This window comes from Buchnera aphidicola (Shivaphis celti), from assembly GCF_039349365.1.
Lineage (GTDB): Bacteria > Pseudomonadota > Gammaproteobacteria > Enterobacterales > Enterobacteriaceae > Buchnera_L > Buchnera_L aphidicola_AL.
The window spans coordinates 284885-342555 of the sequence record NZ_CP134977.1; the positions used below are offsets into that span (position 1 = coordinate 284885).

General features: G+C 22.9%; 53 protein-coding genes, 6 tRNA genes and 1 pseudogene (1 of these 60 cut by a window edge). 43 read left to right on the plus strand and 17 right to left on the minus strand.

Annotated elements, in window-relative coordinates:
- Positions 1 to 66 precede the first annotated feature (66 nt).
- A complete protein-coding gene (rpsI, locus tag RJT40_RS01320) occupies positions 67 to 462 on the minus strand; it encodes a 30S ribosomal protein S9 (RefSeq protein ID WP_343182399.1) in 396 nt (131 codons plus the stop codon).
- A 15-nt stretch (positions 463 to 477) separates the two neighbouring features.
- Positions 478 to 906, minus strand: coding sequence for a 50S ribosomal protein L13 (gene rplM / locus RJT40_RS01325; RefSeq protein WP_343182400.1), 429 nt, complete (start codon positions 904 to 906; stop codon positions 478 to 480).
- A 181-nt stretch (positions 907 to 1087) separates the two neighbouring features.
- Between rplM and RJT40_RS01330 the strand changes: the two genes are divergently transcribed.
- The 6 genes from RJT40_RS01330 to rplS all read left to right on the plus strand — a co-directional run bounded on the left by RJT40_RS01330 (position 1088) and on the right by rplS (position 5657).
- The gene (locus RJT40_RS01330; protein WP_343182401.1) at positions 1088 to 2224 is read left to right on the plus strand and encodes a chorismate mutase; all 1137 of its coding nucleotides are present in this window, start codon (positions 1088 to 1090) and stop codon (positions 2222 to 2224) included.
- A 67-nt stretch (positions 2225 to 2291) separates the two neighbouring features.
- On the plus strand, positions 2292 to 3629 hold the full coding sequence (ffh, locus tag RJT40_RS01335; RefSeq protein WP_343182402.1) for a signal recognition particle protein: 1338 nt from the start codon (positions 2292 to 2294) through the stop codon (positions 3627 to 3629).
- Between the two features lie 81 nt (positions 3630 to 3710).
- Entirely contained in the window at positions 3711 to 3959 is a 249-nt protein-coding gene (rpsP, locus tag RJT40_RS01340) for a 30S ribosomal protein S16 (protein ID WP_343182403.1), read from the plus strand.
- A gap of 33 nt (positions 3960 to 3992) precedes the next feature.
- The gene (rimM, locus tag RJT40_RS01345) at positions 3993 to 4487 is read left to right on the plus strand and encodes a ribosome maturation factor RimM (RefSeq protein WP_343182404.1); all 495 of its coding nucleotides are present in this window, start codon (positions 3993 to 3995) and stop codon (positions 4485 to 4487) included.
- A 54-nt stretch (positions 4488 to 4541) separates the two neighbouring features.
- Positions 4542 to 5285 (plus strand): tRNA (guanosine(37)-N1)-methyltransferase TrmD, encoded by a 744-nt coding sequence (gene trmD / locus RJT40_RS01350; RefSeq protein WP_343182712.1) that lies wholly within the window; start codon positions 4542 to 4544, stop codon positions 5283 to 5285.
- 24 nt (positions 5286 to 5309) lie between these two features.
- Positions 5310 to 5657, plus strand: a complete 348-nt coding sequence (gene rplS / locus RJT40_RS01355; protein WP_343182405.1) for a 50S ribosomal protein L19 — start codon at positions 5310 to 5312, stop codon at positions 5655 to 5657.
- Positions 5658 to 5714: 57 nt separating this feature from the next.
- On the opposite strand, the gene tldD is transcribed toward rplS, so the two are convergent.
- Positions 5715 to 7163 carry a metalloprotease TldD gene (gene tldD, locus RJT40_RS01360; RefSeq protein ID WP_343182406.1) on the minus strand — a complete coding sequence of 483 codons (1449 nt, stop codon included), beginning with the start codon at positions 7161 to 7163 and terminating at the stop codon, positions 5715 to 5717.
- Between the two features lie 88 nt (positions 7164 to 7251).
- On the opposite strand from tldD, the gene aroQ reads away from it, so the two are divergent.
- Positions 7252 to 7713: a type II 3-dehydroquinate dehydratase gene (gene aroQ, locus RJT40_RS01365; RefSeq protein ID WP_428994196.1), complete on the plus strand. Its 462-nt coding sequence runs from the start codon at positions 7252 to 7254 to the stop codon at positions 7711 to 7713.
- 50 nt (positions 7714 to 7763) lie between these two features.
- On the opposite strand, the gene RJT40_RS01370 is transcribed toward aroQ, so the two are convergent.
- Positions 7764 to 8462: an RluA family pseudouridine synthase gene (locus RJT40_RS01370; protein WP_343182408.1), complete on the minus strand. Its 699-nt coding sequence runs from the start codon at positions 8460 to 8462 to the stop codon at positions 7764 to 7766.
- 295 nt (positions 8463 to 8757) lie between these two features.
- Here RJT40_RS01370 and alaS point away from each other — a divergent pair, with 295 nt between their 5' ends.
- The 4 genes from alaS (at position 8758) to RJT40_RS01390 (ending at position 11967) form a co-directional block, all read left to right on the plus strand.
- A complete protein-coding gene (gene alaS / locus RJT40_RS01375) occupies positions 8758 to 11376 on the plus strand; it encodes an alanine--tRNA ligase (RefSeq protein ID WP_343182409.1) in 2619 nt (872 codons plus the stop codon).
- 153 nt (positions 11377 to 11529) lie between these two features.
- Positions 11530 to 11709, plus strand: coding sequence for a carbon storage regulator CsrA (gene csrA, locus RJT40_RS01380; protein WP_343182410.1), 180 nt, complete (start codon positions 11530 to 11532; stop codon positions 11707 to 11709).
- Positions 11710 to 11796: 87 nt separating this feature from the next.
- Positions 11797 to 11885 (plus strand) — tRNA-Ser (locus tag RJT40_RS01385).
- Between the two features lie 8 nt (positions 11886 to 11893).
- Positions 11894 to 11967: transfer RNA gene (locus RJT40_RS01390), tRNA-Arg, on the plus strand.
- An 82-nt stretch (positions 11968 to 12049) separates the two neighbouring features.
- On the opposite strand, the gene rpiA is transcribed toward RJT40_RS01390, so the two are convergent.
- The 4 genes from rpiA to RJT40_RS01410 all read right to left on the minus strand — a co-directional run bounded on the left by rpiA (position 12050) and on the right by RJT40_RS01410 (position 13013).
- Entirely contained in the window at positions 12050 to 12706 is a 657-nt protein-coding gene (gene rpiA, locus RJT40_RS01395) for a ribose-5-phosphate isomerase RpiA (RefSeq protein ID WP_343182411.1), read from the minus strand.
- Positions 12707 to 12766: 60 nt separating this feature from the next.
- Positions 12767 to 12837, minus strand: a tRNA-Gln gene (locus RJT40_RS01400).
- 6 nt (positions 12838 to 12843) lie between these two features.
- Positions 12844 to 12927 (minus strand) — tRNA-Leu (locus tag RJT40_RS01405).
- Positions 12928 to 12939: 12 nt separating this feature from the next.
- A tRNA-Met gene (locus tag RJT40_RS01410) sits at positions 12940 to 13013 on the minus strand.
- 137 nt (positions 13014 to 13150) lie between these two features.
- Between RJT40_RS01410 and RJT40_RS01415 the strand changes: the two genes are divergently transcribed.
- The 3 genes from RJT40_RS01415 to RJT40_RS01425 all read left to right on the plus strand — a co-directional run bounded on the left by RJT40_RS01415 (position 13151) and on the right by RJT40_RS01425 (position 17163).
- Positions 13151 to 14797, plus strand: coding sequence for a glutamine--tRNA ligase/YqeY domain fusion protein (locus RJT40_RS01415; protein WP_343182412.1), 1647 nt, complete (start codon positions 13151 to 13153; stop codon positions 14795 to 14797).
- Between the two features lie 81 nt (positions 14798 to 14878).
- Positions 14879 to 16192, plus strand: coding sequence for a phosphopyruvate hydratase (eno, locus tag RJT40_RS01420; protein WP_343182413.1), 1314 nt, complete (start codon positions 14879 to 14881; stop codon positions 16190 to 16192).
- Between the two features lie 74 nt (positions 16193 to 16266).
- The gene (locus RJT40_RS01425) at positions 16267 to 17163 is read left to right on the plus strand and encodes a 5'-3' exonuclease (protein ID WP_343182414.1); all 897 of its coding nucleotides are present in this window, start codon (positions 16267 to 16269) and stop codon (positions 17161 to 17163) included.
- Between the two features lie 7 nt (positions 17164 to 17170).
- Here the strand turns inward: RJT40_RS01425 and yihA are convergent, their stop codons facing one another.
- Positions 17171 to 17767, minus strand: a complete 597-nt coding sequence (gene yihA, locus RJT40_RS01430; protein WP_343182415.1) for a ribosome biogenesis GTP-binding protein YihA/YsxC — start codon at positions 17765 to 17767, stop codon at positions 17171 to 17173.
- A gap of 97 nt (positions 17768 to 17864) precedes the next feature.
- Between yihA and typA the strand changes: the two genes are divergently transcribed.
- Entirely contained in the window at positions 17865 to 19682 is a 1818-nt protein-coding gene (typA, locus tag RJT40_RS01435) for a translational GTPase TypA (RefSeq protein ID WP_343182416.1), read from the plus strand.
- A gap of 40 nt (positions 19683 to 19722) precedes the next feature.
- Here typA and ygfZ read toward each other — a convergent pair whose 3' ends face one another.
- Positions 19723 to 20676: a tRNA-modifying protein YgfZ gene (gene ygfZ / locus RJT40_RS01440; RefSeq protein WP_343182417.1), complete on the minus strand. Its 954-nt coding sequence runs from the start codon at positions 20674 to 20676 to the stop codon at positions 19723 to 19725.
- A gap of 146 nt (positions 20677 to 20822) precedes the next feature.
- On the opposite strand from ygfZ, the gene prfB reads away from it, so the two are divergent.
- From prfB to RJT40_RS01485, 9 genes are all read left to right on the plus strand, one after another.
- Positions 20823 to 21920, plus strand: a complete 1098-nt coding sequence (gene prfB / locus RJT40_RS01445; protein WP_428994197.1) for a peptide chain release factor 2 — start codon at positions 20823 to 20825, stop codon at positions 21918 to 21920.
- A gap of 10 nt (positions 21921 to 21930) precedes the next feature.
- On the plus strand, positions 21931 to 23427 hold the full coding sequence (lysS, locus tag RJT40_RS01450) for a lysine--tRNA ligase (RefSeq protein ID WP_343182419.1): 1497 nt from the start codon (positions 21931 to 21933) through the stop codon (positions 23425 to 23427).
- 16 nt (positions 23428 to 23443) lie between these two features.
- A complete protein-coding gene (lysA, locus tag RJT40_RS01455) occupies positions 23444 to 24706 on the plus strand; it encodes a diaminopimelate decarboxylase (RefSeq protein WP_343182420.1) in 1263 nt (420 codons plus the stop codon).
- A gap of 60 nt (positions 24707 to 24766) precedes the next feature.
- Positions 24767 to 26092, plus strand: a complete 1326-nt coding sequence (gene miaB / locus RJT40_RS01460; RefSeq protein WP_343182421.1) for a tRNA (N6-isopentenyl adenosine(37)-C2)-methylthiotransferase MiaB — start codon at positions 24767 to 24769, stop codon at positions 26090 to 26092.
- A 4-nt stretch (positions 26093 to 26096) separates the two neighbouring features.
- Positions 26097 to 26540, plus strand: a complete 444-nt coding sequence (ybeY, locus tag RJT40_RS01465; RefSeq protein ID WP_343182422.1) for an rRNA maturation RNase YbeY — start codon at positions 26097 to 26099, stop codon at positions 26538 to 26540.
- 54 nt (positions 26541 to 26594) lie between these two features.
- Positions 26595 to 27446, plus strand: coding sequence for a transporter associated domain-containing protein (locus tag RJT40_RS01470; protein WP_343182423.1), 852 nt, complete (start codon positions 26595 to 26597; stop codon positions 27444 to 27446).
- 95 nt (positions 27447 to 27541) lie between these two features.
- Entirely contained in the window at positions 27542 to 30100 is a 2559-nt protein-coding gene (leuS, locus tag RJT40_RS01475; protein ID WP_343182424.1) for a leucine--tRNA ligase, read from the plus strand.
- 4 nt (positions 30101 to 30104) lie between these two features.
- Positions 30105 to 31121, plus strand: a complete 1017-nt coding sequence (gene holA, locus RJT40_RS01480) for a DNA polymerase III subunit delta (RefSeq protein ID WP_343182425.1) — start codon at positions 30105 to 30107, stop codon at positions 31119 to 31121.
- A gap of 37 nt (positions 31122 to 31158) precedes the next feature.
- Positions 31159 to 31389, plus strand: coding sequence for a hypothetical protein (locus tag RJT40_RS01485; protein ID WP_343182426.1), 231 nt, complete (start codon positions 31159 to 31161; stop codon positions 31387 to 31389).
- A gap of 1 nt (position 31390) precedes the next feature.
- Here the strand turns inward: RJT40_RS01485 and asd are convergent, their stop codons facing one another.
- Positions 31391 to 32506: an aspartate-semialdehyde dehydrogenase gene (gene asd, locus RJT40_RS01490; RefSeq protein ID WP_343182427.1), complete on the minus strand. Its 1116-nt coding sequence runs from the start codon at positions 32504 to 32506 to the stop codon at positions 31391 to 31393.
- 201 nt (positions 32507 to 32707) lie between these two features.
- Between asd and RJT40_RS01495 the strand changes: the two genes are divergently transcribed.
- The 4 genes from RJT40_RS01495 (at position 32708) to RJT40_RS01510 (ending at position 36720) form a co-directional block, all read left to right on the plus strand.
- Positions 32708 to 33298, plus strand: a complete 591-nt coding sequence (locus RJT40_RS01495; RefSeq protein ID WP_343182428.1) for a YhgN family NAAT transporter — start codon at positions 32708 to 32710, stop codon at positions 33296 to 33298.
- Between the two features lie 153 nt (positions 33299 to 33451).
- Positions 33452 to 34645, plus strand: a complete 1194-nt coding sequence (locus RJT40_RS01500) for a phosphoglycerate kinase (protein WP_343182429.1) — start codon at positions 33452 to 33454, stop codon at positions 34643 to 34645.
- A gap of 40 nt (positions 34646 to 34685) precedes the next feature.
- Positions 34686 to 35768, plus strand: a complete 1083-nt coding sequence (gene fbaA / locus RJT40_RS01505; RefSeq protein ID WP_343182430.1) for a class II fructose-bisphosphate aldolase — start codon at positions 34686 to 34688, stop codon at positions 35766 to 35768.
- A 46-nt stretch (positions 35769 to 35814) separates the two neighbouring features.
- On the plus strand, positions 35815 to 36720 hold the full coding sequence (locus RJT40_RS01510) for a mechanosensitive ion channel domain-containing protein (protein WP_343182431.1): 906 nt from the start codon (positions 35815 to 35817) through the stop codon (positions 36718 to 36720).
- Positions 36721 to 36797: 77 nt separating this feature from the next.
- On the opposite strand, the gene RJT40_RS01515 is transcribed toward RJT40_RS01510, so the two are convergent.
- A tRNA-Met gene (locus RJT40_RS01515) sits at positions 36798 to 36874 on the minus strand.
- A gap of 107 nt (positions 36875 to 36981) precedes the next feature.
- Here RJT40_RS01515 and ribH point away from each other — a divergent pair.
- The 4 genes from ribH to RJT40_RS01535 are packed head-to-tail and all read left to right on the plus strand — an operon-like array spanning position 36982 to position 39391.
- Positions 36982 to 37446 carry a 6,7-dimethyl-8-ribityllumazine synthase gene (gene ribH, locus RJT40_RS01520; protein ID WP_343182713.1) on the plus strand — a complete coding sequence of 155 codons (465 nt, stop codon included), beginning with the start codon at positions 36982 to 36984 and terminating at the stop codon, positions 37444 to 37446.
- Between the two features lie 4 nt (positions 37447 to 37450).
- Entirely contained in the window at positions 37451 to 38602 is a 1152-nt protein-coding gene (gene ribD / locus RJT40_RS01525) for a bifunctional diaminohydroxyphosphoribosylaminopyrimidine deaminase/5-amino-6-(5-phosphoribosylamino)uracil reductase RibD (protein ID WP_343182432.1), read from the plus strand.
- A gap of 33 nt (positions 38603 to 38635) precedes the next feature.
- Complete coding sequence (nusB, locus tag RJT40_RS01530) at positions 38636 to 39058, plus strand: transcription antitermination factor NusB (RefSeq protein WP_343182433.1); 423 nt, start codon at positions 38636 to 38638, stop codon at positions 39056 to 39058.
- Positions 39059 to 39091: 33 nt separating this feature from the next.
- Entirely contained in the window at positions 39092 to 39391 is a 300-nt protein-coding gene (locus RJT40_RS01535) for a TusE/DsrC/DsvC family sulfur relay protein (protein WP_343182434.1), read from the plus strand.
- A 3-nt stretch (positions 39392 to 39394) separates the two neighbouring features.
- Here RJT40_RS01535 and RJT40_RS01540 read toward each other — a convergent pair whose 3' ends face one another.
- The 5 genes from RJT40_RS01540 to cyoA all read right to left on the minus strand — a co-directional run bounded on the left by RJT40_RS01540 (position 39395) and on the right by cyoA (position 44076).
- Entirely contained in the window at positions 39395 to 40237 is an 843-nt protein-coding gene (locus RJT40_RS01540) for a protoheme IX farnesyltransferase (protein ID WP_343182435.1), read from the minus strand.
- A 7-nt stretch (positions 40238 to 40244) separates the two neighbouring features.
- Positions 40245 to 40586 carry a cytochrome o ubiquinol oxidase subunit IV gene (gene cyoD / locus RJT40_RS01545; protein WP_343182436.1) on the minus strand — a complete coding sequence of 114 codons (342 nt, stop codon included), beginning with the start codon at positions 40584 to 40586 and terminating at the stop codon, positions 40245 to 40247.
- On the minus strand, positions 40583 to 41185 hold the full coding sequence (locus RJT40_RS01550; RefSeq protein ID WP_343182437.1) for a cytochrome c oxidase subunit 3: 603 nt from the start codon (positions 41183 to 41185) through the stop codon (positions 40583 to 40585). Before RJT40_RS01550 ends, cyoD begins: the two co-directional genes overlap by 4 nt.
- 13 nt (positions 41186 to 41198) lie before the next feature.
- Positions 41199 to 43169 carry a cytochrome o ubiquinol oxidase subunit I gene (gene cyoB, locus RJT40_RS01555; protein WP_343182438.1) on the minus strand — a complete coding sequence of 657 codons (1971 nt, stop codon included), beginning with the start codon at positions 43167 to 43169 and terminating at the stop codon, positions 41199 to 41201.
- 73 nt (positions 43170 to 43242) lie between these two features.
- On the minus strand, positions 43243 to 44076 hold the full coding sequence (cyoA, locus tag RJT40_RS01560) for a ubiquinol oxidase subunit II (protein WP_343182439.1): 834 nt from the start codon (positions 44074 to 44076) through the stop codon (positions 43243 to 43245).
- Between the two features lie 195 nt (positions 44077 to 44271).
- On the opposite strand from cyoA, the gene RJT40_RS01565 reads away from it, so the two are divergent.
- From RJT40_RS01565 to RJT40_RS01615, 11 genes and pseudogenes are all read left to right on the plus strand, one after another.
- On the plus strand, positions 44272 to 44562 hold the full coding sequence (locus tag RJT40_RS01565) for a BolA family protein (protein WP_343182440.1): 291 nt from the start codon (positions 44272 to 44274) through the stop codon (positions 44560 to 44562).
- A gap of 45 nt (positions 44563 to 44607) precedes the next feature.
- Positions 44608 to 45894, plus strand: coding sequence for a trigger factor (tig, locus tag RJT40_RS01570; protein WP_343182441.1), 1287 nt, complete (start codon positions 44608 to 44610; stop codon positions 45892 to 45894).
- A 56-nt stretch (positions 45895 to 45950) separates the two neighbouring features.
- Complete coding sequence (gene clpP, locus RJT40_RS01575) at positions 45951 to 46568, plus strand: ATP-dependent Clp endopeptidase proteolytic subunit ClpP (RefSeq protein ID WP_343182442.1); 618 nt, start codon at positions 45951 to 45953, stop codon at positions 46566 to 46568.
- Positions 46569 to 46723: 155 nt separating this feature from the next.
- A pseudogene (clpX, locus tag RJT40_RS01580) lies at positions 46724 to 47833 on the plus strand (ATP-dependent Clp protease ATP-binding subunit ClpX); the annotation flags it as partial.
- 124 nt (positions 47834 to 47957) lie between these two features.
- The gene (gene lon, locus RJT40_RS01585) at positions 47958 to 50303 is read left to right on the plus strand and encodes an endopeptidase La (RefSeq protein ID WP_343182443.1); all 2346 of its coding nucleotides are present in this window, start codon (positions 47958 to 47960) and stop codon (positions 50301 to 50303) included.
- Positions 50304 to 50414: 111 nt separating this feature from the next.
- Positions 50415 to 52136, plus strand: a complete 1722-nt coding sequence (locus RJT40_RS01590; RefSeq protein WP_343182444.1) for an ABC transporter transmembrane domain-containing protein — start codon at positions 50415 to 50417, stop codon at positions 52134 to 52136.
- Between the two features lie 52 nt (positions 52137 to 52188).
- Complete coding sequence (locus RJT40_RS01595) at positions 52189 to 53919, plus strand: ABC transporter transmembrane domain-containing protein (protein WP_343182445.1); 1731 nt, start codon at positions 52189 to 52191, stop codon at positions 53917 to 53919.
- Between the two features lie 242 nt (positions 53920 to 54161).
- Positions 54162 to 55250, plus strand: a complete 1089-nt coding sequence (dnaX, locus tag RJT40_RS01600; protein WP_343182446.1) for a DNA polymerase III subunit gamma/tau — start codon at positions 54162 to 54164, stop codon at positions 55248 to 55250.
- Between the two features lie 114 nt (positions 55251 to 55364).
- Positions 55365 to 55697: a YbaB/EbfC family nucleoid-associated protein gene (locus RJT40_RS01605; protein ID WP_343182447.1), complete on the plus strand. Its 333-nt coding sequence runs from the start codon at positions 55365 to 55367 to the stop codon at positions 55695 to 55697.
- Between the two features lie 38 nt (positions 55698 to 55735).
- On the plus strand, positions 55736 to 57625 hold the full coding sequence (gene htpG / locus RJT40_RS01610) for a molecular chaperone HtpG (protein WP_343182448.1): 1890 nt from the start codon (positions 55736 to 55738) through the stop codon (positions 57623 to 57625).
- A gap of 10 nt (positions 57626 to 57635) precedes the next feature.
- Positions 57636 to 57671, plus strand: the beginning of a protein-coding gene (locus RJT40_RS01615; protein WP_343182449.1) for an adenylate kinase family protein. 615 nt of this gene lie beyond the right edge of the window; the window shows 36 of its 651 coding nt (coding positions 1-36); the start codon lies at positions 57636 to 57638; its stop codon lies off the right edge, out of view.

Here is a 57671-nt window from a genome sequence, read left to right on the forward strand (position 1 = left end):
TATATATATATATATTTGCATAAAATCCGGACAATAATATATTCCGGATTAAATAAATATTATATATTATCTTTTTGAAAACTGTGGTCTTTTTCTTGATTTTCTTAAACCAACTTTTTTTCTTTCTACTTTTCGAGCATCTCTAGTAACAAAACCAGATTTTCTCAAAATTGTTTTAAAAGAAATATCGTACTTTATTAAAGTACGAGTAATTCCTTGTCGAATAGCTCCTAATTGTCCAGAAATACCTCCTCCTTTAACAGTAATATAAAAATCTAACTTATTTAACATATTTGTAATTTTTAATGGTTCTAAAAGTATTATACGAGATTCTTCTAATGGAAAATAATCTAATATACTTCTTTTATTAACTATAATTTCCCCTATACCATGTTTCAAAAAAACACGGGCAGAGGAACTTTTTCTACGTCCTGTTGAATAATTAATATTTTTTTTATACATAAATAAACCTATGAATTAAAGATGTAATGTTATCGGATTTTGCGCTTGATGATTATGCGTATTAGATGCATAAATTTTTAATTTAGATAACATAAAACGACCTAACACATTTTTCGGAAGCATCCCTTTGACAGCAATCCTAAGAACTTGTTCAGGATTTTTTGTAAACATTTCTTGAAAAGAGATTTTTTTTATACCACCAACATAACCAGTATGTTTATAATAAAATTTTTTTACTTTTTTTTTTCCTGTTACAATTATTTTATTTACATTTAAGACAATTACAAAATCTCCAGTATCACAATGGGGAGTATATTCTATTTTATGTTTTCCTGTTAAATATATAGCAATTCTTGTAGATAATCTACCTAAAATTTGATTTTTTGCATCAATACAAAACCAATTTTTTTTTACATTTTTATTTTTTGCAACAAAACTTTTCATATCATTCCTTAATGAGTAAAAAAAAAATAAAAAAAATATTTTTTACTTTATGATATAAACTAAATAATTCAAATCAACGACATTGATAATATCAAATATAATCATTAAAATAAAAGTGAAATTTAATTAACTTGTTATTAATATAATATAATTTATTGAAAAATAAAACAAAAAAAATATTATGACATCTAAAAAAATCCTATTAAAACTAAGAAATCAAATTAATCAAATTGATAAATTAATACTCGATTTATTATATAAAAGAAGAACATTAGCAATAAGCATCGCAAAAAAAAAAATCATACATAAATTTTTAATACAAGATCGTACACGGGAAAAAGAATTATTACAAAATTTAATTTTGATGGGAGAAAAATATCATCTATCTGCAAAATATATAAAAAAAATATTTAATATAATTATTCAAGATTCTGTTACTATACAAACAAAAATTACAAATAAATTTATCCAAAATACTAATTTAAAAAATCCAATATTTTCCTTTTTAGGTCCTACAGGATCATATTCATACATTGCAAGTATGAAATATATTAAAAAATACCATAATAATTATGCAATACAACAACATAAAAATTTTGAAGATATATTACATTCAGTAGAAAATAATCAATCGAATTATGCAATTGTTCCAATTGAAAATAGTTTTTCAGGTTTTATAAGACCTGTATATAATTTACTATTTAAAACAAAATTAAAAATTATTGGAGAATGTTATTTACCAATTAATCATTGTTTACTCACTAAATCGAAAATTTTATTATCCGAAATTAAAGTAATATATAGTCACGCACAATCATTTGAACAATGTAGTAAATTTATTCAAAAATATAAATATGGAAAAATAAAGTATACAAACAGCACTTCTGAAGCTATGCAAATTGTTTCTAATATGGACAAAAATAATATTGCAGCTATTGGAGACAAAAACAGTGCAAAAATATATCAATTACAAACAATATCAGAAAATATATCAAATTCTTTAAATAATAATACAAGATTCTTTATATTAACAAAAAATATAATACATAACTTAAACATTATACCTATAAAAAGTACATTAATTTTAACAACAAAAAAAAATTTATTATTCAGTATTATTATACAATTAAATAAAAAAAAGATAAAAATTTTACAACTAGAATCGCAATTATATAATGAAAAACCTATTAAAGAAATGATTTACATAGAAATTTTAGGTCACACACATGATGAAAAAATTAAACACATATTACAAGATTTTGAAAAACAAGATATATTAATCAATATATTAGGATCATATCCTACACTAGATATATAATAGAACATAAATAATATTAACACCAAAATTCTAATATCTTTATCATAAAATTATTGAGATAAATATCATGTTTGACAATCTTGCAAAAAAATTTATATCAATTGTAAAAAATATTTCTGGATATGGAAGAATTACAGAAAAACAACTCCATCAAACATTGCTTCAAGTAAAAAAAAATTTATTAGAAGCTGATGTATCATATATCGTTATTAAAGAAATTATCACTCAAATCAAAAAAAAAGTTATTGGAAAAGATATTAATCAAAATCTTACTCCAGGACAAGAATTTATTAAAATCTTGAAACAAGAATTAATTTCTATTATGCATCATAAAGAAACAGAAATTAAAATACATGAAAAAAATCCTAATATTTTTCTAATTGTTGGACTACAAGGATCAGGAAAAACTACTAGTGTTGGAAAATTAGGTTATTTTATAAAAAAAAAATATAAAAAAAAAGTACTAGTTGCTTCAACTGATATCTATAGACCAGCAGCAATAGAACAATTATTTATGATCTCCAAACAATCAAATATAAATTTTTTTAATACTAATACATTTCATGATCCAATAGAAATTAGTAAGAGATTTATGAAAGAAATAAAAAAATCTTCATATGATGTTTTTATATTAGATACTGCTGGAAGAATGCATATTAATCAAAATATGATGCAACAAATTAAAAAAATAAAAAAAATTATTCAACCTACAGAAACATTATTTATAATAGATGCAATGATGGGACAAGATGCTATTCATGTTGCAAAAAAATTCCATGATGATTTAAGTTTAACTGGTTTAATACTGACAAAAACAGACAGTGATACTAAAGGAGGATCTGCATTATCTGCAAGCTATATTACTAAAAAACCAATTAAATTCATTGGAACGGGTGAAAAAATCTCTTCTTTATCTATTTTTAATCCAGAACGAATTGTTTCAAGAATACTTGGAATGGGAGATATATTTTCAATTATTGAAGTAATTAACAAAAAAGAAAAAAATAAAAATAAAAAAAATAATGTAGAAAAAAAATTCGACCTAGAAGAATTTAAACAACAAATGAGTAATATAGAAAATTATGGAGGAATTAAAAAAATTATATCAAATTTACCAATAAATATATTTAATAATTCTCAAAAAAAAAATATTACAGAAAAAAGAATTTTATTAAAATTTATTTCAATTATTAATTCTATGACCCCATTAGAAAAAAAAAATCCAAATATTATTAAAATGTCAAGAAAAAAAAGAATTGCAAAAGGTTCTGGAACTACTGTGCAAGATGTTAATCAGTTATTAAAAAATTTTTATGAAACAAAAAAAATCATAAAAAAAATAAAATATCACGGGATAGAAAAAACATTACAGAATATAAAAAAAATAATCCCAAAAATATTTTAAATAAATTATAATCATTATATAAATAAAATACACTCATCTATTATATTAAAAAAACATTTTTATTAAAATATTGAGGAAATTATGGTTAAAATCAGACTATCTTTGTACGGATCAAAAAAAAAACCATTTTACAAGATTATTATTGCGAACAGCAAATCTCCCAGAGATGGAAAATTTATCGAAAAAATTGGATTTTATAATCCATTTAGCAAAGATATTAAAAAAAAAATAAAATTAAATATCAATCGTGTACAACACTGGATAAAAAATGGAGCTATTACTACAAAAAAAGTAAAAACATTAATTAAAGATTATTACAAAAATTTATAAAATAAATTATAAAAGTACAATTTACATAATCATATGAAAAAAATTATTATTGGAAAATTTGGTTCTGCATATGGAATTTTAGGATGGATAAATATTATTTCTTATACTGAAAGAAAAAAAAATATTTTTCAATATAACCCGTGGTTTATTCAAATCAACAACTTGTGGAAAAAATACTTTATTGAATCTTATAAAAAAAATATTTCAAAAATAAAAGTTAAATTAAAAAATATAAATAATAGAACAGAAGCGAAAAAACTAACAAATTGCATTATTTCAATAAAAAATACACAATTAAAAAAAATACCAAAATACGAATATTATTGGAAAGATATCTTATACTGTCAAGTATTTAATATAGATAAAAAATATATTGGCATAGTATATGATATTATACGATCTAAAATAAATGATATTTTGGTAATTAAAAATTTTCAAAAAAAAAATAAATGTATTTTAATTCCATTTATCGAAAAAGTATTTATTAAAAATACTGACATAAAAAGAAAAATTATATATATAAATTAAAATTCTTTTTTAAAATAATAAAATTTTATGAATGCAAGAGATTCAAGAAATTCAATGTGGATTGGAATTATTAGTATTTTCCCTGAAATGTTTGATGCAATTCAAAAATATGGAATTACTAAAAAAGCAATAAAAAAAAAAATTGTTTCTATCACAATCTGGAATCCTAGAGATTTTACAAAAAATATACATCATAAAATAGATGACCGTCCATATGGTGGTGGAGCAGGAATGGTTATGACCGTACAACCATTAAAAAATGCAATACAAAAAGCGCAAGAATCTGCTCCAAAAAACACCATAACAATTTACTTATCACCTCAAGGAAAAAAAATTACACAAGAAAAAATAGATTACTTTGCAAAACACACTAATCTTATTTTAGTATGTGGAAGATATGAAGGTATTGATGAACGAATTATAGAACAGTATATCGATGTAGAATGGTCTATTGGTGATTATATTGTTTCAGGTGGAGAATTGCCCGCTATGATCATTATCGATGCTATATGTAGATTACAACCTGGTCTATTAAATATTTCTTCTATCCAAGAAGAATCCTTTAATCATGGATTACTTGATTATCCGAATTACACTCGACCAAAAAAAATATTGGGTAAATCTGTACCAAAAATTCTATTATCTGGACATCATGAAAATATTAAAAAATGGCAATTCAGACAATCTTTAAAAAATACTATTCTTAAAAGACCAGATTTATTAAAAAAAAAAAAATTATCTGTAGAAGAAGAAAAAATTATAAATCAAATAAAAAAAAAATATTATATATTACTATAAATATTTCATTTTGGAACTTTAAATATGACACCAAAGATAATTCAAAAAATAGAAAATCAACAAATAAAAAAAAAAATAATAAATTTTAAACCAGGAGATACAATTGAAGTACAGGTATGGGTCGTAGAATCTTCAAAAAAAAGAATTCAATCATTTGAAGGAATTGTAATTGCTATTAGAAATCGATCGTTACAATCTTCGTTTACAGTAAGAAAAATATCTCATGGAGAAGGAGTAGAACGAGTATTTCAAGCATATTCTAAAATGATTGCAAAGATTAAAATTAAAAAACTTGGATTAGTAAGAAAATCAAAATTATATTATTTAAGAGGAAAATTTGGAAAATCTGCTCGAATAAAAGAACGAATTTAAAATTTTTACTAATAAAAAATGCAGTCATATATTTTATTGACTGCACAAAAAATATTGTTAGACAGTACCACCAATAGTCAATTGAGATAGTTTTACTGTTGGTTGACCCACGCCAACAGGAACACTTTGTCCATCTTTCATACAAATTCCTGTTCCACTATCCATTAAAAAATCATCAGCTACCATAGAAATAGCATTCATGACTTCTATTCCCGAACCAATTAATGTTGCTCCTTTAATAGGATACATAATTTTTCCATTTTTTAATAAAAATGCTTTCGAAGTTGAAAAAACAAATCTTCCAGATGTAGTGTCTACTTGACCGCCAGAAAAATTTAATGCTAATATACCATATTTAATAGTATCAATAATCTCTAAAAAAGTTGACTTTCCTGGTAACATATAAGTATTTGTCATTCTTGGACGGGGTAAATATGCATATGATTCTCTTCTTCCATTCCCAGTAACTGGAACATGCATCAATCGAGATGTTAATTTATCTTGCATATATTTTTTTAATATCCCATTTTTAACTAAAATATTATATTGACCGACAGTTCCTTCATCGTCAATAGATATTGATCCTCGTTGATTTAACATCGTTCCATCATCTACTATAGTGCATAAAGAAGAAGCAATTTTTTTGTTCATTTGATTATAAAATATTGAACTTTTTTTAAGATTAAAATCAGCTTCTAAACCATGTCCTACCGCTTCATGTATCAAAATTCCAGGCCAACCTGATCCTAAAACTACAGGAAATGTACCAGAAGGAGCAGATTTAGCTGATAAATTTAATAATGCCATTTCTACTGCTGAATGAATCCAAAAATCTAAATTTGTTTTTCCAGAATTATTTTCTTGATACAAAAAATTATATGTTGTTCTACCCCCTCCCCCACTATTTCCATATTCACGTTTTCCATTGTTTTCTACTAAAACAGAAATAGAAAGATTAAACAATGGGCGAATATCTGAACTTAAGATTCCGTCTGTCGATACAATTAAAATATTTTCATCTACACTATTTAATATTGCACGTACTTCTGAAACACGATGATCTATTTTCCTTGCAGTAGAATTAATATAATTTAAAAGATGTACTTTGTCTATTTCAGTAAAACTATTAATAATACTTTGTTGAGAATAAACATGATTATGATATTTTTCAACGTATTTAATTTTCTTTTTTTGATCTATTAAACAAGAAAAACTACATGCTTGTTTTGCATGTTTAACTAATTCATTTAAATTAATGTTGTCAGAATATGAAAAACCAGTAGTTTCATTTAAAATTACTCGAATACTAAATCCTTGATCAATATGATATTTATTTTCTTTAATAATTTTATTTTCTAATATCCAAGATTCTGTAAATATAGATTGAAAATATATATCTGCATAATCTATTTTAAAACGTTGACAATCATTTAAAATAGATAATACATCTTGTTTATTGATTCCATTAGATAATAATAAATTATAATATACAGATTCATGTATCATATTTCCCCTCATAAAAAAATAAAATTAAAACTTTACAAAAAAAATCATATTACTTATTATAAAAAAATAACATTTTTAAAATAAAAATATCATGTATAAATTCAACATTCTATTATTAAATGGACCAAATTTAAATCTATTGGGAAAGAGAGAGTCAAATATATATGGAAACATTCCATTACAAAAGATAGTCGATAAATTACATCAACAGGCTAAAAAAATATATACCAAAATTACCCACATACAATCTAATGCCGAACATATTCTAATTGATACGATTCATACAGCAAAAAAATACGATTATATTATTATTAACCCTGGAGCTCTGACACACACTAGTATATCATTAAGAGATGCATTTTTAGCAATACAAAAACCGTTTATTGAAGTACATATTTCTAATATATTTGTTAGAGAAAAATTTAGGTCAAAATCATTTTTGTCAGATATTTCTAACGGAGTAATTTCTGGATTAGGAGTATATGGCTATTATGTAGCATTAAGAACTGCAGTGCATAGATTAAATTTAATAAAAAAAAAATCGCCATAATAATTCATAATCCATGCTATATTAAGTAAAATATTTTCATATATAAAAAATTAAATATATTGCATCAATTCAATCATATCTTTAGGTAATTTCAAATAACAATCTATCACACATTGTGTTATTGGATGCAAAAATTTAATGTGACTAGCATGTAATGCTTGTCTTTGAAATGATTGAAGAAACGTATAATCAAAATAAAATAACTTTTTTTTTAAATCATTCATATTAAAATTATAAACCGTATCACCAAATACTGGATGTTGAATAGACAACATATGTACTCTAATTTGATGAGTTCTGCCAGAATACAAGGTTAAATAAACGTGTGTATTATGATGAAAATGTTGTATAATTTTATAATTAGTAATTGCCTTTTTCCCTTTATAATGTATCATCATTCTATTTTTCTTATTTTTATCCCGCATAATTGGAACATCAATAATACCTCCTTGTATTAAAATACCAGAAATAAATGCATCGTATTCTCGAACAACTTTCCTTTTTTTAATTAAATCAATCATTTTATAGTATGTGTAAATATCCTTTGCAATAATCATTAAACCAGTTGTATTTTTATCTAAACGATGTACAATTCCTGCCCTGGGAACTACAGAAAGAAAATTATATTTTTTTAACAAAAAATTCAATAAAGTACCTGTTTTATTACCAGCTCCGGGATGAACAACTAGTCCTGCAGGTTTATTAATAATCAATATGTATTGATCTTCGTACATAACATTTATTTTCATAATCGTTTCTACNAAAAAAAAAAAGAATTATAATAGTTTCTTATTTACTAATAATTATTATTAAATTAAATTGAATTAATTCAATTAATTTAAAAAAAATAAAAATAAATATTTATTTATCAAATTAATAAAAAAAAATAAAAAAAATCTTATTTTTATAATAACAACAGTAATTATACATAAAACAATATAAAAATAGCAAATATAAATCTTTTTTCGTAAGAATAAATAATAATATATTAAAGAAATATATTATATTAAAAAAAGAAAATATTTTAATTTCAGCAGGATTAATATGAAATATACAACAAATAATGTTAGAAATATGTTTTTAAATTTTTTTCAAGAAAAAAAACATACAATCGTTCCAGGAAGTCAATTAGTACAAAATGAAAACTCTGATTTATTATTTACAAATGCTGGAATGAATCAATTTAAAACAGTATTTCTAGGAAAAAAAAAATATCCTTTCAGCAAGGTAACCACTGTTCAAAAATGTTTAAGAACAGGAGGAAAACATAATGATTTAAATGAAGTGGGATATAGTAATTATCACAATACATTTTTTGAAATGTTAGGAAATTTTAGTTTTGGAGAATATTCAAAAAAAACAGCAATTACATATGCATGGGAACTATTAACGCATAAAAAATGGTTTAATATTCCACAAAATAAATTATTTGTAACAGTGTATTATACCGACGAAGAATCATATAATATTTGGAAAAAAAAAATAAAATTACCAAATGAAGATATCATTAAAATATATGATAAAAAAAATAAAAAATATGAATCTGATAATTTTTGGCAAATGGGAGATACAGGACCCTGCGGACCATGTACAGAAATTTTTTTTAAAAAAAAAAAAAAAAAATCTTATATAAATGATTTACAAAATAAAGAAATATGCATAGAAATTTGGAACATAGTATTTATACAGTTCAATAAAATTCAAAAAAACAGTATTCTTCCTCTTCCTATATTATCTATAGATACTGGGATGGGATTAGAAAGAATTACTTCTATCTTACAAAATGTACCTTCCAACTATAAAATAGACTTTTTTGATAACATCATTAAAAAAATTAACTATAAAGATCATAACAATCATTTTAATAATCAGTCATTATATATTATTGCTGATCATTTAAGAGCAATAATTTTTATTATTTATGAAGGAATTATTCCAAATAATGAAGGACAAGGATATATTTTACGAAAAATTATTAGAAGAACATTAGTACATATGAAATTAATAAAATATAAAAAATATTTTTTATACCAACTTATTCCTACAATAATTCAGTTTATACAACCCTACGAAAAGAAATTAATTGAAAAAAAAACATACATTCAAAGTATTTTACAACAAGAAGAATTACAATTTAAAAAAATATTAGACCAAGGAGTAAAAAAATTATTGAATGAATTACATCAACTAAATAAAAAAGAGTTAGATGGTAACTTTGTATTTTATTTATATGATACCATGGGTTTTCCTATTGATTTAACTAAAAGTATATGTCATAAAAAAAATATTTATATTAATCAAAACAAATTAGACAAAATTATATTAAAAAATAAAAAAAACATAAAAAATAAAAAAAATAAAAATTGTATGATACATATCACAAATTTAAAATTAAATAATCACTTTGTAGGATATAAAACAAAAAAAATTGATACTGTTATAAACAGTATCTTTGTAAAAAACAAACCAACAAAAGTAATAAAAGAAAATGAAAATGGAATTATCTTTATTGAAAAAACACCATTTTTTGCAGAATCAGGTGGACAAATTGGAGATAGTGGAATTATATATAAAAATGGATCATCGCTCTTTCAAGTACAAGATACACAAAAATTTTCCAATTACATTGGTCATATTGGAAAATTACTTTCTGGAATAATCAAAAATAACGATATTATTACAGCAGAAATCAATAAAAAAAAAAGATTATGTATACAAAATAACCATACTGCAACACATTTATTACATGCAGCATTAATATTAATATTAAACCATAAAATAGAACAAAGAGGATCTTTTATTAACCATGAGTATATAAGATTTGATTTTTCTTATTTTAAAAAAATTCATAAAATAGATATTTTAAATACAGAAGATATTGTCAATCAATATATTCAAAAAAACACTGTTATTATGAATAACAATATGCAATTTATACAAGCAAAAAAAGAAAAATATATTTATTTAAAAAATAAAACATATGATTCTATTGTACGAACTGTAAATATAGGACATTTCTCTAGAGAAATATGTAAAGGAACCCATGCAAATAGAACAGGTGATATCGGTATATTTAAAATTATATCCTATAAAAGAATTGCTTATGGAGTAGTAAGAATAGAAGCTCTTACTGGATTACACGCATTGAAAAACATTCATGATAAATATACACAAATCTATGCAATTAAAAAATTTTTAAATATTAATGATAATATCATTATTCCAAAAATAAATACAGTTATGCAAAATTACTTAAATTTAAAAAAAAATAATGAATATTTAAAACAAAAAATAATGTTTCATAAAATCAAAAAAATTATTGCAAAAAAAATAAAAATCAAAAAAATTAATTTCATATGTAAAAAAATTGACATAACGCAATCGAAATTAGTAAAAAAGTTAATCGACCAAATTAAAAACATGATAAATACAGGAATTATTATCTTATATTATCAAAAAAAAGAGAAATATATTTTTACTAGTAGTGTCACTAAAAATATAATTAATAAAATTAATGCTATTCAAATTATTGAAATAATTAAAAAAAATACAAATGGATCAGGAGGTGGTAAAGTGGAACTTGCTGAATGCGTTGGAAATAATATTAATAATATATTTTGTATTCTAGAAACAATAAAACATACAATTGAAAAAATAATATAAAATTATATTATTTAAATTATATAATAAATGTTTTTATAATACATAATTTATATTATATTTATGTAAAATAATTATTATTTAACATCAAAAAAAAAAAAAAAAAAAAAATATAATAGAAATTTATTAATTTTCTTTTTTTTCAAGGATTCGAAAATGTTAATTTTGACTCGAAGAGTAGGTGAAACATTAATTATCGGCGATGAAATTACTATAACAGTTCTAGGAGTAAAGGGTAATCAAGTAAGAATTGGTATTAATGCTCCAAAAGAAATTTCAATACATCGAGAAGAAATTTACCAAAAAATTAAATCAAAAAATAAAAAATTAATATAAAATTTATTTATAAATTAAGAAAAGTATGAAAAAATAATTGACTTAATTTATAAAAAAACTAAAATTATCTATAGTAAATATAAAATTGGTGAGATGGCCGAGAGGATTAAGGCGTTCCCCTGCTAAGGGAATATATAGAAACTTCTGTATCGAGGGTTCGAATCCCTCTCTCGCCATATGAAAAGCATCCGTAGCTCAGTTGGATAGAGCACTCAGCTACGAACTGAGAGGTGGAAGGTTCGAATCCTTTCGGATGCATAAAATATAAATACACAATTTTAATTTAAAAAAAATATTATTAATTTTTTATATAAATAAAAAATAATTAAAATAATAAAAATTATTGAATAACATTAATTCCAGATTGAGTACCAATCAATAATATATCAGATTTTCTATTCGCGAATAAACCAACAGTGACTACACCAACTAAAGAATTAAGAATATTTTCAATATTTATTGGATCAGATAAATTCAAATTGTGCACATCAAAAATAATATTTCCATTTTCAGTAGTATAATTTTTTCTATATTTTGGATTTCCACCCATTTTCTTTAATTGATGATATACATAAGAATATGCATTGGGTATGATCTCAATTGGAACTGGAAATTCACTTAATACATTAACTAATTTAGTTTCATCAATAATACATATAAATTTTTTACACATTGCAACAAGAATTTTTTCTTTAGTTAACGCCCCTCCTCCCCCTTTAATCATATGCATATTTTGATCAACCACGTCAGCACTATCTATATATATTATAGGTTCAGAAATGGTATTAATATTATATACCTTAAAACCATATTTTTTAAGTATAACAGTAGTATTAAATGAACTAGAAATTGCGCCAATAATTTTTTTATTAGATTCATATAACATTTGCACAAAATGCAGAATAGTTGTTCCTGATCCAATACCTATAATTGAATTAGAAGGAATATAATCTAAAACAGCTAAAGAAACTTTTTTTTTTAATGCATTGCATTTCATATTAATATTAATCGTAAAATTATACAATTTTAAAATATTAGAAATAAAAAAACTTATACACTGGGGTACCTGGATTCGAACCAGGGATGTCGGTATCAAAAACCGATGCCTTGCCACTTGGCTATACCCCAAAAAAATACGGGAGGCGAGATTTGAACTCGCAAACCCAATAAGGCGCCAGATCCTAAATCTGGTGCGTCTACCAATTTCGCCACTCCCGCTAAAAATATATTTAGCTACGATGGGATTCGAACCCATGACAACAGCGTTATGAGTGCTGTGCTCTAACCAACTGAGCTACGTAGCCTTATTTTGAATTATGCTGGTTAACATTATTTTGTCAACTATTATTTTACTAAAAACATATCATGATAAAAAAATTAAAAAAATAATTTTGTTAAAATATAAAATACAATCTAATAAATAAAATATATAAATTAAAATATGATCAATAAAAAAAAAAATAAATATAAAAGTTTCATACATAAAATCATTGAAAATGATCTAGTGCATATGAAAAAAAAAAATATACATACTAGATTTCCGCCAGATCCAAATGGAAATTTACATATTGGACATGCAAAATCAATATACATAAATTTTAAAATTGCAGAACAATACCAGGGAAAATGTAATTTAAGATTCGATGATACCTATCCACATATTAATCATAAAAAATATATAAATTCTATTCAAAAAGATATATTATGGTTAGGATATCAATGGAATCAAAAAATTCGATATGCTTCTCAATATTTTGATAAAATGTATAAATATGCTATACAATTAATAAAAAAGAATTTAGCATATGTAGATAAATTAAAAAAAGAAGAGATTCGAATATATCGCGGAACATTAAAAAAACCAGGTATTGTAAGTCCATACCGTAAACAAACAATTGAAGAAAATATGTTACTGTTCGAAAACATGAAATTTGGTAATATACCAGAAGGTGATGCATGTTTAAGAGCTAAGATTGATATGCAATCCAATTCAATTATTATGAGAGATCCAATATTATATAGAATTAAATTTCTTGAACATCATAATACAAAAAATCAATGGTGTATCTATCCTACATATGACTTTGCACATTGCATCTCCGATGCAATTGAAGGAATAACACATTCCCTTTGCACACTAGAGTTTCAAGAAAACAAAAAAATATATAACTGGATATTAAATAACATTGATATTAATCATTATCCTAAACAATATGAATATTCTAGATTAAATTTAGAATATTCAACTTTATCAAAAAGAAAATTACAAATCTTAATTGATAACAATATTGTTGATTCATGGAATGATCCAAGATTACCAACATTATCTGGATTACGTAATAGAGGCTATACTCCACACGCAATAAGAGAATTTTGTAAAAAAGTAGGAATTACAAAACAAGATAATTTAATTGAAATATCTTCGCTGGAATCATGCATTAGAAAAGAATTAAATATTACTGCTTATAGAACGATGGCAATACTTAACCCTATTGAAATTGTTATATGTAATATACCTGAAAAATATATAGAAAAAATTAAAATTTTAAATCACCCAAAAAACAAAAATATGGGATACAGAAATATTATTTTTTCTAAAATTATATATATTGAAAGAAATGATTTTCAAGAAAAGTCAAGCAAAAATTATAACCGATTAACTTTAGGAGGATCAGTAAAATTAAAATATTCTTATATTATTACAGCAAATTCAATTCACAAAGATTGTAATAATAATATTACTCGTATATTTTGTACTTGTGATTTAACCAATAAAAATAAAAAAAAATATGGAATTATTCATTGGATTTCAAAAGAACAAGCAGAACAGGCTCAACTTATATTGTACAATCATATTTTTACTACTAAAAATCCAAATAAAAAATCAAATATTTTATCATATATTAATAAAAATTCTAAAATTATAAAAAATGGATTAATTAATAGTGAACTAAAAAAACAAAAAAAAATTAATACATATCAATTTGAAAGAATTGGATATTTTTACAAAAATAAAAAATTTTCAGAAAATAAACATCCCATTATACATCAAATAGTACAAATAAAAAAAAAAAATAATATAATTTAAATGTACATAACATATAATGGTTTTAGTATATAACGATCAAATGAAAAATAATAAAATTTTTCAAAAAAAAAAGGGAGAATTATGTCTAAAATTAAAAATATCTTTTCTAGAGAAATTATTGATTCCAGAGGAAAACCAACAATAGAAACAGAGGTACATTTAGAAGACAATTCAATAGGAATATTTTCTTGTCCTTCAGGAGCATCAACAGGATCAGAAGAAGCTTTAGAATTAAGAGATAATGATATATTTCGATTTCTCGGACAAGGTGTATCTAAAGCTGTTTCTAATGTTCAAAAAAAAATATTTCACTTACTAAAAGGAATAAATGCATATGACCAAAAAAAAATCGATTACATGATGTTAGAATTAGATGGAACAAAAAATAAGAAAAAAATAGGAGCAAATGCAATATTATCTGTTTCTATGGCGACAGCAAAAGCTGCTGCTATATCTAAAAAAATTCCATTTTATCAATATATTTCTGAATTAAATGGTACTCCCAATAAATTTTCTATGCCATTACCAATGATTAACATTATTAATGGTGGTAGTCATGCAAATAATAATATTGATGTGCAAGAATTTATGATACAACCAATTTGTGCTTCTTCAATTAAAGAAGCCGTAAGAATTGGATGTGAAATTTTTTATCATTTAGGAAAAATAATTAAAAAAAATAACATGAATACTTCTGTAGGAGATGAAGGTGGATATGCTCCTAACCTTAAAAATAACGAAGAAGCTATTAAATTAATTTATGAAGCTGTACAAACAGCAAATTATCGTTTTGGGAAAGATATTACATTAGCAATAGATTTTGCTGCTTCTGAACTATATAACTTTAATACAAAAAAATATTACTTAAAAAGTGAAAACAAAAAATTTAATTCACAAGAATTAAGTCATCTTATACAAGATTTAACGCTAAAATATCCAATTACATCTATTGAAGATGGACAAAGTGAATTAGACTGGGATGGTTTTTTATATCAAACAAAATTATTAGGAAAGCGTATACAAATCGTAGGAGATGATTTATTTGTTACTAATACTGAAAAACTATCCAAAGGAATTAGAAAAAATATTGCCAATTCTATTTTAATTAAACCAAATCAGATAGGAACATTAACAGAAACATTATCTGCTATTAAAATGGCTAAAAAAAACGGATATACAACTATTATATCACATCGATCAGGAGAAACAGAAGATCATTCAATTTCAGATTTAGCAGTTGGTACACAAGCTGGTCAAATTAAAACTGGATCTATGAGTAGATCAGAGCGACTGTCAAAATATAATCAATTAATTAGAATAGAAGAAAAATTAGGTAATATTATTGCACCATTTCGAGGTATTGAAGAATTGCAAAAATACCAAAATTATTTTTAATGTTATGATAATAAATTAAATGTAATAAACTACAGGGATGTTGAAAATATAACTTTATTTTAATAATAATTATGATGAAAATTTCATATTTTCGAAAATCTGTAATACTCATTGATGGACATTGTTATGCATATAGAATATATTATGGACAGATAAAAAATAATAAAAAAATCAATTTAAAAGAAAAATTTATAAAAAATATATTATATGTAGTAAAAAAAATAATTTTGAAATATCAACCAAAAAAAATTATAATTATATTTGATAATAAAAAAAAAAGTTTTCGAGATAAAATATTTAAAAAATATAAAAAAAATAGAAATCCGATACCGAAAATACTAAAAAAATATATAAAAGATCTACAAAGTATATTAGTGAATATAGGAATTCCAATATTTTGTATTCCATATGTTGAAGCAGATGATGTAATAGGAACACTATCAAAAATAATAGAAAAAAATGGAGACGTAGTATTAATTGTAACATCAGATAAAGATTTAACACAATTAATCAATAAAAATATCTATATATTAAATATTATAGATAAAAAAATAATTAATTTCCATCAGGTAAAAAAAAAATATGGAGTATATCCAAATTTGATTGTTGATTTATTATCTTTGGTAGGAGATCCCTCAGATAATATACCTGGGGTGAAAGGAATAGGAAAAAAAACTGCTGTACAGTTATTAAATAATATTGGTTGTATTAAAAAAATTTATAAAAATTATCATAAAATTTATATGTTAAATTTTCGTAATAAAAAAAATATTGTAAAAAGATTACTTGAAGGGGAAAAAATGGCTAATTTATCATACAAATTAGCAAAAATAAAATTAAATGTCATATGTTCTAAAGAATATAAAAAAAATAATTTATATGAATTATACAAACCATGTAAATATAATAATATTAAATATATTAATATTATATATGAAATAAAAAAAAATATAATAAATTCTATATTGTAAAATTTATTTATTTAAAGATAATATTATCAATATAATTATACAGAATATGTAAACCAACTTTTTTAAATGATGAAAATAAAATAGAAAAAGAAAATGGATTAATGGAATTTATTTCTTTATTTAACAAATGAATTTTTTTTTTTTGATATAAAGTATTTAATTTATCACATTTATTTAATAGAACAATACATTGAATGTTATATAATTTTAACAAAAATAACATTTTCACATCAAAAGGTCGTAATAAACGACGTATATCTATAACTAAAATAACAATTTTTAAACATTTTCGATATTTAATATATCTCACAACTAAATTAAAATTTTTAATTTCACATTTACAAAATTTAGAATATCCATAACCAGGTAAATCCACTAAACGAAAATTTTTATCTATCATAAAAAAATTAATCAGTTTGGTTCTTCCAGGATATTTACTAAAACGAGATAATTTATTATTTCGTGCTAAACAATTAATTAATGTTGATTTTCCAACATTAGAGTATCCGATACAAGCAACTTCTATTCCTATATCTGTTATATTAATATATTTAACATCTGCAAAACTTGTTAAAAATTGAATTGACTGATATTTTAAATTCATATAATCCTATAATATGACATATTTATTTTATAAAAATAATATTTATAATTTAAATAAAAATATTATACAATATATTATATTGTAAAGAGAGGAAAAAATGAATAAAAAAATTAGAAATATTGCTATTATTGCACATATTGACCATGGTAAAACAACATTAGTAGATAAATTATTAGAAACATCTGATACTTTAATTAAAACTAAAGAACCACATAATAGAGTGATGGATTGTAACGATCTTGAAAAAGAAAGAGGTATTACTATTTTTTCAAAAAATACTTCTATTGAATGGGAAGATTATAAAATTAATATCATTGATACTCCAGGACATGCAGATTTTGGAGGAGAAGTAGAAAGAATATTATCTATGGTAGACTCTGTATTACTAATAGTAGACGCTGTAGACGGTCCTATGCCTCAAACAAGATTTGTTACAAAAAAAGCATTTGAGCATAACATGAATCCAATTATTGTAATTAATAAAATTGATCGAAAAAATTCAAGAACAGACTGGGTTATAGAAAAAATATTTGACTTATTTGTTAATCTTGAAGCAACAGATAAACAATTAGATTTTCCAATTATATATACTTCTGCCATACTTGGACAATCAGGAACGAAATTAAATAATATAAAAAATAATATGTTACCACTATTGAAAACTATTATCCAATATACTCCGGCTCCCAAAGTAAGTACAATGGGAGAATTACAAATGCAAATTTCTCAACTAGAATACGATAATTACTTAGGAATAATAGGAATTGGGAAAGTTCAAAGGGGTATAATATCTGTTAACCAAAAAGTATCTATTATACATAACCAAAATAAAATTCGATATGGAAAAATAGGAAAAATTTTACAATATGTAGGGTTAAAAAAAGTAGAAATTAAAGATGCACATGCAGGAGAAATTATCGCAATTACCGGTATTGATAATATCAAAATTTCTGATACTATTTGCAGTATAAATGATCAAATAGCGTTACCACAGCTGAAAGTCGATTTACCAACAGTAAATATGTTATTTTCAGTAAATACTTCTCCATTTTGTGGACAAGAGGGGAAATATATTACATCCAATCAAATTTATCGTCGATTAAAAACAGAGATAATATATAATATTTCTTTAAAAGTAAATACTACGCCGCATTCAAATACTTTTTTAGTTTCTGGAAGAGGAGAATTACACTTATCTATATTAATTGAAAATATGCGTAGAGAAGGATTTGAATTAGAAGTATCTAGACCAAAAATAATTTTTCAAAAAAAAAATGGATATATTACTGAACCATTTGAAACTGTTATTATTAATATTGAATCCCGACATCAAGGAACAGTGATGGATTTCTTAGGAGAAAGAAAAGGGAAAATGATTAATATGGAATCATCTCTAGATGATCGAATACAACTAGAATATATCATTTCTAGTCGCGCATTAATAGGATTTCGAAATAAATTTCTTAATATCACATCAGGAACAGGAATATTTTACTCATCATTTCTTCATTATGATAAAATACAAAATAATACAATTGGTCAAAGAGTCAATGGTGTACTAATCGCAAATAATACTGGAATAAGCAGTGGATTTGCATTATTCCACTTACAAGAAAGAGGGAAATTATTTATAAATCATGCAGAAAAAGTATATAAAGGACAAATTATTGGATTACATAATCGATCAAATGATTTAACAGTAAATTGTTTAACAGGAAAAAAACTCACAAATATGAGAGCTTCAGGAACTGATGAAGCAATTAATTTAATTCCTCCTATCAAAATGACATTAGAACAATCTATGAGCTTTATTAATGATGATGAATTAATCGAAATTACTCCAAAATCTGTTAGAATAAGAAAAAAATATTTAAACGAATATGAACGTAAAGTTGCAACTAGAAAAAATAAATAATGGTTTCTTAAGTTATTAAAACACTAATAAAACTATATAATCATAAATTATTAGTGATAAAAAAATTAGAATTATAATCCGTAGATAACCGAAAATTATTTACAATATTTTTATTTTTTAAAATACATTGTATAAAAAAAATATTATCTTGTATATGTAAAAAACACAAAATTTTTCCAACTTTTTTCCATTGTTTTTTACTATACATTTCTATCATAGGTAATTTATTTATTGCTTCAAACGATGTAGTACCAATCAAATGATACATATTTTTATTATTGATATTTTTATGATATAATTTTGAAATTACTTCTTGTCCACAATAACAACCTTTTTGAAAATCAATTCCATGAAAAATATTTAAATTCATTTCATTTGGGAAAAAATTGTTAATCATGTTATTTTCTAAAATTGGAAAACCTGCCTGTAAATCTAAAAACAACCAATAACTACTCACTTGTAGAAAATTATTTTTTAGAAATATTTCAATCATTTTATTTAATTGTTTTTTTTTTATAATCAATAAAAATCGTTCTACAGGATCGATGAAAAATAAAATAAAAAAATTTTTAATATATTTCATGGATTGTGTACTATCTGGTAATTCACTAAATATAAACGATAATTTTTTTTTTATATTACAACCCATTAATCCTATGAATACATAATCATTGAGATTTTGAAAACATACGTCAGAAAAAATAGCATACTTTTTAAAATTTTGAATTTGCGATTCTACAATACAACTACGTTGAATATAAAAATATTTATCCTGATGTAAAAATAATCGTAGTATTCCTTGTACTCTCCCATTTGGATTACAATTAGCGCATAAAATATGAAAATTATTTTTTAAATCACATACGTTAACGGTCGTTTGATTATGTAAATATTGCTTACTATCTGTTCCAGATACTGATATTATAGACCAATCATGTAATATTTCAAATAAACATATATTATTTAACAAAGAATTCATATGAAATAATTTCATTAAATTGATTTTCACTCCGTGTAATAAAAATAAAAAAAATCGTTTTATTGTAATGTACTAAAAAATAATATGATTAAATAAATATTACAAAGTATAGAAATACTATATTATTAAATATTAATTTTATAAATAAAAGGATATAGTTAATTATGATAATAAGCATATATTACACAAAAATAAAAAAAATAAAAAATAAAATTAATAACTTAAAAAAAATAACACAATATAATATAAAAAAAAAAAGAATTTCCCGAATTAATCAAATACTACAAAAATCAAAGAAAAAAAAAAACAGATTTTTTTTTAAACACATTGCACAAGAATCTAAAAAAAATTATTATATTGTAAAAAAAATAAACGATATCGAAAAAATTATACAGGATAACCAAAAACTATTGCAATTATCATTAGATTATAAAGATAACAGCATTTTACATGATATTAAATTAACATTTAATAAAATAGAAAAAAAAATAAAAAAAATAAATTATCATAATCTTTTCAAAGAAAAACATGACAACTGCAATTGTTACCTTGATATACAATCCGGATCTGGAGGAATTGATGCACAAGATTGGTCCAACATGCTTTTAAGAATGTATTTAAAATGGTTAGAAAAAAAAAAATTTAAAACACGTATATTACATAAACTAAATGGAGAAATTGCGGGAATAAAATCAGCAACTATACATGTTATAGGACCATACGCATTTGGTTGGCTCAAAACTGAAACTGGTATACATAGATTAATTCGCAAAAGTCCATTTAATTCCGGAGGTAGAAGACATACATCGTTTAGCTCTGCTTTTATATATCCAGAAATTAACAAAGAAATTAATATTAAAATTGATTATTCCGAATTAAGAATTGATGTATTTCGATCATCAGGATCAGGAGGACAACATGTTAACAGAACAGAATCTGCAGTCAGAATTACACATCTTCCTACATCAATTGTTACCCAATGTCAAAATGAACGTTCACAACATAAAAATAAAGAACAGGCATTAAAACAAATGAAATTAAAATTATATAACTTAGAATTAAAGAAAAAAAATATAGAAAAAGAAAATATAGAAAACAGTAAATCATCCATTAGATGGGGAAATCAAATTCGATCATATATCTTAGATCAATCAAGAATAAAAGATAATAGAACTGGAATTGAAACACGAGAAGTACAATCAGTACTAGATGGAAATCTAGATTTATTTATTGAAACAAGTTTAAAAAAAGGACTATAAAAATAATACTATGCTATTAAAAAAAAAAAATTTGCATGATGAGTATGAAATTCGAAAAAAAAAACTTGTCAATCTTGTTAATAAAGGTTTTGACTTTCCTAATCATTTTAAAGTAAATACAAACATTCAAAATATTAATAAAAAATATGATCATTATTCTCGACAGGAATTATTAAAAGAAAATAAATTAATATATCTTTCAGGAAGAATTATAAAACAACGAATTATGGGGAAAGCAACATTTATCATAATACAAGACATGATAGAAGAAATACAAATTTATGTTACTGAAAAAAAAATAACACCAAAAATATACCAAGAAGAGTTTAAAAAATGGGATATAGGAGATATTATAGGTGTTATAGGTACAATTTTTAAAACTCATACAGGAGAATTATCAATATATTGTACAAAAATTTATCTACTATCCAAATCATTGCGCCCTCTTCCAAGTAAATTTCACGGATTATTAAATCAAGAAATTCGTTATCGAAAACGATATTTAGATTTATTAGTTAATAAAAATGTTACTAGAACGTTTATCACACGTTCTAAAATATTAATACAAATTAGAAACTACATGGATGAAAAAAATTTTGTGGAAGTAGAAACTCCTATTATGCAAAATATTCCTGGAGGAGCATCGGCTAAACCATTTGTTACATATCATAATAGTTTAAATATTAAAATGTACTTAAGAGTATCTCCAGAACTATATCTAAAAAGACTAATCATTGGGGGTTTAACTAAAATATACGAAATTAGTAAAAACTTTAGAAATGAAGGCATTTCATATAAGCATAATCCTGAATTTACAATGATGGAATTGTATATTGCATATGCTAATTACGAAGATTTAATGAATTTAATTACTGATTTAATCAAATATATAACAAAAAAAATATATTACACATATCAAATAAAATATAAAAAAAGAATAATTGATTTCAATCAACCATTTGATGTTTTTACCATGAAAAATGCAATTTTGCATTATAATAAAAATATTAAAACTAATGATTTATTAAATATCCAGAAAATTAAAAATATTGCTATCTTATATAATATAAAAGTTCAAAAAAAATGGACTATTGAGAAAATCATGACAAAAATTTTCGAAATGACAACAGAAGAAAAATTAATCAACCCAACTTTTATTACAGAATATCCAATAGAAATTTCTCCTCTAGCAAAAAAAAACAAAATTAATAAAAATTATGCAGATCGATTTGAATTATTTATTGGAGGAATAGAAATAGCAAATGGTTTCTCAGAATTAAATAATCCAGAAGAACAAAAAATGAGATTTATTAAACAAAATCAAGAAATATCATCTACATTGAACAAAGAAAAAAAATATGATCAAGAATACATTACGGCCATGGAATATGGTATGCCTCCAACAGCTGGATTAGGTATTGGTATTGATAGGTTAATTATGATTTTAACTAATCAGTCTAACATACGTGATGTTATACTATTTCCAACATTACGACCAAAAAAATAAATTCAATGGAATAAATATGACAAATCACAACTTCTATAATAAAATATTAAAAAATCAAGATATATATTCCGTATTAAAAAAATTAGGTAGTCCTATATGGTTATATCAAGCTGATATCATAAAAAAAAAAATTCAACAATTAAAAAAATTTGATATTATTCGATTTGCACAAAAAGCATGTTCTAATATTCATATATTAAAATTAATGAAAAAAAATAATGTAAAAGTTGATGCTGTCTCTTTAGGGGAAATACATCGAGCACTGTACGCAGGATATACAAATAAAAATGATGATATTATTTTTACCGCAGATCTATTCGATAAAAAAACGTTAAAAAAAATTGTTGAAATGAATATTACAGTTAATGCAGGTTCATTAGATATGTTAGAACAATTAGGAAAAATATCTCCAGGACATAAAGTATGGCTCCGCATTAATCCAAAATTTGGTCATGGACATAACAAAAAAACAAATACTGGTGGGGAAAATAGTAAACATGGCATTTGGGAAACAGAATTAGCAATACCTATAATTAAAAAATACAAACTAAAATTAATTGGTTTGCATATGCATATTGGTTCTGGAGTAGATTATCAACACTTAAAAAAAGTTTGTAATACAATGGTAAATTATGCACTCTCTTTAAACCAAAAAATTCAGGCAATTTCTGCAGGAGGTGGATTATCTATTCCATATAAATCTACTGATCAAGAGATTGATATTGAACACTATTTTAAATTATGGAATCAGACAAAAAAAGTTATTTCAAAAAATTTAAAAACTCCTATTACATTAGAAATTGAACCAGGACGTTTTTTGGTAGGAGAATCTGGAATATTAGTCGCAACAGTATATGCCATAAAGCGTGTTGGAAAAAAAATATTTACATTAGTTGATGCAGGATTTAATGATTTAATAAGACCAACATTATATGGAAGTTACCATCATATTTCAGTTATAAAAAAAAATAATATTAATGATAAAAAAAAAAAGACTATGAAAACAATTATAGGAGGACCTTTATGTGAATCAGGTGATATTTTTACTCAAAATGAAAAAAATGAACTGATAGAACGAGAATTACCGGAAATAAAAATTGGAGATTATTTAGTTTTTCACAATACAGGAGCTTATGGAGCAACTATGTCGTCGAATTACAACAGCAAACCATTAATACCAGAAGTATTATTTGAAAACAATATTCCAAAAATTATTCGAAGAAGACAAACAATCCAAGATATTTTAAATCTAGAATTAAATATCAAAAAAGAAATATAAAATATATCAAAATATTTATTATATAAACTAAACTATCTTATTAAATTAATGTAATGAAATATGAAAAAAAAATTTTATATTAAAACTTGGGGATGTCAAATGAATGAATACGATTCATTGACAATAAAAAAAATATTACAAAAAGATAAAAAATATATTTACACAAATAATTTTCATGAAGCTGATATATTGATTTTAAATACTTGTTCTGTAAGAGAAAAAGCGCAAGAAAAACTATTTCATCAATTAGGAAGATGGAAATATTTAAAAAATAAAAATAAAAATATCATTATTGCTGTTGGAGGCTGTGTCGCAAACCAAGAGGGAAAGAAAATTACCAAAAGAGCAAAATTTGTTGATATAATTTTTGGTACACAAACATTACACAGATTGTCAAAGATGATTACTGATGTATTAAGAGAAAAAAAAATATTTATTGATATTAGTTTCCCAAAAGGAGAAAAATTTAAAAATATAACACAACCAAACTATCATAATTATTCAGCTTCAATTTCTATTATAGAGGGGTGCAACAAATACTGCTCATTTTGTATTGTTCCCTATACCAGAGGTAGAGAAATAAGTCGACCATTTCATGATATTATATACTATATTAAATCAATATCTCAAAACGGGATAAAAGAAATTCAGTTATTAGGACAGAATGTTAATTCATACAAATATATCGATGAAAAAGGAAAAAAATATACATTTGCAAAACTATTAAAAGAAATCGCTACTATTCCAACAATTAGTAGAATTAAATTTATCACTAGCAACCCTATGGAGTTTACTGATGATATTATTAATATTTACCATGAAACAAAAAAAATAGTAAATTTTTTACATTTACCTATTCAAAGTGGTTCAAATAGAATTTTAAAACTCATGAAAAGACCATACTCTGTAGAAAAATATCAAGAAATTATTGATAAATTAAAACTTGCAAGACCTGAAATACAAATCAGTTCTGATTTTATTATTGGGTTTCCAAGTGAAACTGAATCGGATTTTCAAAATACAATGAAAATTGTAAAAAAAATAAATTTTGATATGAGTTTCAGTTTTATATATTCTCCTAGACCGGGTACACCTGCATCTAAATTAAAAGATAATATTAGCATAGAAGAAAAAAAAAATAGATTATATAAACTACAAAAACAGTTAAAAAAACAAACATTAAACTGGACTAAAAATATGATCAATAGTCAGCAAAAAATATTAGTAGAAAAATATTATGATCAAAATTTAAATATTATCGCTGGAAGAACAGAAAATAATAGAACTGTAATTTGTCAAGTTAAAGAAAATGTTATTGGAAATATTATCACAGTCAATATTACTAAACAGAAAAACAATATGTTATATGGAGAATACATAAAATAGTAATATGAAAAAAAATAGAATATATTTTCAAATTAATACTATTATTCCACAAAAAATATCTAAAAAAAAATTTTTAAATTGGATTAATCAAACAATAAAAAAAAAATATCAAATAACCATACGCATAGTAGATCAATCTGAAATACAAAAAATAAATTATACATATAGAAAAAAAAATTATCCTACAAATATATTATCTTTTTCATATAATCACCAAAGTTATAATAATAATATTATCGGAGATCTAGTCATTTGTGCAAAAGTTGTGTATGAAGAAGCTCTGAATCAAAAAAAAAAATTAGAAAATTATTGGGCTCATATTGTTATACATGGATTATTACACTTATTAGGATATACACATTATACAAACTATCAAACACAAATTATGCAAAAAAAAGAAATTGAAATTATGAAAAAATTAGGATATCAAAATCCATACTCTAAATAAAATACAATAAATCAAATAAATAAAATATTGTTATATAGGATTAAATTAATATTTATGGACAACAAAACGCCTAAAAAAAATATTAAAAAAAAAGGATTCTTTTCTATTTTTACCGATCAAATTTTAAAAAAAAAAAATAACCATCAAATCGAATTAATCAAATCAATCAATTATGCAAAAAAAAACGCATTAATTAATAACAAAATAAGTAAAATGTTAAAAGGAGTAATTAAAATTTCAAAAAAAAAAATTAAAGAAATTATGATCCCAAAATCACAAATGATCACTTTACAAGCAAACTATTCACTCACCCAATGTTTAAATATTATTCTTTCTTCACAATATTTAAAATTTCCTGTTATGAGTAGTGATAACAATTATGTAGAAGGATTTTTATATGCAAAAGATTTATTAATCTTTTTAAAATACAAAAAATTATTTGATATAAAAAAATTTTTAAAACCATTAATCATCGTACCAGAAAGTAAGTATATAGATAAAATGTTATACGAATTTCAGATACATGAAAAAAAAATGGCAATAGTAATTGATGAATTTGGAGCAATATCAGGATTAATTACTATCCGCGATATTTTAAATATCATTATTCAAGATATATCTGAACAACATATAAAAAAAGCAAAAAAAAATATTAAAAAAATTAAACATAATGTTTTTTCAATCAAATCATCTACACCTATAAAAGAAATTAATAAAATATTTCATACGCGATTTCAAAATAAAACAGTTGATACAATAGGAGGATTTGTAATGCAAAAATTTAAACATCTTCCACAACCTGGAGAAAAAATTAATATACAAGGATATGAATTTAAGATTTCTATTGCCAACTATAGAAGAATTATAAAATTACAAATTAAAATTCCTAAAAATAAACAAGATTAAAAAAAATAAAATACAATATATTAAAAATTTCTATTATTAAAAAATTAATGTAAATCTTTCAAATAAAATATTAATTACTATAAGTATTTACGTATATGAAAAAAATATATAATCATAAAAAATTTGAGTCCATTGTACAAAAATATTGGAAAAAAAATAAAACATTTAAAGCTTCCGAAGATCTTAATAAAAAAAAGTACTATTGTTTAGCAATGTTACCATATCCATCTGGCAAATTACATATGGGACACGTTAGAAATTATACTATTAGTGACGTCATAGCAAGATATCAAAGAATGATTGGAAAAAATGTTTTACATCCAATTGGATGGGATGCATTTGGATTACCTGCAGAATTAGCCGCAATAGAGAACAATATTATACCATCAGAATGGACATACAAAAATATTAAATACATGAAAAAACAATTACAATCGTTGGGATACAGTTATGACTGGGATAGGGAAATTACTACATGTCACCCTGAATATTATCGTTGGGAACAATGGTTTTTTAAAAAATTATATGAAAAAAAATTAATATATAAAAAAACATCCTTAATTAATTGGTGTCCTAAAGATCAAACTGTATTATCAAACGAACAAGTTATTCATGGAACATGCTGGAGATGTCAAACGAGTATAGAAATAAAACTTATGCCACAATGGTTTATTAAAATTACCAAATATGCTGACAGATTGCTACAAGACTTAAAAATATTAAAAAAATGGCCTACACAAGTTATAAATATGCAAAAAAAATGGATTGGAAAATTAAAGGGATTTGAAATTTCCTTCAAAATTATGCCATATGCAAAAAAAATAAAAATTTATACATCTAGATTAGATCTACTAATGTATACAACATATATTTCAATTTCTCCATTACATGAATTAGCTCAAAATATATTAAACGAAGAAGAAATACAATTATTTATTAATAACCTTTACACAATAAATTCTAACATCAATAAAAAAAAAATTAATTATATAGGAAAAAAAATTAACCAGTATGCTATTCATCCAATTACTCAAAAAAGAATACCAATTTGGATTACTAACTATACAGAAATTGAATATAATACAAAGATAAAGCTATGTCATCCTATAAATAACAAAATTGATTGGAATTTTGCAAAAAAATATCACATAAAAATTACACTCAATCATCCAATCAATCATGTTAGTACTCAACAAGATATACTAGTCGAAAAAACAATTCAAAGAAAAAATAATGTATATAATTTCAGTAAGAAAATTAACCAAATAGAATCAAATAATATCTTTAATATATTACAAGAAAAAAAAATAGTAAAAGCAAAAAACAAATATCGATTACAAGATTGGAGTATTTCCAGACAACGATATTGGGGAACTCCTATTCCCATTGCATATCAAAATGGAAAAACCATCTGTATTTCAGAAAAAGAAATGCCTGTACTATTACCGAAAATCAATACGATATATGATTTTCAAAATATCAAAGAAATATATAAAACATGGTCTAAAATAAATATAAATCATCTTCCAGCAAAAAGAGAAACAGATACCTTTGATACATTTATAGAGTCATCATGGTATTATATTAGATATACTGCTCCACATTACAATGAGGGTATGATAAACAAAAAACTTGCAAACTATTGGCTACCCATCGATCAATACATTGGGGGTATCGAACATGCAACAATGCATTTAATATATTTTCGTTTCTTTCATAAATTGCTATATGATTTGAAATTAGTATCTTCCATAGAACCTGCAAAACAATTATTGTGTCAAGGTATGGTATTATCTGACGCATTTTATTATATTGACAATTCAGGAAAAAAAAATTGGGTTAACCTAAAAGAAATACAAATTAAAAAAAAAAAAATTGGAAATACAAAAAATATTTTTACAAATCAAAAAGAAGAAATTATTCATGCTGGTATGATTAAAATGTCAAAATCAAAAAAAAATGGTGTTGATCCGGAAATTATGATCAAGAAATATGGAGCAGATACTGTAAGACTATTTATTATGTTTGCAGCTCCTGTCACATCCAATATTGAATGGAAAGAAACTGGAGTTCATGGAATGTATCGATTTTTACAAAAAGTTTGGAACCTAATTTATTGCTATAAAAAATATAAAAAATTATCTGAGTGTGGAAAAGAAAAACATACACATGATGAAATTAACTTTTTCCTACATCAAACTATCTTTCAGGTAACACAGGACATTCATAAAAGAAAATCTTTTAATACTGCAATTGCAAAAATTATTACATTTATCAATTTTTTATATGCAACAAATATAGATATAAAAAAAAATAAAAAATTCATAAAACACATACTAAATACAATAATTATTATGTTATATCCATTTACTCCTCATTTTAGCTTTATTGCATGGGAAAAATTAAATAAAAACAATTTAATAGATTATGAAAAATGGCCAAAATATAACATTAATATTATTAAAAAAAAAAATATTAATCTAATAATACAAATTAATGGAAAAAAAAAAGATATAATTAATATTCCAAAAAAAAATAAACAGAACGAAATATTAGAAATATTAAAAAAAAAATCAAAAATTTCTCATATATTCAAAAAAAAAATAAAAAAAATTATTTACATAACAGATAAACTAATTAACTTTGTAATATAAATTTATGATCTATATTCTACAATACAATGAGTTAGAAAAAAAAATATTTCAAAAGATATACCACTTTCTTATTATAGAACAAGACTTTTTTATTTCACAAAAAACTATAAAAAAAATATTATTCTATTATTGCAGTAAAGAACACAAAGTAATTCAAATAATAATAAAAAAAAAAAATCATTGGGAAAATGTCTATTTTGAATATAGACAAGATAAAATTTTTGACAAAAAAAAAATACTAATATTAATACTAGAAAATAAAAAAATCGATTATGTTACAATTACTGCTTTAAGTAAAATCTTTAAGTATAAAAATAATAATATCATTTTAATTATATATTTTAAAAAAATTAGTAATAAACATAATATTGAAATAATAAGCAAAAAACTTCAAAAATACCCAATAGGTATAATTCCTAATCCTGTTTTTACAAAAAACGAATTAAATCAATGGATAAAAAAAAAAATAAAAAAAATAAATTTAAAACTTAATTCTTCCATTATTAATATTTTGTCTCATTTATATAAAAAAAATTTACTATTTCTGTATAAAATATTAGAAGGATTAAAAATAATTAACAAAAAAAAAAAAATTACAGTACAATTAGTTAATCAAATCACTCAAAATACACTGAATTTTTATATCAGTGACTTAATTCATGCAATATTTCAAAAAAAAATAATTAAATCATGCTATATAATAGATTTCTTAAAAAGAAATAAATATGATATATCTCATATAATACGATCTATACAAATTCATATCATATATTTTATACATATAAAAGAAAAAAAAATATATGATCATTACTTACATATTTTCAAAAAATATATTGTACTAAAAAAAGAAGACAAAGATTTCACTAAATTAATAAATGATATCAATAATACCCAATTATATAAAATAATAAACTTAATATATAAAATAGAAATTAATATAAAAAAAAAAAATAATCAACTTTCCTGGTATTATCTAAAAACTTTAACTGCAATATTTTGTAATATATCACAAAAAAAATAAAATTATCAAAAAAAAAAAAAAAAAAAAAAAGATAATTATGTCACTGACTATATTAAATTTAACTCGTTTTCAATGTCCAGATACAATGATTTTTTTTAGAAAATATTTACGTCGTATTAACAAAAAAAATATAATACTTATTTTATCTAATGATATTTCAATTCAATGGGACATGCCATTATTTTGTAATTGTATGAATTATATATTAATAAAAAAAATCACTACCAAAAAACCATATTATTTTTTTATTAAAAAAAATATCAATTAAATTATCGATTAATTAATATCTTTAAAACTCTTCGTAAAGGTTCCGCAGCACCCCATAACAATTGATCACCGACCGTAAAAACAGATAAAAATTCTGATCCCAAATGAGTTAATTGTCTAATTCTTCCAACAGCGATATCTAAAGTACCGGAAATTGCAATAGGAGTAAGGAAATTAATTGTAGATTGATAATCATTTGGAATAATTCGTACCCATGGATTATTATTTTTAATAATATGAATAATACTATCATATGAGATATCTTTTTTTAATTTGATTACAAAAGATTGACTATGACAACGTATGGTACCTACGCGAACACAAGTTCCATCTATAGGAATAATATTATTGGTATTTAATATTTTATTTGCTTCCGCTTGCACTTTCCATTCTTCTTTTGTTTGAAAATTATCCGATTCTAAATCAATCCATGGTAAAACATTACCTGCTAGAGGTGCAAGAAAATTTTTTTTTGGAAAACTATTATCTTTGATCGAAAAAGATATTTTTCTCTCAATATCCAAAATAGAAGAAGATATAGGATTTTTTAAATCTATTGATATAGAGTTATATAAATAACCCATTTGTTGCAATAATTCTATAATATGTTTAGAACCAGCTCCAGAAGCAGCTTGATAAGTAGAAAACAATATCCATTTAATTAAATTATGAGAAAATAATCCACCTATTGCCATTAACATTAAACTAACCGTACAATTACCTCCAACAAAAGTTTTAACATTATTTTCCAATGCAGAGTTTATAACATGTAAATTAATGGGATCTAAAACAATCACAGATTCATTTATCATTCTTAAAGTAGATGCAGCATCTATCCAATATCCATTCCATGCAGTATCACGTAACTTATAATACACTTTACTGGTATACTCTCCTCCTTGACATGATACAATAACATCCATAGAACGCAAAATATCAATATCATAAGCATCTTGTAATGTATTGACACTAGAAAAGTTTGGACTCTTTAATCCAATCTGAGAAGTAGAAAAAAATATTGAATCAATATTATTAAAATCTTTTTCTCGTTTCATTCTATCCATTAATACTGATCCCACCATACCTCTCCAACCAATAAAACCAACTTTTTTTTTCATAAAATATCCTCTATATATAAAATAAATTTTATTATATAAAATATATTAAAATATTTAAATATAAGTTTAAAAATAAGATATAAATATTTTAACTATAAAAATATTTTATTTAAAAAATATTTATTTATAGTTAAAATAAATATTTCAAAATACAATACATAATGTATCAAAATATAAATAAATAAAATATAAGGAAATCATATGAGCCAAATGATATCGACTACAATATTATTAGTATTAATTATGGATCCATTAGGTAATCTACCAATTGTGATGTCAATTTTAAAAAATTTAAGCACAAAAAGAAGAAATTTTGTTTTACTTAGAGAGATGATGATCGCATTAATTATAATGATATTGTTTTTATTGGCCGGAGAAAAAACACTATCGATATTAGCTTTGAAAGCAGAAACAGTATCCATTGCTGGTGGAATAATATTATTTTTAATAGCAATAAAAATGATTTTTCCAGAAGAAGATGATAAAAAAAAAAAAAATGATACAATAGAACCATTTTTAGTACCATTAGCAATTCCATTAATTGCTGGACCATCATTATTAGCAACATTAATGTTATTGTCTCATCAATATGTAAATCAACAATTTTCATTATTTATATCATTATTCATCTCTTGGGGAATTACACTAACCATTCTAATGTTATCAAATTTATTTTTAAAAATACTCGGTCCAAGAGGAGTCATTGCATTAGAAAGACTAATGGGATTAATACTAATAATGCTATCAACACAGATGTTTCTTGATGGAATTACTAAATGGTGTAAATCATAAAATACTAATATATATTTAATATAATAAATAAAATTAATATAATTTACATTATAAATAATTATTCATCAAAATTTTTAATTAAAATAAAATATTCAAAATATGATGTTTAATATCATATTATTGATATAATCATTATAATATTCCAGGAAAACAATGAATATAAAAAATATTATTCACATGAATGAATTAAATCTTTATCATAAAACAGTATTAATACGTGTAGACTTTAATGTTACCATTCAAGATGGGAAAATACTCTCTGATAAACGTATTCAAGCAAGTATACCTACCATTCAAATGGCATTAAAACAAAATGCAAAAATTATAATTATGTCACATTTAGGAAGACCAACAGAAGGAAAATTTGAAGAAAAATTTTCTTTATTACCAATTGTAAAATATTTAAAAAAAATATTCAAAAATCATAAAGTATTTTTATCCAAAGAACTAAAAAAAATTAAACTATATCCTAAAGAAATCTGCATTTTAGAAAATGTTCGATTTAATTATGGAGAAAAAGAAAACAATGATGAGTTATCTAAAAAATACGCAAGTTTATGCGATATATTTATTATGGATGCATTCGGTAGTGCACATAGAAAAGAAGCTTCTACTTTTGGAGTAGGATTTTTTTCTAAAATTGCGTGTGCTGGACCTTTATTAATTAATGAACTAAATATTTTAAAAAAACATTTACATCATCCACAACGTCCTATGACTGCTATTATTGGAGGAGCAAAAATATCAACAAAATTTAAACTTTTAAAAAAAATATCTTCTATTGCAGACCATGTCATTGTTGGTGGAGGTATTGCTAATACTTTTTTAGCAATTGACTACAATATTGGAAAATCATTACATGAACCAAAATTTATTCAATTAGCAAAAAAAATTCGAGAAACTAGAAATAATATCTTAGTTCCAATAGATTCAAGAGTAGGAAAAAATTTTTCCAAATCAGAAAAATCAGTTATGAAAACTCCAGATAAAATATTCAGTAACGAAGAAATTATGGATATTGGAGATAAAAGTATTAAAAATATAAAAAAAATAATCCAAAAATCAAAAACAATCATCTGGAACGGACCATTAGGAGTTTTCGAATTCCCAAATTTTTGTATTGGAACAAAAGAATTAGCTTACAGTATTGCAAAAAGCAATGCTTTTTCTATTGCTGGTGGAGGAGAAACATTATCTGTTATTGAGATATTAAATATCAAAAAAGAAATATCCTATATTTCTACAGGGGGTGGGGCATTTTTACAATTTATAGAAAATGAGAACTTACCTATAATAGATATGCTGAAAAAAGTGAAAAATAAACTATACAAAGATGATTTAAAATAAATAAAAAAATAATAATATAAAAAAAAAAAAAGGAAAAAACATGTCCACTATTTTAGATATCATAAAACCTGGTATAATATTTGGAGAAGATATTAAAAAACTTTTTAACATTGCTAAAGAAAAAAAATTTGCAATTCCTGCAATTAATTGTACAAGTATTGATACAATTAATGCTGTTTTAGAAACAGCTGATCGCGTACGATCACCTGTAATTATACAATTTTCTTATACTGGATGCATTTATATGGCCGGTAAAAATATTAAAAATACTCCAAACCATATAAAAGCAACGTTAGGAGCGATTTCTGCAGCTCATCACGTTCATTTAGTCGCAAAAAAATATAATATACCAGTGATATTACATACAGATCACTGTCATAGAAACATATTACCATGGATTGACAATTTATTACATATTGGGAAAAAACATTTCAAAAAAACAGGATATCCTATATTTTCTTCACATATGCTTGATTTATCAAGCGATCCTATAAAAGAAAATATATTAATATGTAGTACATATTTATCAAAGATGAAAAAAATAAATATGATACTTGAAATAGAATTAGGTTGTACTGGAGGAGAAGAAGATGGTATAAATAATGAAAACATTAATAATGAATTATTATATACAAACCCTATAGATATTAATTATGCATATGAAAAATTATCTGAAATTAGTAAAAATTTTACTATAGCGGCAGCTTTTGGAAATGTACACGGCGTATATAATACTCAAAACATTCACTTAAAACCAGAAATATTAAAAAATGCACAAAAATATATTGTTCAACAACATCATTTAAACAAATTATGTCCAATTAATTTCGTATTTCATGGAGGATCAGGATCATCTATACAAGATATAAAAAAATCTATTAATTATGGTGTTGTAAAAATTAATTTTGATACTGATATACAATGGTATTCCTGGAGAGGCATTTTAGAATATTATAAAAGTCATAAATTATATTTACAAACACAATTAGGAAACCCTTCTGGACAAAATGAACCCAATAAAAAACATTATGATCCCCGAAAATGGATGCATGCTTCAAAAAAATCTATTTCTAAAAGAATGAAAAAAATATTTAAAAAACTTAATGCATATCATTTATGGTAAATGATAATAAAAATAAAAAATAAAATCTTAAAATAAGGAGAATGAAATGCAAATATTCCACGACGTAATTAATAATATTAATTATGTAGAATATTGGATAATACAGCATCAGCAGATATTAATCCGATGTACGATAAATATTATATCTGCTAGTCTGATTATGATAATAGGCATTTTTTCTTCTAATTTCATTTCTCAATTATTTAATCAAATGCTTTCTATGCAAAGCATAGATACTACCGTCACTAGCTTTCTTACTGTCATTACACGATACGTTATTATAACCATGGCTGCTATTGTAGCTTTAAATCGACTAGGAGTACAAACAACTTCTGTTATTGCTATTTTAGGGGCAGCAGGAATGGCTGTAGGGTTAGCATTACAAGGTTCCTTATCCAATTTTGCAGCAGGAGTATTATTAATCGTATTTAGTCCATTACGAATTGGTGAATATGTCGTACTAAAAAATGTCTCTGGAACTGTATTAAATATACACGTTTTTTATACTACATTGAAGACATTAGATGGGAAAATTATTGTCATTCCAAATGGGAAAATAACAGCAAATAACATTATTAACCATTCCCGCTCTCCATGCAGAAAAAATGAATTTATAATTAATGTAGCTTATGATACTAATATAAAATTAATTATCAAGATTTTAAAAGATGTTATGTATAATGAACCTAGAGTATTAAAAAATAAAGATATTGTCGTTAGTTTAAGTAAAATAGAACCATATTCTATCAATTTTATTGCAAAATGTTGGAGTAATACAAATATTTTAAACACAGTATACTCCGATTTAATGATACAATTTAAGCAAGCACTAGACGAAAATAATATTTCTTTGGCATATCCAAAATTTGATATATATATTAATAAAAAAAAAAAAAAAAAAAATAAAATAATCAAAGAAATAAAAAATAATAAAAAAAATAAAAGTAAATAATTTCATTAAATTAAATTAAGTTATATAATTATTACATATATAAAGAGAATATAAAAAATATTATAAATATAAAATATTGGTTGCGGGAGCTGGATTTGAACCAGCGACCTTCGGGTTATGAGCCCGACGAGCTACCATACTGCTCCACCCCGCTATTGTTTCAATTATATACAAAAACAAAAAATAAATCAATCAATAAAAAAATACTATACAATATCGAAGGAAATTAATATGAATCATTTTTCTACAACAAAAAACAAAATTAATATAATTACAGGAAATATAACATCTCAAAATTATAAAATTGCAATTATTATATCCCGTTTTAACGAATTTATTAACGAAAAACTATTATCCGGAGCAATAGATATCCTTATTAGAATAGGAAATATGGAAAAAAAAAATATTACTATTATTAAAGTTCCTGGAGCATATGAAATACCTATTGTTGCAGAAACGATTGCAAAAAAAAATAAACACCATGGTATTATAACAATAGGAACAATTATTAAAGGAGAAACTATTCATTTTGAACACTTAACATCATCTATTACTCACAATATACTAAATATTAGTGTTAAAAATAATATACCAATTGCATTAGGAATACTAATGACAAACAATATTGAACAAGCAATTAACCGATCAGGAAATAAACTGGGAAATAAAGGAAGTGAAGCTGCAACAACAATATTAGAAATGATTAATATAATAAAAAAAATATAAAATAATGAATACAGAAAACAAAAAAAAAAATAATGAAAAATATCTACAAGATATTTTTTATATGAAAAAAACAATTAAAATTGCAAAAAATGGCATATATACTACTCATCCTAATCCAAATGTTGGATGTATCATTGTGTTAAATGGGAAAATTGTAGGAACAGGATGGCACAAAAAAAAAGGTGGTCCACATGCCGAAGTATATGCCATTAAAATGGCAGGAAAATTGGCAAAAAATAGTACAGCATATATTTCATTAGAACCATGTATACATCATGGAGAAACGCCTCCTTGTTGCCATCTCATTGTAAAATCAGGAATAAAAAGAGTAGTAATTGCAGCAATTGATCCAAATCCAAAAGTTTTTGGAAAAGGAATAAAATATTTAAAAAAATCAGGTATTGATGTTTCAATTGGGATTCTTGCACAAGAATCTGAGAAAATAAATTACGGATTCTTTAAAAGAATGGTTTCAGGTATACCATGGATACAAGTAAAAATAGCAATTTCATTAGACGGTAAAATTGCTATGAATAATGGAGAAAGTAAATGGATTACTGGAGAACAAGCTAGACACGATGTTCATAAATTTAGAGCAAAAAATTCAGCTATTTTAAGTACAAGTAATACTATATTACAAGATAATCCAAAACTTACAGTACGGTATACAGATAAAATAAAAAATAGAAACTTATATCATATCAAATTTTCTCCTATCAAAATTATTTTAGATAGCAAAAATCGTATTCAACCTATACACAATATAATTCATAAAACAACAGATCCTGTTTGGTTAATTAGATTAAATAAAGATCACAATATCTGGCCAAAACATGTTAAACAAATTATTATACAAAAATATAATAATAGTATTGATTTAAAAAAATTGTTAATATTTTTAGGAAAAAAAAAAATTAATACCTTATGGGTAGAATGCGGAGCAAATTTATTTAGTAATATGTTAAATCTTGGATTAATAGATGAATTAATTATATATATCGCTCCAAAAATGCTAGGTCATACAGCAAAATCATTATTTTTAGATTATAAAAATATAAAATTAAAAAAAACACCAACATTAAAAATAAAAAAAACTATCAAGATAGGATCAGACATTAGAATTACATTAGAGCCATCATACAAATGGAAAAAATAAATTATTTATCATGAACAATATTAAGAGAAATTTATGAATCCAAAAAAAAGAAGAATGGCAAGAAAATATGCAATACAAGCTTTATATACATGGGAAATATCTAAAAATAATATTTCCAAAATTGAAAAATATTATCTTAAAAATATTAATATCCAAGATGTAGATATTGCATATTTTCATGAATTAATTACTGCAGTAACTTTAAATTATGAAGAAATAGATAAAAAAATTATACTATGTTTACATCGAAAATCACAAGAAATTGGGAAAATCGAAAAAGCAATTTTAAGAATTTCTTTCTATGAATTATATAACAGAATAGATATACCATACAAAGTATCTATTAATGAAGGGATAGAGTTAGCAAAAATTTTTGGCTCAACAAACAGTCATAAATTTATTAATGGTGTTTTAGATCAAGCAACATATAAAATAAAAAGATCAGGTTTAAAATAAATAATAAAAATATAATATTAAAAATAAAAAAAAATGAAAAAGAATAATAAAAAAAAAAAAAAAAAAAAATGGAACATAGAAATAGCAAAAAATATTGCAAAACATGAAAATATTACTTTAACTACTGAACATTGGGAAATTATTTACATGATTCGTAATTATTACAAAAAATATAATTTTATTCTATCAAATAGAACTTTAATTAAAGCAATGAAAAATTCTTTCCCAGAAGAAAAATGCAATAGTTTTTATTTAATTAAACTATTTCCTCAGGGAATAGCAAAACAAGCGAATAAAATAGCTGGTATTCCTAAATCAAATATTTGTTTATAAAATTTATGAAAAAATTAAACATACATCAAAAATCAAAATAATAAAAACAGAACAATAAAATAAATATTTAAAATAATTAATTTTTATTTTTGAAAATAAAGTAAACAAAGATACTACAATCCATATAATTGTAAAAAAAAATAATAAAATAAAAAGAAATGATTTAGTAAAATAAAATTTATAAAAAGTGACTATTAATATAAAAAAAAATAAAATATAAAACAAAATAGAAAAAACAGTATAAGATATTCCTTTTTCTGAAACGATATTTGGTATTTGAGCAATATTATAATCTTTTTGATATATTAATAAAATAGAATACGAGTGTGGAATCTGCCACACAAAAAATATTAAAAATAATAAAATAGATTTTATATCAAAGCTATTTTTTGTCGAACAATAACCAATCACTGGAGGCAAAGCTCCCGCAATACCACCAAAAAAAACAGAATATATAGACTGTCTTTTCAAGAATAAACTATATAAAATGACATAAAAAAAAAATCCAATACAAGATAAAAAAACACATAATATATTTACTTTTAAAAAAAAAATTAATATACTAATACAAAAAAATAATACACCAGTTAGAAAAAAAAATAATTTAAAAAAAAAACCTACCTTTGTTGTCAAACGATGCTTTGTACGAGACATTTTTCTATCAATATCTACATCAATTATATTATTTAAAATACAACCAGAAGATATTAATAAAATTGAACCTAACAATACAAAAAACAATAAGTTAAAATTTATTGATAATTGAGAATAACAAAATCCACTAAAAACTGAAATCATATTTGCAATAACAATACCGGGCTTAATGATTTTAATATACTCAATCATATTTTTATTAATCACACAAAGTATTAAAAGTAGTATTACATTGTATGTTATACATGATCCATAAAGAACCAGAAAGAATAATACATACAATAATTATTGTAAAAAATAAGAAAACAATATTCCAAGAAGAACTTATTGATAATTTTAAATGTAAAAAATATTTTAAATGTACTAAAATTTGTAAAAATCCAAAAAATAAAACTAAAAAATAATTCGTATTTTTATTAAATAAATTTTCGACAACAATAAAAAAAGGAAATACTGTTAATAAAACAGAAAATAAAAACCCAGTATAATAAAAATTTATCTCTTTCCGTAAATATAATTTTTGAAATATTAAATTATTCATTTTATTTTCCCGAATAAATATACTGTCGTAAAAATACAAATCCAAATAATATCTAAAAAATGCCAAAATAAACCAAGACACATGATTCTAGTATAAATAAAATTATTTACATTATACTTACATAACTGAAATATGATACTTACCATCCATAATAATCCCACTACAACATGTGCACCATGTAATCCAATTAATGTAAAAAATGAAGATAAAAAACCATTACTTTGAGGTAAATATCCTAATTTTCTTAAATGATAAAACTCGTAATATTCTAAAAATACAAATACTGTTCCAAGCAATAAAGTACATAAAATAAAAAATAAAACAGAAGTATTACTTTTATATTTAGCATAAATAGATGCTAAACCATATGTAATTGAACTTAATAACAAAACAATCGTTTCCAAAAAAACAATTTTCAGATTTAAAAAATCATGACAAAAAATAAAATTTCTTGACATAACAAAATATACAGTAAACATTGTTGCAAATAAAATACAATCACTCATTAAATATATCCACATACCGAACATATTAATTTTATTTGCATGGTTTTGTATATCATGAAAATCATTTTTTTTATTTTTAAAAACATTTAACATACTTGCATTTCCTTTACTTTTTTTTATAATTTATAAAATATTTATCCTCTATTTCTTTAATTTTCATACTTTTTATATAAATAAATTTTTCTTTTTTACACATATATATATAAAATATAACAATAACAAAAAAAACAGAAAAAATACACATCCACCAAATATACCATATCATGGAAAATCCAAATAATAAAGAAAAAATTCCTAATATTACTCCTAAAGCAGTATTTTCAGGAATATGTATATTATGATATATATTATTTCTATTTAACAAATTATTTTTCTTTTTATACCAAAAATCATCTACATCTATAACATGAGGAATATGAGAAAAATTATATACTGGAGGAGGAGAAGAAGTACTCCACTCTAAAGTTCTACCATTCCAAGGATCTCCGCTATTATCAATATAAAATTTTTTATATTTAATGGAAATATATAACTGTATAATCTGACAAATAATTCCTATCAAAATTAAAAACGATCCAATAGCAGCAATAAATAACATAAAATGAAAATTATGATTAATATTTTGACCAAGACGACGAGTCATTCCCATAAATCCTAAATAATACAATGGCATAAAAGCAACAAAAAATCCAATAAACCAAAAATAAAAAGATATTTTACCCCAGTATTCATTTAATTTAAATCCAAAAAATTTAGGAAACCAATAATTAATCCCAGCAAAACAACCAAAAACAACTCCTCCAATAATAACAGTATGAAAATGTGCTACTAAAAATACACTATTATGTAATAAAAAATCAATTGCTGGAATTGAAAGAACCACACCTGCCATACCACCAATAGTAAATGTTACTAAAAAACCAATAGTCCATAACATAGCTGAATGTAGCTTAATACGACCTTGATACAATGTAAATAACCAATTAAATATTTTTACTCCTGTAGGTATGGCGATTATCATAGTAGTAATTCCAAAAAATGCATTTACATTAGATCCCGCCCCCATTGTAAAAAAATGATGTAACCATACTATAAAAGATAGTATTGTAATTGCTATAGTTGCCCAAACAAGAGAATAATAACCAAATAATTTTTTCTGAGAAAATGTTGCTACTACTTCAGAAAATACTCCAAATGCAGGCAAAATTAAAATATAAACTTCTGGATGTCCCCATATCCAAATTAAATTAACATACATCATAGAATTACCATTTAAATCATTAGTAAAAAAATGGAATCCTAAATAACGGTCTAGACTAAGTAGTATTAAAGTCATAGTTAATACAGGGAAAGAGGCTATAATTAAAACATTAGAACATAGGGTTGTCCAAATAAACACTGGCATTTTAAACATATTCATACCAGGTGCTCTCATTTTTAAAATTGTAACAATGAAATTAATTCCACTAAGAGTTGTTCCAATTCCAGCAATTTGTAAGCTCCAAATCCAATAATCTACTCCTACTCCAGGACTATATTGAATTTCAGAAAGTGGGGGATATGCCAACCAACCTGTTCTAGCAAATTCACCAATAATTAACGAAAAATTTAATAAAATTGCACTACTAGCAGTAAACCAAAAACTTAAGTTATTTAAAACAGGAAATGCAACATCTCTTGCTCCAATTTGCAAAGGTATAATAAAATTCATCAATGAAAAAATTAAAGGCATAGCGACAAAAAAAATCATAATTACCCCATGCACAGTAAAAATTTGATCATAATGATGAGGAGGTAAAAAACCATTTCCATTCGAAGAAGCAAAAAATTGTTGTAAACGCATCATTAAAGCATCAGTAAAACCTCTAAACAACATAATTAAAGCTAAAACAAGATACATAATAGAAATTTTTTTATGATCCACAGAAGTTAACCAATGCAACCATAAATATTTCCATTTTCTTAATTTAGTAATCTGTAAAAAAACAAAAAAACTAATGAAAAAAATGATCATACAAGTGATTATAATAATAGGTTCATGATAAGGAATATCTTTTAAAGTTAATTTTCCAAACATATTATCTCCTATTTATTTTACAAAAAGTAATTATAACAATAACATTTCATATTAACATTATAAATATAAAAAATTATTTACAACTAATTACATAATTCAGTAATTTCGTATCATAATAGTAAAAATATTCAATTTTTCTCGATGTATTCAATTTTAAAATGCTACGAATGTTTTGAAAATTATTTAATGCATGTGAAAATTTTTTTAGATGATTTTTCCATTTATAAAATGTATAAAACTTTGGAACGACAATAACACGAAATTTCATATTAGAAAATCCTGCTCCGTTATAATTTGAAGAAAAACCATTATATTTTCCTGGAAATTTAGCAATTAAATTTAAATGCTTAAACATTTTTGGCATAGCATAAACTTGACTACCTAAACGAGGAATAAAGAAAGCGCTCATAACAGAATGAGAAGTAATATTAAAAATAACTGGAGTATTGTCTGGAATAACAATTTCATTAATTGTAGCAATTTTTTCATGAGGATATATAAATAACCACCTCCAATTTAATGCAACAACATTAATTACAATAGGTTGATTTCTTGTAACAATTCTTCTTCTAGGATCTAATTGATGTGAAGTATTCCATGCAATAAAACCAAGAAATAAAATTATAATAATAGGAACTGTCCAAATAATTAATTCTATTCTAACAGAATGCGACCAATCTGGACGATAAGTATTCATTTTATTATCTTGGTAATTATATACAAAAAATAAAGTCATTAAAATAACTGGTATAACTAAAATTGACATTGCAAAAAAAACAATCCAAATGAGTTTATATTGTTGAATAGATATTACCTCAACTGGATGTATAATAGAACCATGGAAACAACTTAAAATAAATATCCCAAAAATTAAAACAATAATTTCAAAAATATTTTTTATATTCATAAAATTATCTTACACCTCCAAAAAAAAAAAAAAAAATAAACATATATATATATATATATAAACATATAAGTTAGGAATATTTATTATATTACATATCATATCAATCAATATATTGAGATTGAACTTTTAAAATTATAATGATATTATCAAATATCATTAATGTTAAATTAAAAAAATATCAATAAATTTTAAATTATGATTATAAAAAAAATAAAAAAATTTTTTTTTACTCAAATTATAAAAATATACGATAACAGTATATATCATCGCATGCATGATGATAAAAAACATTTATCAATACTAATTGTAAGTGATGATTTTCACAATATGAAAATGATTGAAAGACATCAAAAAATATATAAATTATTAAGAAAAGAAATGAAAAATGAAATATACGCATTATCAATACATACATATACTATGCAAGAATGGAAAAAAAAAAATAAAAAAATGAATCATATAAGATGTATAAATAAAAATATTTAAAAAACTATATTTACTTACCATAAATCATATCAATTAGGAAAATTAATGCAATTTATATTAGAAAAAATGGAAAATTTCCACCAAAAATTAAAAATTACTATACCATTTAACAAAATTGCTGAATTAAAAAAACAAGAAATAATTAAATTAAGAAAAAATACCACAATGAATGGATTTAGAAAAAATAAAATTCCTATCGAAATTATAAAAAAAAAATATAAAAATCAAATTGAAAATAACGTAATTAATGAAATTATTTACAATAATTTTAAAAAAATAATAAAAAAAAAAAATATCCAAGTGATTAACACTCCTAAAATCCAAATTAATCAATATCACAAACAGTCTGATTTTATTTTTTCAATTTATTTTGAATCTTTGCCTGAAATTAATTTGAAAAGTTTAAAAAAAATAGAAATAGATGTACCAATAATTGAAATATCTACAACAGACATAGAACATTATATAAATACTTTTAGAAAAAAAAAAATTATATGGATAAACAAAAAAGATCAAATTGTTGAAAATGATCAAATAAAAATAGATTACACAGTATTTATAAAAAATAAAGAAATTCATAAAAATAGAATAAAATTTATTTATAAAAAAAACCAATTCATTCCAGAATTTACAGCAGTCATATCTCATAAAAAATGTGGAGACCAATTTACAATAGAAAAAAAAATCCCAAAAGAACATCCAGACATCAATTTATGCGGGAAAACAGTATATATAAAAATATTTATTCAAACTATAAAATATAAACAATACATATATTCAGCAAAAGAATATATGACAAAAATAAAAAAAAAATACAATTTTCGTAACAATCAAGAACTATTTTCTTATATTAAGAAAAAACTAGAAAAAAAAAAAATATATTTTCAAGAAAACTATTTAAAATATCAATTAATAAACAAGCTAAAAAAAACAAATTTTTTTAATATTCCTGAAAATATTTTACAGAAAGAATATGTAAATGAAAATAAGAAAAGAAGAAAAAAATATGTTACAGAAAATGGAAATATATTAGAAATAAAATATTACCAAAACCTTAATAAAAAAATTGATGAACAATTAAAAATAGAAATATTAATAAAAGTAATAGCACATCAAAAAAACATCACTGTTACAAAAAAAGAAATAGAAGAATATATAAAAAACATCACCAAAAAGAAAAAATATTTTATCGAAATAACTAAAAATATACAACAAAAAGAAATGATAAATAATTATATTAAAAAAATTATTTTTGAAAAAAAAATTATAAATTTTTCGTTAAAAATATTTAAAATCAATTATATGCACTGTAACTTAAAAAAAATTATTTAAAATTTAACCATATCTAATCATTTATTTAAAATAAAATAATTTCATAGGATAAAGAGATGTTAAAAAATCAAGAAAAAACAAAAATAAACGACCATTTGATTCCAACAGTCATAGAAAAAACTAACTTGACGGAAAGATCATATGATATATATTCAAGACTACTGAAAGAACGAATTATTTTTATTACAGGTACAATTGAAGATAGTATGTCTAATACTATTATTGCACAAATGTTATTTCTTGAATCAGAAAATCCAAAAAAAGATATTTTTTTGTATATTAATTCTCCAGGTGGAGTAGTAACTGCAGGAATGTCTATTTATGACACCATGCAATTCATTCAACCAGAAATTAATACCATATGTATTGGACAAGCATGTTCCATGGCTGCAGTTTTATTATGCTCTGGGACAAAAAAAAAAAGATTTAGCTTAAATCATTCAAGAATTATGATTCATCAACCATTAGGAGGATATCAAGGACAAGTATCTGACATTATGATACATACCAAAGAAATGATTAAAACAAAAAATACAATCAATAAAATTCTTGCATTACATACAGGAAAAAAAGTTGAACAAATTGAAGAAGATACAGAAAGAGATTGTTTTTTCAATGCAAAAGAATCAATACAATATGGTTTAATCGATGAAATATTAAAAAAAAAGAAATAAATATTTCACAAAACAATTAAATATAAAAAAATATTAAAAAATTAAAAAAGATTGATCAAACATCATTTATATAAAAATATAAAATATCAACATATTCTACAAATTAATATTAAATGATATAATAATTTATCATTTAACAGGTAAATAATCAATTTAAAAAAAATATAATGGACATTAAAAAAAAAATATTAACCCCTCAAGAAATAAAGAAAAAATTAGATGACTATATTATAGGACAAAATACTACAAAAAAAATATTATCTGTTGCAATATATAATCACTATAAAAAAATAACATTTCAAACAGAAATAAAAGAACAATATAATACAGAACTAAATAAAAGTAATATACTATTGATTGGACCAACAGGAAGTGGAAAAACATTACTAGCAGAAACATTAGCTAAAATATTAAATATTCCATTTGTTATTGTCGATGCCACTTCATTAACTGAAGCAGGATATGTCGGAGATGATGTTGAAAATATACTACAAAGATTACTGCAAAAATGTCATTACAACGTTCAAGAAGCAGAAAAAGGAATAATATATATTGATGAAATTGATAAAATAGCAAAAAAATCTAATAATGTATCTATTACGAGAGATGTTTCGGGAGAAGGAGTACAACAAGCATTATTAAAAATTATTGAAGGAACTATCGCATCTGTTCCTCCACAAGGAGGAAGAAAACACCCAGATCAACAATGTTTACAAATTAACACTGCAAAAATATTATTTATTTGTGGAGGAACATTTGATGGATTAGATAAAATAGTTCATCAAAAAATAAAAAATAAAACTAAAATAGGTTTTTATCAATTCAATAAAGAAGTTCAAATTCCAAAAAAGAAAAACAATTTCTTAAAAAACATAGAACCAAAAGACTTAATAAACTTTGGTTTAATACCAGAATTTATAGGAAGATTACCTATTATTGCAACATTAAATCCAATTGACAAAAATATGTTAACTAAAATATTATGCGAACCAAAAAACGCATTAATTAAACAATATCAAAGCATATTTGCATTAGATAATATTAAATTAAAATTTACAAAACAATCAATACAAGAAATTGTTAAACAAGCTATTTTAAAAAATATTGGAGCAAGAGGATTGCGATCTATTATGGAAAATATTTTATTAAATACAATGTATGAATTACCATCAATGAAAAACGTTAAAACAGTACAAATTACACAATCTGTAATTCAAAAAAATAATAAACCAATTATTATATTTCATAAAAATAAAGAATCATAAAGAATAGTTTATATTATAACATATAAAATATACAATATATATAATTTATTAAAATAAATTATAATTAATGAAATAAAATTAATATGATAAAAATATTAAAAATAAATTAAACTAAGAGAATTATATGAATTCTGAATGTTCTAAATATATTAAAATACCTATCTTGCCATTAAGAGATATCGTTATATATCCAAATATCATAATACCATTATTTGTTGGTCGAAAAAAATCTATTCAATGTATAGAATATTCCATAAAAAAAGACAAACAAATCATGTTAGTTACACAAAAAAAATCTACAATAGAAAATCCAGAAATACATCAATTATTTAATATTGGTACAATTTCAAAAATATTACAAATGTTTACACTACCAGATGGAACAATAAAGATTTTAGTAAAAGGATTAAAAAGAGCAAAAATTTATTCAATAAATGATCAGGGAAAGTTTTTAACTGGAGAAATTCAATACATTAATTCTTACACAGTAAACGAAAAAGAAAATAAGGTATTGATGAAATTAGCTATAGAAATATTTGAAAAATACTTAAGTTTTAACCAACAAATTCCTATGGAAATTGTAAATTCATTACAAGAAGTCAAAAACGCATCAAAATTATCTAATATAATATCGTCACATCTTTCTTTAAAATTATATGATAAACAAAAAATTTTAGAAATGTCTGATGTAAACAAAAAACTAGAATATTTAATTCTAACTTTAAAATCAGAAATTGATTTATTTGAAATTGAAAAGAAAATAAGACATCGAATACAAAATAACATGGAAAAAAACCAAAAAGAATACTATTTAAATGAACAAATAAAAGCCATAAAAAAAGAATTAGGAGAAATAGATAACACAAAAAAAGAATACGAAGTACTAAAAAATAAAATTCATACATTAAAACTACCAAAAACAGTACGAAAAAAAGCATTAGGAGAGTTAAAAAGACTGAAAATGATGTCTACAATATCTGCAGAAGCATCTGTAATAAGAGGATATATTGAATGGATACTACAAATCCCATGGTCTATCAAAAGCAGAATAAAAAAAAATATCCAACAGGCAAAAAAAATATTAGATAAAGATCATTTTGGTTTAAAAAAAGTAAAAAATAGGATATTAGAATACTTAGCTGTACAAACAAGAACTAAAAATAAAGCGAAAGGACCAATACTATGTTTAGTAGGACCTCCAGGTGTAGGAAAAACTTCTTTAGGAAAATCTATTGCTAAAGCAACAGGAAGAAAATATACTAAAATGGCTCTTGGAGGTATAAGAGACGAAGCAGAAATTAGAGGACATCGTAAAACATATATTGGTTCCCTTCCAGGAAAAATTATGCAGAATATGGCTCAGGTCGGTGTAAAAAATCCATTATTTTTATTAGATGAAATCGACAAAATATCTAATGATACTAGAGTAGATCCTACTTCTGCTTTACTTGAAGTGTTAGACCCTGAACAAAATAAAAATTTTAACGATCATTACTTAGAATTAGATTATGACTTATCAGAAGTCATGTTTATTGCTACTGCTAATTCAACAAACATTCCCAATCCATTACTAGATAGAATGGAAATAATTTATGTTTCAAGTTATACTGAAGAAGAAAAATTTAATATAGCTAAAAATTACCTAAAACCTAAACAAATTAAAAGACATTCTCTAAAAAACGAAGAAATAAATATTACAGATAACGTTCTAAAAAATATTATAAATTATTATACACGAGAGGCAGGAGTACGAAATTTAGAAAAAGAAATAGCAAAAATATGTAGAAAAGTAATAAAAAATATTGTTATGGATACTTCAATTAAAAATATTAATATTCATAGTAAAAATTTAAAAAAATACCTTGGTGTAAAAAAATTTTACTATGGTAAAATTCAAAATAAAAATCAAATTGGACAAGTCAATGGATTAGCATGGACAGAAATTGGAGGAGAATTATTAACAATCGAAACAGCATGTGTACCCGGTAAAGGAAAATTAATTTATACAGGATCGTTGGGAGAAGTAATGCAAGAATCTATACAAACAGCACTTACTGTAGTACGATCACAGTCTGTTAGATTAAATATTCAATCTAACTTTTATGAAAAATATGATATACATGTACATATTCCAGAGGGAGCAACGCCAAAAGATGGACCAAGTGCAGGAATCGCAATATGTACAGCATTGGTATCTATATTAACAAAAAATCCAGTAAAATTAGACATCGCGATGACAGGAGAAATTACATTAAATGGAAATGTCCTAACTATTGGAGGATTAAAAGAAAAATTGCTTGCAGCACACCGAGGGGGTGTAAAAACTATTATTATACCGTATAAAAATAAATACCATTTAACAGAAATATCTCAAAAAATACTACTGAAATTAAATATACATCCTGTAAAAAATATAAAAGAAGTGTTATTAATTGCTTTAAAAAATCCACCTTATAAAAATAACATATAAAATTAAGCTAATAATATTCAAATATTTTAAATATTTAATAAAATATTTACCTAGAAAATTGAATATAAAATTATATTAATAAAATTTTACATAAAAATATAAGGTAATTTTGTGCAATTATTTAAAAAAATTAGCTGGTATTTTCGAGCAGAATGGAAAAGATATACAGGATCTATATTTTTATTAATTATAATATCAATTTTACAATTACTCCCTCCCAAGATAATTGGTATATTGATTGATCATGCTATGATAGAAAAAAAATATACATTGAAATCATTCTTATTAATTAGCAGTATGTTACTAATTGCTATCATAATATATATTTTACGATATTTGTGGAGAATATTACTATTTGGTGCAGCATATAAATTATCAGTTATATTAAGAAAAAAAATATATAAATATCTAGTTAAAAAAAACATCATATTTTATTCAACAAACCGTATTGGTGATTTAATGGCTAAATCAACTAATGACGTTGATAAAATAGTATTTTTTGCAGGAGAGGGAGTATTAACATTAATAGATTCTCTTGTTACTGGATCTTCTGTAATTATCATGATGTTTACACAAATTAATTTCATATTAACAATAATATGTTTAATTCCTATGCCAATAATGACTATTTTAATTATTTATTATGGTCAAAAATTATACTTATCTTTTCAGAAATCACAAAAAACATTTTCTAATTTAAATAATTATGTTCAAGAAAATACAAAAAATATATATATGATTAAAAATTTTGGATTAGAAAAATATATAATTAATCAATTTAAAAAAAATACTATACAGGCTAAATTAAAAAATATCCAACTATCAAAAATTGAAGCAAAATTCGAACCAATTATTTATTCAGCTATTATGTTTTCAAATTTTTTAGCAATTATAATTGGCAGTTATTTCGTTTGTAATAATTATATTACTATTGGCAATCTGACAAGTTTTATAATGTATTTAGGATTAATGGTTTGGCCAATGTTAGCATTAGCTTGGATGTACAATATACTTGAAAGAGGAAATGCTTCTTGGAATAGATTACAAAACATCATGAACAAAAATAATTTCTTTATAGATAAAAAAGAAAATATAATAAAAAAAAAAAAAGATATTTATTTTCAAATTAAAAAATTTAATTATGAAAATAGTAAAAAATCAATTATAAAAAATATATTTATTAAAATTGATTTTAACAAAACTATTGGTTTATGTGGACCTACAGGAAGTGGGAAAAGCACAATAATTAATTTATTACAAAGAAACTTAGAATGTACAGAAGGAACCATTTTATACAATAACACACCAATTAATCATTATAAAATTTCAGATTGGAGAAAAAACATCTCTGTTGTCAATCAATCTACATTTTTATTTTCAGATACTATTAAAAATAATATCACATTGGGAAAAAAACATGCAACAAAAAAAGAAATCGAATACGTTACTAAAATAACTAATATACATCACGAAATTATGCATTTTCCTCAACAATATAACACAAAAATAGGGAAAGAAGGTGAGAATCTATCAGGAGGGCAAAAACAAAGGATCTCAATAGCACGATCTTTATTATATAATAAAGAAATTCTAGTTTTAGACAATGCATTATCTGCAATAGATAAAATAAATCAAATAAAAATATTTAAAAATATTAATTTGTGGAAAAAAAAAAAACATACCATCATTATAGTAACACATGCATTATATATATTAAATCAATTAAAAGAAATAATTATTATTAATGATGGAAAAGTTGAAAATATTGGAACGCACGATCAATTACTAAAATACAATCATTGGTATAAAAACATGTGCAAACAACAAAAATAAATTATATCATACAATTTTAATACGATTGCAAAAAAAAAAAAAAGGAAACAATATGGCTAATTTAATATTAGGTTGGCCAACACTAAAACGTTTATTATATTACGGAAAATTTTGGAAAAAAGAAATTTATACAGCATTTTTAATACTATTTTTTGCATCCATATTAGAAACAATTGGGCCATGTTTAATTAGTTATTTTATCAATCATATAGAAAAAATAAAACAGGTAAATAAAATATATCTATTATCCGTTTTATCTTTTTATTTTATATCACAAACAACATCCATTATATTAAACTATTTACAAACAATATTATTTAACAAAATTGCTATTAAAATAATTCAAAAAATTAGAATAGAAGTTTTTACTTCATTAATATCAAAACCACTATACTTTTTTAATAAAACTCCGATAGGAGATATTATTTCAATTATTACAAATGATACAGAAATACTGAAAGAATTATATGACACAGTTCTAATAAATATTTTTAAAAATATCTCTTTAATTATTATTATGTTAATTACAATGTTTTTCTTACAATGGAAAATGGCAATTATTGCTACAACGTTATTTCCGATAGTCATAATAATAATATTATTTTATCAATATTTTTGTATACCAAAATTAAGAAAAATACGCTCATTGCTAACAAAAATAAATCATGAATTCCATGAAATTATTAACGGAATTCATATTATTCAACAATTTTCACAAGAAAAAAAATTTCTTCAAATAATTAAAAAATCTAATACATCGCATTATCAATTAAAAATAAATATTTTAAAAATAGATAGTTTATTACTTCGACCATTAATAAATTTAATTTCCTCTGTGATACTATGTGGATTAATGAGTATTTTTATTACTACACCTATTAATATTATTCATATTGGAACAATATATGCCTTTATTAGTTACTTAAATCGAATAAATGAACCATTAATTATTATTACTACACAACAAACTATGTTGCAACAAGCAATAGTTTCAGGAGAAAGAATATTTCATTTGTTAGATTATCCAAAACAAAAATATGGAAATGACAACAGTAATCTTATAACAGGGAAGATTCAGTTTAAAAATCTTAATTTTCAATATAATCAATATAGTAAAAAAATATTAAGCAACATTAATTTGACTATTCCATATCAAGAATTTACAGCGATTATTGGAGAAACAGGGAGTGGAAAAAGTACTCTAGTAAATTTAATTATGGGACACTATATCATTCAACAAGGAAATTTATTCATTGATAACCGAAAAATTTCTACACTGAGTTATCAGATATTAAAAAAAAATATTTATATAGTACAACAAAATCCATGTATATTAAGCGGAACAATTTTATTCAATATTAGTTTAGGAAAAAATGTATCAGAAATAGAAGTATGGAAGGTTTTAAAAAAAATAAAATTATATAATTTTGTTCAATCTTTAGAAAATAAAATACATACTTTTTTGCAATCAGGTTATGAGAATTTATCTATTGGACAAAAACAATTAATATCCATTGCACGAGTTTTAATAATTAAACCAAAAATTTTAATATTAGATGAATTCACTTCTAATATAGATCCTGAAATAGAAGATATTATTCAAAAAATATTAATAAAAATAAAAAAAAACAGCACTATTATTATAATTGCCCATAAATTATCTACAATAAAATATGCTAAAAATATTATTATTTTAAAAGATGGGAAAATTATTGAACAAGGAGGAAAAAAAAAATTATTAAATAATAGAAATAGTTACTACAAAAAATACTTACTTGAATAAATAGTAATCGTCTTTGTTAAGACAATAAATACCTGTTATATATTTAACCTAGCTGCTTCCTTCCAGACCTGACTAATTATTTAAATATATTAAAACAGTATTCAATAATCATTAACAAAGACATTCAAATAATACATAATTATTATACAAAAAAACAAAAAAAAAAGATAGATAATAAAATATTTTATCTATTTTTAATTAATTAATATATTAAAATGATATAAATTGAGAAAATAAAATACATGAATTATATAATTTTAGCAAGAAAATTTCGACCTACTAGTTTTACTGATATGATTGGACAAAATCATATTATTGAAATGATTAAAAATAGCTTTACATTAAATAAATTACATCAGTCATGGATATTCTCTGGTCCTCATGGAACAGGAAAAACTACCGCTGCAAGATTACTAGCAAAAAGCTTAAATTGCAAAAACAGAAAAAATATGTATGCATGCAATAAATGCAATCATTGTTATGATATGCAAAATGGATGTTTTCCCGATCTCATAGAAATAGATGCAGCTTCTAAAACTAAAGTAGAAGATATTAAAGAATTATTACAAACTGCAAAATATATTCCAATGAAAGGAAAATACAAAATATATCTTATTGATGAAATACATATGTTATCTAGACATAGTTTCCACTCTCTATTAAAAATACTTGAAGAACCTCCAGAATACATTAAATTTATTTTTATCACGACAGAAATAAAAAAAATACCACCAACAATCTTATCCCGATGTATATACTTTCAATTTATAAAAATTAATGAAAAAAAAATACAAAACTATTTAAAAAGAATATTAAACATAGAAAAAGTGTATTTTGAAGATGATGCATTAAAAATAATTTCACAAAATTCTGGAGGAAGTTTACGAGATGCATTAAATTTAACCGAACAAGCACTGATATTAAGTAATCAAAAAATTACAAAAAAATGTATAATCAATATGTTTGGTATATTAGATAAAGAAAAAACTATTAAAATTATTATGTTAATTTTAAAAAAAAATTCTAATAAATTAATGCATTATATCGAAAAAATATATTATTCAAATATAAATCTTGAAAATATATTAATAGAAATATTAAAAATATTTCATGAAATTGCAATAATACAACATACTACATTGCATTTAACAATGATAAAAAATTCAAATACAGAAACAATTATGAATCTTGCAAAATTAATCAGTTATAAAAATCTAACAAAATATTATCAAATTGTTTTAATGGGAAAAAAAACATTACATACTGCACCTACAATAAAAATAGGGGTAGAAATTATTTTATTAAATTTAATACATGCAATAGAAAAATAAATTTATATTTCAACATAAATTATATTATAATGAAAATAAATTTCAATATAAAATAAATCACAATATTAAATATCATGACAAAAAAATAAAATAAAATTTTTTAAAAGGAAAAATATGTTTAATAAAAACAATATTAGCGATTTAATGAAACAAGCACAAAAGATGCAAGAAGAAATGAAAAAAGCACAAAAAGAAATTTCCAATTTAACAGTTACAGGAGAATCAGGAGCAGGATTAATTAAAATTAATTTAAATGGAAAATACCATTGCACTAATTTAAAAATCGATGCCAATTTATTAAAAAAAGAAAAAAAAGAAATGTTAGAAGATTTAATTATTGCAGCATTTAATTCTGCTAATAAAAAAATACATGACGAAAAACAAAAAAAGATTTCTATTCTCAATCCTGATTTGCCATTTACAAAAAATACAAATTTAAAAAAATAATGTTAATTATATAACAAGTCAACTAAAACGAGAACATAATGAACAAAAAAATAGAAAAACATCAATTTCAATCTGAAATTAAACAACTATTACATTTAATGATACATTCTTTATATTCCAACAAAGAAATATTTTTACGAGAACTGATATCCAATGCATCTGATGCAATTGACAAACTTCGTTTTAATTTATTATTGTCAAAAAATGAAATTAAAAAAAAAGAAAAAGAATACATTCGTATTATATTAAATAAATCAAAAAATACGATTACCATTTCAGATAATGGAATTGGGATGAATAAAATAGAAATAATTGAAAATTTGGGAACAATAGCAAGATCTGGAACAAAAAAATTTTTAAAAAATTTATCACCAGATCAAATAAAAAATAATCAACTTATTGGAAAATTCGGTGTCGGTTTTTACTCTGCATTTATGGTAGCAAAAGAAATAACAGTAAAAACAAGACATATGCAGGAAAATAATCCAGATAATAGTATTTTTTGGAGATCAAATGGTTCTGAAGAATATTTGATTAATACAATTTATAAAGAAGAACATGGAACAGAAGTAGAAATTTTATTAAAAGATAACGAAAAAGAATTTTTAGAAGAATGGAAAATACGTAATATTATCAATAAATATTCTGATCATATTACTATTCCTATCGAAATACAAGAATATAACACAAAAAATAAAACATTTTCTTGGAAACAAATTAATAAAGCTAAAGCATTATGGACTTTCCAAAAATCGCAAATTACTAAAAAAGAGTATAAAGATTTTTATTATGATATTACGAAAGATACAAATGGTCCATTAGCATGGACACATAATCATATTGAAGGAACACAACCATATATCAATTTATTATACATTCCAAAAAAATCATCTTGGAATATATGGGAACAAGATAATAAAAATAATGGAATAAAATTATATATTAAAAAAACTTATATTATGGACGATGCTAGTTGTTTTTTACCGAATTATTTAAGATTTATAAAAGGAATATTAGATGCTGAAAATTTACCATTAAATATTTCAAGAGAAATATTACAAGAAAACAGTATTACAAAAAAAATAAAATTATCTTTAACAAAAAGAGTATTAAATTTATTACATATATTATCAAATAAAAAAGAAAAAAAATATCAAATATTTTGGAAAGAATTTGGAACAATATTTAAAGAAGGAATTGCAGAAGATACAACTAACAGAGAAAAAATTGCTAATTTATTAAGATTTACATCGATGAAAAATAATTCTCATGAATCGATTCTATCATTAAATGAATATATAAAAAATATGCATGAAAATCAAGAAAAAATATATTTTTTAATTGCAGAAAACTATGAATCAGCAAAAACCAGTCCACATTTAGAAATTTTTCAAAAAAACAACATTGATGTATTATTATTATCAAATCGTATTGATGAATGGATGATGAATTATTTAACTGAATTTAAAAATAAAAAATTCCAATCAATTAATAAAATTGATAATGAATTTGAAAAAAAATTTAAAAAAAATAATAAAAATTATAATGAAAATCCTGAAATAAAAAATTTTTTAGAAAACATACAGAATACGTTAAAAGAAAAAGTTGAAAAAGTAACAATAAGTGATCGACTAATTCACAGTCCTGCTGCATTAATTGCAAATAAAAATACACTAAGTCCACATATGGCAAAATTATTCACAGCTGCCGGTCAAAAAGTTCCACCAGTAAAATATATATTAGAAATTAATATAGATCATGATTTAATAAAAAAAATTATGAATATACAAGATAAACATAATTTTAAAAATTGGATTAATTTATTATTTGATCAATCCTTATTATCTGAACAAGGATCTTTAGATAACCCAAACCATTTTATAAAAAACATGAATAAATTACTAATCAATAACGAAAATATAAAATAAAAATAATTTTATGAAAATTATATTTTTTGGTCCTCCTGGTTCAGGA

What these genes read in the sequence shown, in the direction of transcription:
- rpsI (WP_343182399.1), bottom strand. Translation starts at nt 462, where the DNA reads ATGTATAAAAAAAATATTAATTATTCAACAGGACGTAGAAAAAGTTCC.
- rplM (WP_343182400.1), bottom strand. Translation starts at nt 906, where the DNA reads ATGAAAAGTTTTGTTGCAAAAAATAAAAATGTAAAAAAAAATTGGTTT.
- RJT40_RS01330 (WP_343182401.1), top strand. Translation starts at nt 1,088, where the DNA reads ATGACATCTAAAAAAATCCTATTAAAACTAAGAAATCAAATTAATCAA.
- ffh (WP_343182402.1), top strand. Translation starts at nt 2,292, where the DNA reads ATGTTTGACAATCTTGCAAAAAAATTTATATCAATTGTAAAAAATATT.
- rpsP (WP_343182403.1), top strand. Translation starts at nt 3,711, where the DNA reads ATGGTTAAAATCAGACTATCTTTGTACGGATCAAAAAAAAAACCATTT.
- rimM (WP_343182404.1), top strand. Translation starts at nt 3,993, where the DNA reads ATGAAAAAAATTATTATTGGAAAATTTGGTTCTGCATATGGAATTTTA.
- trmD (WP_343182712.1), top strand. Translation starts at nt 4,542, where the DNA reads ATGTGGATTGGAATTATTAGTATTTTCCCTGAAATGTTTGATGCAATT.
- rplS (WP_343182405.1), top strand. Translation starts at nt 5,310, where the DNA reads ATGACACCAAAGATAATTCAAAAAATAGAAAATCAACAAATAAAAAAA.
- tldD (WP_343182406.1), bottom strand. Translation starts at nt 7,163, where the DNA reads ATGATACATGAATCTGTATATTATAATTTATTATTATCTAATGGAATC.
- RJT40_RS01370 (WP_343182408.1), bottom strand. Translation starts at nt 8,462, where the DNA reads ATGAAAATAAATGTTATGTACGAAGATCAATACATATTGATTATTAAT.
- alaS (WP_343182409.1), top strand. Translation starts at nt 8,758, where the DNA reads ATGAAATATACAACAAATAATGTTAGAAATATGTTTTTAAATTTTTTT.
- csrA (WP_343182410.1), top strand. Translation starts at nt 11,530, where the DNA reads ATGTTAATTTTGACTCGAAGAGTAGGTGAAACATTAATTATCGGCGAT.
- rpiA (WP_343182411.1), bottom strand. Translation starts at nt 12,706, where the DNA reads ATGAAATGCAATGCATTAAAAAAAAAAGTTTCTTTAGCTGTTTTAGAT.
- RJT40_RS01415 (WP_343182412.1), top strand. Translation starts at nt 13,151, where the DNA reads ATGATCAATAAAAAAAAAAATAAATATAAAAGTTTCATACATAAAATC.
- eno (WP_343182413.1), top strand. Translation starts at nt 14,879, where the DNA reads ATGTCTAAAATTAAAAATATCTTTTCTAGAGAAATTATTGATTCCAGA.
- RJT40_RS01425 (WP_343182414.1), top strand. Translation starts at nt 16,267, where the DNA reads ATGAAAATTTCATATTTTCGAAAATCTGTAATACTCATTGATGGACAT.
- yihA (WP_343182415.1), bottom strand. Translation starts at nt 17,767, where the DNA reads ATGAATTTAAAATATCAGTCAATTCAATTTTTAACAAGTTTTGCAGAT.
- typA (WP_343182416.1), top strand. Translation starts at nt 17,865, where the DNA reads ATGAATAAAAAAATTAGAAATATTGCTATTATTGCACATATTGACCAT.
- ygfZ (WP_343182417.1), bottom strand. Translation starts at nt 20,676, where the DNA reads ATGAAATTATTTCATATGAATTCTTTGTTAAATAATATATGTTTATTT.
- lysS (WP_343182419.1), top strand. Translation starts at nt 21,931, where the DNA reads ATGCTATTAAAAAAAAAAAATTTGCATGATGAGTATGAAATTCGAAAA.
- lysA (WP_343182420.1), top strand. Translation starts at nt 23,444, where the DNA reads ATGACAAATCACAACTTCTATAATAAAATATTAAAAAATCAAGATATA.
- miaB (WP_343182421.1), top strand. Translation starts at nt 24,767, where the DNA reads ATGAAAAAAAAATTTTATATTAAAACTTGGGGATGTCAAATGAATGAA.
- ybeY (WP_343182422.1), top strand. Translation starts at nt 26,097, where the DNA reads ATGAAAAAAAATAGAATATATTTTCAAATTAATACTATTATTCCACAA.
- RJT40_RS01470 (WP_343182423.1), top strand. Translation starts at nt 26,595, where the DNA reads ATGGACAACAAAACGCCTAAAAAAAATATTAAAAAAAAAGGATTCTTT.
- leuS (WP_343182424.1), top strand. Translation starts at nt 27,542, where the DNA reads ATGAAAAAAATATATAATCATAAAAAATTTGAGTCCATTGTACAAAAA.
- holA (WP_343182425.1), top strand. Translation starts at nt 30,105, where the DNA reads ATGATCTATATTCTACAATACAATGAGTTAGAAAAAAAAATATTTCAA.
- RJT40_RS01485 (WP_343182426.1), top strand. Translation starts at nt 31,159, where the DNA reads ATGTCACTGACTATATTAAATTTAACTCGTTTTCAATGTCCAGATACA.
- asd (WP_343182427.1), bottom strand. Translation starts at nt 32,506, where the DNA reads ATGAAAAAAAAAGTTGGTTTTATTGGTTGGAGAGGTATGGTGGGATCA.
- RJT40_RS01495 (WP_343182428.1), top strand. Translation starts at nt 32,708, where the DNA reads ATGAGCCAAATGATATCGACTACAATATTATTAGTATTAATTATGGAT.
- RJT40_RS01500 (WP_343182429.1), top strand. Translation starts at nt 33,452, where the DNA reads ATGAATATAAAAAATATTATTCACATGAATGAATTAAATCTTTATCAT.
- fbaA (WP_343182430.1), top strand. Translation starts at nt 34,686, where the DNA reads ATGTCCACTATTTTAGATATCATAAAACCTGGTATAATATTTGGAGAA.
- RJT40_RS01510 (WP_343182431.1), top strand. Translation starts at nt 35,815, where the DNA reads ATGCAAATATTCCACGACGTAATTAATAATATTAATTATGTAGAATAT.
- ribD (WP_343182432.1), top strand. Translation starts at nt 37,451, where the DNA reads ATGAATACAGAAAACAAAAAAAAAAATAATGAAAAATATCTACAAGAT.
- nusB (WP_343182433.1), top strand. Translation starts at nt 38,636, where the DNA reads ATGAATCCAAAAAAAAGAAGAATGGCAAGAAAATATGCAATACAAGCT.
- RJT40_RS01535 (WP_343182434.1), top strand. Translation starts at nt 39,092, where the DNA reads ATGAAAAAGAATAATAAAAAAAAAAAAAAAAAAAAATGGAACATAGAA.
- RJT40_RS01540 (WP_343182435.1), bottom strand. Translation starts at nt 40,237, where the DNA reads ATGATTGAGTATATTAAAATCATTAAGCCCGGTATTGTTATTGCAAAT.
- cyoD (WP_343182436.1), bottom strand. Translation starts at nt 40,586, where the DNA reads ATGAATAATTTAATATTTCAAAAATTATATTTACGGAAAGAGATAAAT.
- RJT40_RS01550 (WP_343182437.1), bottom strand. Translation starts at nt 41,185, where the DNA reads ATGTTAAATGTTTTTAAAAATAAAAAAAATGATTTTCATGATATACAA.
- cyoB (WP_343182438.1), bottom strand. Translation starts at nt 43,169, where the DNA reads ATGTTTGGAAAATTAACTTTAAAAGATATTCCTTATCATGAACCTATT.
- cyoA (WP_343182439.1), bottom strand. Translation starts at nt 44,076, where the DNA reads ATGAATATAAAAAATATTTTTGAAATTATTGTTTTAATTTTTGGGATA.
- RJT40_RS01565 (WP_343182440.1), top strand. Translation starts at nt 44,272, where the DNA reads ATGATTATAAAAAAAATAAAAAAATTTTTTTTTACTCAAATTATAAAA.
- tig (WP_343182441.1), top strand. Translation starts at nt 44,608, where the DNA reads ATGCAATTTATATTAGAAAAAATGGAAAATTTCCACCAAAAATTAAAA.
- clpP (WP_343182442.1), top strand. Translation starts at nt 45,951, where the DNA reads ATGTTAAAAAATCAAGAAAAAACAAAAATAAACGACCATTTGATTCCA.
- lon (WP_343182443.1), top strand. Translation starts at nt 47,958, where the DNA reads ATGAATTCTGAATGTTCTAAATATATTAAAATACCTATCTTGCCATTA.
- RJT40_RS01595 (WP_343182445.1), top strand. Translation starts at nt 52,189, where the DNA reads ATGGCTAATTTAATATTAGGTTGGCCAACACTAAAACGTTTATTATAT.
- dnaX (WP_343182446.1), top strand. Translation starts at nt 54,162, where the DNA reads ATGAATTATATAATTTTAGCAAGAAAATTTCGACCTACTAGTTTTACT.
- RJT40_RS01605 (WP_343182447.1), top strand. Translation starts at nt 55,365, where the DNA reads ATGTTTAATAAAAACAATATTAGCGATTTAATGAAACAAGCACAAAAG.
- htpG (WP_343182448.1), top strand. Translation starts at nt 55,736, where the DNA reads ATGAACAAAAAAATAGAAAAACATCAATTTCAATCTGAAATTAAACAA.